Origin of the sequence: Actinomadura sp. NPDC023710, assembly GCF_040639875.1 — a bacterium.
GTDB lineage: Bacteria > Actinomycetota > Actinomycetes > Streptosporangiales > Streptosporangiaceae > Spirillospora > Spirillospora citrea.
In genome coordinates this window covers 109,664-155,096 of record NZ_JBFAGB010000022.1, presented here as the reverse complement: position 1 = coordinate 155,096, position 45,433 = coordinate 109,664, and the positions used below count along the sequence as shown (strand labels likewise).

The following is a 45,433-nucleotide window of genomic DNA, read 5'->3' as shown; positions in this document are numbered from 1 at the left end:
AGCAGAAGGCGCTCGACCTACTCACCAAGGACTACACCGGGGCCGCGCAGGACGCCGGGGTCGAGCACCGACACCGAGGCGATCGGCTCGCCGGTGTGCTCGGCGAGCACCCGGCGGAAGCCTTCGACGTCAGGAAGTTCCGGCATGGCGGGTTCCTACCCCGCCACGAGTTCAGGACCGCGGGACGACGTGCGGCGCGATGCTGGAGAGCTTCTCGCAGGTCTCCTCGTATTCGCGGTCGGGGGTCGAGGCGCTGACGATTCCCGCGCCGGCGCGCAGCCACGCCTGGCCGTCCTCGGCGTAGAGGGCGCGAAGGACGAGGGCGGAGTCCAGCGCGCCGTCATGGGAGACGGTGACGACGGCCCCCGAGTACAGGCCGCGTCGTTCCTCCAGGCGGGTGATGGCCTCGATCGCCTCGGGCTTCGGGATGCCGGACGCGGTGACGCCGGGGAAGAGGGCGTCCAGCGCGTCCCACGCGGAACGGCCGGGGGAGAGGGTGCCGCTGACGCTGGAGCCCAGGTGCTGGACGCTCCCGCGCTCCTTCACCGTCATGAAACCGGTGACGTGGACGGTGTCCTGGTCGCAGACCCGGTACAGCTCCTCCTGCGACGTGCGGACGGAGACGGCGTGCTCGTAGATCTCCTTGGGGTCGGTCTCCAGGTCATGGCGGGTGCGTGCGTCGGTGTCGGCGCCGAGGCCGAAGGCGCGGGTGCCGGCCAGGGGCTGGGTCATGACGTGCCCCGCGGCGTCGACGCTCGCGAGCACCTCCGGGCTGAACCCGGTGGCCTGGAAACCGCCCAGGTCGAGCAGGAACGAGCGGGCCGGGGTGTTGGCCTCGCGTCCCCGGACGTAGGTCGAGACGACGTCGACCGGGTGAGGGATGTCCAGCCGGCGCGACACGATCACCTTCTGGTAGCGGCCCGCGTGGATCTCGGTCACGGCCTCGGCGACGCGCTCACGGTAGGCGCCGCCGACTCTGACGTCGACGGGGGAAGGCTCGCCGACGGAATGGCCGTCCGGCTTGGCCAGGAGCTTGGTGACCTGCTCGATGTCCGTCTCGTACACGCCGGTGACGGTGACGCGGCCGTGCTCGGCCCGTACTTCGGTGCGGGGGACGATCAGGTGCGCGAGCCTTCCGGCGGGACGAGGAGCGGCGAACTCGAACGCGATCCAGCCGTAGGCATTCCAGGCGGGCAGGGGCGCGGCGGCGAACGTGTCGCGGAGCGCGTCGGCGGGGCGGCCCGTCCAGGGGCGGGTGATCGGGGCCTGGCCCGGCCAGTGGGCGTGGACGGCGCCGGCGTCGAGGACGACCTCGGCGAGCATGCCTCCCGCGAACGTCCATGAGCCGGGCCGCTCGTAGACGACGTAATCGCCGAACAGGCCCGATCCGGCCAGGCGGGCCATGAGGGCGAGCGGCGCCGAGGCATGCTCGACGACCAGCTCGACGGGGTTCGCATGGGTGTGCAGACCAGTGGACAAGGCAGCTCCCTCTCGTGGCCGGAAGGTCAAACTTAGGTAAGGCTAACCTTGCACGTTTTTTATAGGCAAGGCTAACCTAACCGGCGGTGGCGAAGCCGACGACGAAAGAGTTGAGCGTGGAGCAGACGACGACGGCGGCGCGGCGGCGCGAACTGATGCGGCGGATGATGGCCGAGGCCGGGCTGGGCGCGGACACCGCCCGACTCGCGCCCCGGGGGTCGGACGGACCGGCCCCCCTGTCCTACGCGCAGCAGAGCATGTGGCTGCACCACCGCGCCTTCCCGGACAGCCCCGCCTACAACGTCTGCCTGCTCGTCCGCATGTCCGGCCCGCTCGACGCCGGGGCCCTCCGCGAGGCGCTGCGGGCGCTGATCCGGCGGCACGCCGTCCTCCGCACCGTTTACGCGGACGGCCCGGAGCAGCGGGCCGTGCAGATCGTCGCGGACGACGACTCGCTCGACCTGCCGCCGGTCCGGTGCGCGGACGCCGGGGCGCGGGCGGCGGAGCTGGCGGCGCTCCCCTTCGACCTGCGGGCCGAGCGGCCGATCCGGCTGGAGCTGCTCAGACTCGGCGAGGACGAGCACGCGCTGGTGCTCGTCGTGCACCACATCGCCTGGGACGGCATGACCTGGGGCTCGCTCTCGCGCGATCTCTCCGCGCTCTACCGCGCCGCCGTCGCCGGCGCCCCGGACGAACTGCCCTCGCTGGACGTCCAGTACGCCGACTACGCCGAGTGGGAGCAGCAGCGGTCCGTCGCCGAGGACGACCTCGCCTACTGGCGCCGACGCCTCGATCCGCCCCCCGCTCCGCTCGACCTGCCCGCGGACCGTCCGCGCGGCGCGGTCGTGTCCGAGCGCGGGGGACGGCGGGCGCGCCGCTTCGACGACTCCGTGACCGAGGGCATGCGGAGGCTCGCCGCCGAGGAGAACCTCACCCCGTACATGGTGATGACGGCCGCGTACGCGGTCCTGCTGCACCGCTACACCGGCTCCGACGACGTGGCGATCGGGTCGTCGGTGATGAACCGCGAGCACGCCGAGGTGGAGCGGCTCGTCGGAAACTTCGGCAACACGCTCGTGCTGCGCACCGACCTGTCCGGGACGCCGACGTTCCGAGAGGCGCTGCGGCGGGCCGGGCGCACGGTCACCGAGGCCTTCGCGCACCAGGCGCTGCCGTACGACCGGCTCGTCCAGGAACTGCGGCCCGCGCGCGGGCGCGGGCGCTCGGCGTTCTTCGACACGATGCTGCTGTTCCTCGCCCAGGAGATCGGTGAGCTGGACCTGCCCGGCATCGCGTCGAGCTGGACGCACGTCCACAACGGCACCACGCACTTCGACCTGTCGCTGGAGGCGTTCGTCCGGCCGCAGGGCATGACGGTCGAGGCGACGTTCCGGCGCGAGCTGTTCGAGGACGAGCGCATCGACGCGCTGCTCGCCCACCTGGAGACCCTTCTGCGCGCCGCGCTGGCCGACCCCGACCGGCCCATCGGCGCGCTGGAGGTCATGGGCGCGGACGAGCGCGCCCTGATCGGCGAGGCGAACGCCACCGACCGCGCCCTGCCCGCGACCGACGTCGTCGCGCTGTTCGAGGAACAGGCGGCCCAGGCTCCGGACGCCACCGCGGTCGAGGCGGGTGACACCGCTCTCACCTACGCCGAGCTGGACGAGCGGGCCTCCGCCCTGGCCGCCGAGCTGCGCGCCCGAGGCGCCGGGCCGGAGAGCGTCGTCGCGCTCGCGCTGCCGCGCACGCCCGACCTCGTCGTCGCTCTCCTCGGCGTCCTGAAGGCGGGGGCCGCCTATCTGCCGCTGGACCTCGACCATCCCGCCGACCGGCTCGCCTACATGCTGGGCGACGCCGGGCCGCTCTGCGCGATCGTCACCCGGGACACCGCGCCGCTCCTCCCCGAGGACGGCGACCTCCTCGTCCTCGACGACCTTCTCCGCGACGCCGGAAACACCCGCACGGCACGCTCACGTCCGGGCGAACTCGCCTACGTCATCTACACCTCCGGCTCCACAGGCCGCCCCAAGGGCGTGGCGATCCCGCACGGCGCGCTCACGAACTTCCTGCTCACCACCCGCGCTCGGCTGGACCTCGGCACCGGCGACCGGCTCGTCGCCGTCACGACCATCGCGTTCGACATCGCCGCCCTGGAGATGTTCGTCCCGCTGATCAGCGGCGCGACGGTCGTCCTCGCGGACCGCGGCACCGTCCGCGACCCGGCCGCCCTCGCGAAGCTCCTGGCGGACGCGACCGTCGTTCAGGGCACCCCGTCCCTGCTCGGCACGCTCGACCCGGAAGCGTTGAAGGGCCTGCGCGTCCTGGTCGGCGGTGAGGCGCTGCCGCCCGCGCTCGCCGCGTCGCTCGCGGAGTCCGCCACGCTCGCGACCAACCTGTACGGGCCGACCGAGGCGACGATCTGGGCGACGTCCGCGGACCTCCCCGCGGAGGGCATCGGGACCCCCTTCTGGAACACCCGCGCCCACATCCTGGACGCCGCCCTGCGCCCGGTCCCGCCGGGTGTACCGGGTGAGCTCTACCTGGCGGGCGCGCAGCTCGCCCGCGGCTACGTGGGCCGCCCCGACCTCACCGCGGAGCGCTTCGTCGCCGACCCGTCCGGCCCGCCGGGATCCCGCATGTACCGGACGGGCGATCTCGCGCGGCGCGCCCGCGACGGGTCCGTGGAGTACCTCGGCCGCACCGACGACCAGGTCAAGATCCGCGGGTTCCGGATCGAGCCCGCCGAGGCGCAGGCCGTGCTCGCCGCGCAGCCCGGCGTCGCGCAGGCCGCGGTCGTCGTCCGTGAGGATCGCCCCGGCGATCCCCGTCTGGTCGGCTACTACGTTCCCGCCGAGGGACTCGACGAAGCCGCCCTGCGCGGCGCGCTCGCCGGAGCGCTGCCCGAGTACATGGTGCCGTCCGCGCTCATCGCCCTGGACGGCCTGCCCCGGACGGTCAACGGCAAGCTCGACCGCGCCGCGCTGCCCGCCCCCGAGGCCGAGGTGTCGGGACGGGCGCCGCGCGACGCCCGCGAGGCCGCCCTCTGCGCGATCTTCGCCGAGCTGCTCGGCGTCGAGGGCGTCGGCATCGACGACGACTTCTTCGCGCTCGGCGGGCACTCGCTGCTGGCGGCGCGCCTCGCGGCCAAGGCCCGGACCGTCCTCGGAGCGGAGCCGTCCATCGCCGACGTGTTCGAGGCGCCGACGGTCGCCGCGCTCGCGCCCCGCCTGGTCGCCACCGACGCCGTCCGCGTCCGCGACGTCGCGCGCCCGGAGATCGTCCCGGCGTCGGCGGCGCAGCGCGGCCTCTGGCTGGAGGAGCGGCTGCGCGGCCCGTCCGCCTCCTACTCGCTGCCGCTCGGGATCCGCCTGCACGGCCCGGTCGACGAGGCCGCCCTCGACCAGGCGTTCGCCGATGTCGTCGCCCGCCACGAAGCACTGCGCACGCTCCTCGTCGAGGGACCGGACGGCCTGCCCGTCCAGCGCGTCCTCGCCCCGGACGTCCCCGTGCGCCTTGCCGTCGTCGACGCGCGGGACGAGGCGCCGGAAGGGCGGGCGGCCATCGAGAAGGCCGCCACCGCGCACGTCTTCGACATCGGACGCGACCTCCCCGTCCGCGGCACCCTCGTCCGGACGGGCGACGCCGACTGGTCGCTGATCCTGCTCCTGCACCACGCCGCCGCCGACGAGTGGTCGTTCACGCCGCTGCTGGCCGACCTCGCCCGCGCCTACGAGGCCCGCCGGGACGGACGGGGTCCCGGCTGGGGGCCGCTGCCCGTCCAGTACTCCGACTACGCGGCCTGGCAGCGCGAGGCGGCCCCGGGCACCGCGCCGCAGCTCGACTTCTGGGAGGAGACGCTCGCCGGGCTGCCCGAGGAGACCGTCCTGCCCTTCGACCGGCCCCGCCCGGCCGAGGCGAGCCGTCACGGCGGGCTGGTGCCGTTCCGGATCCCGGCGGAGGGGGCGCGGCGCCTGGCCCGCGACACCGGCGCCAGCGTGTTCATGGTGCTGCACGCCGCCGTCGCCGCGCTGCTCCAGCGGTCCGGCGCGGGCGACGACATCGCCCTCGGCTCCCCGATCGCGGGACGTGCCGACGAGGACCTCACCGACCTCGTCGGCGTCTTCGTCAACCCGCTGGTGCTGCGCACCGACCTGTCCGGCGACCCGACGTTCGCCGAACTGCTCCAGCGCGTGCGGGCCGCCGACCTCGCCGCGTTCTCCCACGCCGACGTCCCGTTCGAGCGGGTCGTGGACCGGCTCGCCCCCGAACGCTCCCTCGCCCGCAGCCCGCTGTTCCAGGTGATGATCGTCCACCAGCGGCTGGACGACGTGCGGCTCGCGCTGCCCGGGGTGCGCGCGGAGCCGTTCCTGCCGGAGACCGGCGGCGTGAAGTTCGACCTCGACCTGTACTTCGCGGAAGCCGACGACGAGGTCGAGGGGTTCGCCGCGTTCGCCGCCGACCTCTTCGACGCCTCGACCGTCGAGCGGCTGATGGACGACCTGGGCGCACTGCTCGCCCAGGTCACCGCCGATCCCGGCCGCCGGCTGTCCTCCCTCGGCGCGCCCGTCGAGCATCCCGACACCGCGTGCGAGCCACCCGCCCGGACCGTCGCCCAGCTCATCGAGGCGCAGGTCGCGCGGACTCCGCACAAGACCGCCCTGGTCTTCGGGGACGCCGCCCTCACCTACGCCGACCTCGACGGCCGCGCCGAGGCCCTCGCCGACCGGCTCGCCGCCGCCGGGGCGCGCCCCGACGAGGTCGTCGCGCTCGCCCTGCCCCGCTCGGACGAGTTCGCCGTCGCCCTGTTCGCCGTGCTCAAGACAGGTGCCGCCTACCTGCCCATCGACCTGTCGTACCCGCCTGCCCGTATCGCCGCGATGCTCGACACCGTCCGGCCGTTGCTGGTCCTCGGGCGCGACGAGCCGCCGTCGGACCCGCCCCGCCGCGAACGCCCGGACGTCCACCCCGACCACACGTCCTACGTCGTCTTCACCTCCGGCTCGACCGGGAAGCCCAAGGCCGTCGCCGGCACGCAGCGCGCCCTCGTCAACCGGCTCGCCTGGGGCGCGGGCCTCGCCGCCCCCGGCATCCGCGCCGCCAAGAGCTCGCCCGCGTTCATCGACGGGACGACCGAACTGCTCGGCGGCCTCGTCGCGGGCGACACGGTCGTCATCGCCGACGCCGAGACCGCCGCCGACGCCGTCGCGCTCGCCGACTTCATCGAACGCCACGACATCGGCCTCGTCACGCTCGTCCCGAGCCTGCTGGCGGCGCTCGCGGACGGCGGCCTGCCGCCCTCGGTGACCACGTGGATCAGCAGCGGCGAAGCGCTGCCCGGCGCGCTCGCCGACAGGGTGCCGGCGCGGCTGGTCGACCTGTACGGGTGCTCGGAGGCCGCCGGGGACAGCCTCATCGCCGAGGCGGGCGGGCTGCGGCCCATCGCCAACACCCGCGCCCACGTCCTGGACGCCGCGCTCCGCGAAGTCCCCGTCGGGGAGCTGTACCTGGCGGGCGACGGACTGGCGCGCGGATACCTCGGCGACCCCGCCCGCACCGCCGAGCGGTTCGTCGCGAACCCGTTCGGTCCGCCCGGCTCCCGCCTCTACCGCACCGGGGACCGCGTCCGGCGCCGCCCGGACGGCGGGCTGGACTTCCTCGGCCGCGCCGACGAGCAGATCAAGATCCGCGGCTTCCGGATCGAGCCGGGGGAGGTGGAGTCCGCGCTCGCCGCGCAGCCCGGGGTGCGGCGCTCCGCCGTCGCCGCGCACGGATCCCGCCTCGTCGGCTACGTCACCGGCGACGCCGAACCGGAGACGCTCGACGCCGCGCTGCGCGCCCTGCTGCCCGACTACCTCGTTCCCGCCGAACTGGTCGTTCTGGACGAGCTTCCCCTCAATCCCAACGGGAAGGTCGACCGGCGCGCCCTCCCCGAGCCCGGACGCCCGGCCGGCGGGCGGGCCCCGGCCACCGAACCGGAACGCGTCCTCGCCCGCCTCGCCGCGAACGTCCTCGGCCGCGACGCGGTGGGAGCCGACGACGACTTCTTCCGCACCGGAGGCGACAGCATCAGCGCGGCGCTCCTGGTCGCCCGCGCCCGCCGCGCCGGCCTCTCGTTCACCGTGCGGGACGTCTTCCGGCTGCGGACCGTCGAGGCCCTCGCCCTCACGGCCGCGCCCTCCGAGACGAACGAGCCCGCCCGAACGGCGGACCCTGCCGGCGGGCTACCGCTGTCGCCGCTCCAGGAAGGGCTGCTCTACCACCTGATGCTGGCCGGCGAGGACCGCGACATCTACGTCCAGCAGGCCGTGGTGACGCTGTCCGGGCCGGTCGATCCCGAGCGGATGGCGCGGGCGGTGCGCGCCACGCTGGAGAAGTACCCCAACCTCCGCGCCGGGTTCCGGACGGACGGCGACCGCGCGGTCCAGTTCGTCCCGGACGACTTCGAGACCCCGTGGACGCACGCCGACGTGGCCCCGCACGAGCTGGAGGCGTTCGTCGACGCCCAGCGCGCCGAGCCGTTCGACCCCGCCGCACCGCCCCTGATCCGGTTCGCCCTCGCCCGCCTGGCCGAGGACGACCACCGGCTGGTCCTCACCTCCGAGCTGATCCTGCTGGACGGCTGGTCCGGCGGCCTGCTGGTCACCTCGCTGCTCGGCGCCTACACCGACGCCGCCGCCGAGGCCCGCCGCCCCGTCCCGCCCTTCCGGGCGTTCCTCGACTGGGTGAACGGCCGCGACAGGGGCGCCGCGTCGGACGCCTGGCGCCGCGCGCTCGACGGCTTCGACGAGCCCGCCCTCGTCCGGCCGGGCCTGGTCGACGCGCCCGCCGACCTCGCGGGCGCCGGCGAGGTGCACCGCGCGCTGCCCGCCGGGCTCGCCGAGCGCCTGGACGAGGTCGCCCGGGACCGGGGCGTCACGCCCGGGACCCTCTTCCAGACCGCGTGGGGCCTGGTCCTGATGGGCCTGACCGGACGCGACGACGTCGTCTTCGGTGCCTCGGTCTCCGGCCGCCACCCCGACGTCGACGGCGTCGAGTCGATGGTCGGACTGCTGTTCAACACCGTCCCCGTCCGCGTGCAGGCGGGCCCGGCGGACGCCCTCGCCGAGGTGCTCGACCGGGTCCAGGCCGCGCAGTCCGAGCTGTTCGACCACTCCTTCGTCGCGCTCGCCGACGTCCAGCGCGCGACCGGGCTGGGCACCCTCTTCGACACGCTGTTCGTCTTCCAGAACTTCCCGGGCATGCCGACCGACCGCGCCTTCGGCCCGGACGGCGGCCTGCGGGTTCTCGGGCGCGAGGTGCGCGACGCCACCCACTACCCGATCACCATGGTCGTCGAGCCGGACGCCGGTCTGCGCGTCATGTACCGGGGCGACGCGTTCACCGAGGCCGAGACCGAGCGCGTCACCGACCGCTACGTCCAGGTCCTGCGGCGGCTCGCCGAGGCGCCCGGAACCCCGTGCCACGGCCTCGACCTTCTCGTCCCGCAGGAGCACGACCGGCTCCGGCGCGATTGGGACGAGACGCGCCGTCCCGTGCCCGAGCTGACGGTCGCGGAACTGCTCGCCGAGCGCGCGGCCGAACGGCCCGGCGACCCGGCGCTCGTCTCGCTGCCGGACGTCCGCCTGACCTACGGCGAGCTGAACGCCGAGGTCAACCGGCTCGCCCGGCTCCTGCTCGCCCACGGAGCGGGCCCCGAGAAGGTCGTCGCGCTCGCCCTGCCGCGCTCGGCGCAGATGGTCGTGGCCCTGTTCGCCGTCCTGCGCACGGGTGCCGCCTACCTGCCGCTGGAGCTCGACTACCCGGCCGACCGGCTCGACTACATGCTCCAGGACTCGGCCCCGGTCTGTCTGGTCTCGCACCGCGACATCGCCGCAGGCCTCACCCACTCCGGGGCCACCCTCGCCCTGGACGACCCGGCGACCGCGCGGGCCCTCGCCGCGCTGCCCGCCCACGACCTGGCGCCGGACGACGTCCCCGGGTTCGCGCCCGGCACGCCCGGCAGGCTCGACCACCCCGCCTACGTCATCTACACGTCCGGCTCCACCGGACGGCCCAAGGGCGTGGTGACGCCCTACCGGGGCCTGACCAACATGCAGTTCAACCACCGCGCCAACATCTTCGACCCGGTGGTCGCGTCGGCGGGGCGGCGCCTCCGCATCGCCCACACCGTCTCCTTCTCCTTCGACATGTCGTGGGAGGAGCTGCTCTGGCTCATCGAAGGCCACGAAGTGCACGTCTGTGACGAGGACCTCCGCCGCGACGCCCAGGCCCTCACCGCCTACCTGCGCCAGCACGAGATCGACGTCATCAACGTGACGCCGACCTACGCCCAGCAGCTCCTGGAAGAGGGCCTCCTCGACGGCGGGCACCGGCCGCCCCTGGTCCTCCTCGGCGGCGAGGCCGTCCCGACGGCGGTGTGGGAGCGGCTCGCACGCGCCGACGGCGTCCTCGGCTACAACCTCTACGGCCCGACCGAGTACACGATCAACACGCTCGGCGGCGGCACCGAGGACAGCGCCACCCCCACCGTCGGCAAGCCGATCTGGAACACCCGCGGGTACGTCCTGGACGCCTGGCTGCGTCCCGTCCCGCCCGGCGCGCCCGGCGAGCTGTACATCGCGGGCGCCGGGCTGGCGCGCGGCTACCTCGGACGCGCCGACCTGACCGCCGAGCGCTTCGTCGCCGACCCCTCCGGCCCGCCCGGAGCGCGCATGTACCGGACGGGCGACCTCGTGCGCGTCCGCGACGACGGCAACATCGACTTCCTCGGCCGCACCGACGACCAGGTGAAGATCCGCGGCTACCGGGTCGAGCTGGAGGAGATCGAGACCGCGCTCGCCGCCGAGCCCGGCGTCGGCCAGGCCGCCGTCGTCGCGGCCGAGACCGGCGTCCCCGGCGTCAAGCGCCTCATCGGCTACGTCGTCCCGGACGGCTCCCGCGACGGCGCCGCCGAAGAGCAGCTCGCCGAGTGGCGGCAGATCTACGACACCGAGTACACCGAGGTCGGCACGGTCGTCCATGCCGAGGAGTTCGCGGGCTGGGACAGCAGCTATGACGGCGCCCCCATCCCGCTGGACCACATGCGCGAGTGGCGCGAGACCACCGTCGAGCGCATCCGCGCGCTCGGCCCCCGCCGCGTCCTGGAGATCGGTGTCGGCGCGGGCCTCCTCCTCACCCGCCTCGCGCCCGGCAGCGAGGAGTACTGGGGGAGCGACTTCTCCGAGCCGGTCATCGCCAAGCTCCGCGCGGACCTCGGCGGGGGCGCAGCAGAGCCCGCGTCCCGGGACTGGCGGGCCGTCGGCTCCGGCTCGCCCGTCCGCCTCAGCTGCCGGCCCGCCCACGACACCGGCGGCCTGCCCGCAGGCCACTTCGACACCATCGTCGTCAACTCGGTGGTGCAGTACTTCCCCGGCGCCGCCTACCTGGAGGACGTCGTCGCCAAGGCGATGCGCCTGCTCGCCCCTGGCGGCGCCCTGTTCATCGGGGACGTCCGCGATCTGCGCACGGTCCGCTGCCTGCACGCCGCGGTCCAGCTCGGACGCGGCGGGGGCGATCCGGACGCGATCGAGCGCGCCGTCCGCCTGGAGAAGGAGCTCCTCCTCGACCCGGCCTTCTTCACCGCGCTGGACGGCCCCGCCCGCGTGGACGTCCTCGTCAAACGCGGCACCCACCACAACGAACTGACCCGCCACCGGTACGACGTCGTCCTGCGCAAGGACGCGGCCCCCGCCCCGCCGGCCCCGGCCATCGACTGGACCACCCTCGACGATCTCGGGAACAGGCCGACGGGACCGCTGCGGGTCCGGGGCATCCCCGACCCGAGGTCCTCCGGCGAGGTCGCGGCGCTCCGGGCGCTGCGCGAGGGGGCCTCGCCGGACGAGGCACGGGCCGCGCTGGCCTCGGCCCCGGAGGGGATCGAGCCCGAGACGCTGCACGAACTGTTCCCGGACGTCGTGCTCACACCGTCCGACCAGGCCGGCCGCTATGACGCCGTGTTCGGCGGGGGAGCGGCGTGCCTGCCGGCCGAGCCCGGACGCGCGCCCGCCTCGTATGCGAACGACCCGGTCGCCGCGCGCGACCACGGCGTGCTGGCCGCGCGGGTCCGCGAGGGCCTCAAGGCGCGCCTGCCCGGATACATGGTGCCGAGCGCGATCATGACGCTGGACGCGCTGCCGCTCACGGTGAACGGCAAGCTCGACCGGCGCGCCCTGCCCGATCCAGGGCAGGACGGCCCGCGCCGCACGGGACGGGCCCCGCGCACCCCCGTCGAGCGACTGCTGTGCACGCTGTTCGCCGAGGTCCTGGACGCGCCCGGCGCCGGGATCGACGACGACTTCTTCGACCTCGGCGGCCACTCGCTGCTCGCGACGAGGCTCGTCGGCAGGGCGCGGGCGGTGCTCGGCGCCGAGCTCGCCATCCGCGACCTGTTCGAGGCGCCGACCGTCGCGGAGCTGGCCGGGCGCCTGCACCGCGGCGCCGAGGAGCGGGCCCGGCCCGTCCTGGAACCGGGGGAACGGCCCGAGCGCGTGCCGCTGTCGTCCGCCCAGCGGCGGCTGTGGATGCTCGACCAGCTGCTCCGCGAGGACGACGGGCCCCGCGACGCCTACCACCTGCCGCTCGCGGTCCGCCTGCTGGGCGACCTCGACCTCGCGGCCCTGGAGGCGGCGATCGGCGACGTCACCGCCCGGCACGAGAGCCTCCGGACGGTCTTCGCCGAGCACGAGGGCGTCCCCTACCAGCGGATCCTCGACCTGGGCGAGGTGCGGCCCGTCCTGGAGGTGGCGACCTGCGCGCCCGAGGACGTCATCGCCAGGCCGTTCGACCTCGCCGAGCAGATCCCCCTGCGGGTGGCGGTCTTCCCGGAAGGCGAGCGGGAGCACCTGCTGCTCGCCGTCTTCCACCACATCGCGTTCGACGAGTGGTCGTTCGGGCCGTTCGCCGGCGACGTGGCCGAGGCGTACGCGGCGCGGCTGGACGGCAAGGAGCCCGCCTGGGAGCCGCCGCCCGTCCAGTACGCCGACCACGCCCTGTGGCAGCGGGAACTGCTCGGCGACCCGGCCGACCCCGGCAGCGTCCACGCCCGCCAGCTCGACCACTGGGCGCGGGCGCTCGCGGACCTGCCCGAGGAGATCCCGCTGCCGGTGGACCGGCCGCGCCCCGGCACGGTCGGGCAGCGCGGCGGCACCCTCACCGCCGACCTGCCGCCCGGCCTCACCGGCCGGCTCGGGCGCGTCGCGCGGGACGCGAACGCCAGCATGTTCATGGTCTGCCAGGCCGCCGTCGCCGCGCTGCTGCACCGCATGGGCGCGGGCGACGACATCCCCCTCGGCAGCCCCGTCGCGGGACGCACCGAGGAGGCCGCCCGGGACCTCGTCGGCTTCTTCGTGAACACGCTCGTCCTGCGCGCCGACGTGTCCGGCGACCCGGCGTTCGCCGAGCTGCTCGCCCGCGTCCGGGAGGCCGACCTCGCCGGGCTCGCCCACCAGGACCTGCCGTTCGAGGCGGTCGTGGAGGCGCTGCGCCCGCGCCGCGTGCCCGGGCGCAACCCGCTGTTCCAGGTCATGGTCGGGTACGAGAACCAGGGCGTCGGCGACGTGCTGTTCCCCGGCCTGGAGCAGCGGGAGGCGCTGTTCGGGCCCAGCTCGGCGAAGTTCGACCTGGACTTCATCTTCCGGGAGGGCCCGGACGGGCTCCGGCTCATCGTCGACTACTCCGCCGACCTGTTCGACCGCGGCACGGTCGCCGCGCTGGCGGAGGGCCTGGTCGCGCTGCTCGCGGCCGTCGCCGACGACCCCGGCGTCCGGGTCGCCGCGCTGCCGGCCGTCCTGACCGCCCGCGCCGTGACCGCCGAGGCGGCCCCGGAGGCGGCGCGCCGGGGCGACGAACGGGAGGCGGCCCTGTGCCGGATCTTCGCCGCGGAGCTCGGGGTGCCCGAGGTGGGCCCGGACGACGACTTCTTCGACCTCGGCGGGCACTCGCTGCTCGCGATGAAGCTGGTGCGGCGCGTCCGGCGGGAGCCCGGTTGCGCGGATCTGAAGATCGCGACCCTGATGGCGGCGCCCACCGTGGCGGGTCTGCTCGCCCGGCTCGCGCCCGCCGGCGGGAAAGAGGCGGTTCGGCGGGAGTGAGGCGGCTCATACCCGCCCGGCCATTGCCTAGTTAGGCAAGGCTAACCTAATATCCCTGATCAACACCTCCGGCTTCCCCTCCCCCCAACATGGAAGGTCCGCTATGCGCACCACGATGCGGCGCCTGACCGTCGCCGCCGCGCTCGTCCTCGGACTCGGATCGGTCGCCGCCTGCGGCGACGACGAGCCCACCGGCGGCTCCGGCGGCTCCGGCGGTGCGGCCGGGGCCTTCCCGGTCACCGTCGCACACAAGCTCGGCTCCGCGGAGGTGAAGGCCGCGCCGAAGCGGATCGTCGCGCTCGGCGAGGTCGACCAGGACGCGCTGCTCGCCCTCGGCGTCACGCCCGTCGGCATGGCCGAGCTCACCGGCGTCCAGCCCGACGGACTCGCCCCCTGGAGCGCGCCCGAACTGACCCGCGACAAGCCCAAGCTGCTCAAGGCGGGCGAGGCGGGCTTCAACCTGGAGGAGATCGCCGCGCTGCGGCCCGACCTGATCCTCGCCGCCGGCGACTTCGCCATCGACAAGGAGTACGGCAAGCTCTCCAAGCTCGCGCCGACGCTCGCCTACCAGAACGGCCCCGCCGAGGACTCCTGGCAGCAGATCACCCGGCAGGTCGCCGCCGCGATCGGCCGTCCCGAGGACGGCAGGAGACTCGTCGCCGACGTCGAGGCGAAGATCGCCGGGGTGAAGACCGCGCACCCCGAGCTGACCGGCAAGGAGTTCGCGTTCACCAGCGTCTTCCCCAACGGCAACATCGGCGTGATGAAGTCCGGGGACGACACGAGCGTGAAACTGCTCCAGCAGTTCGGCATGACGCTGCCCGAGTCGCTGAAGAAGCTGCCCGGCGACGGGTTCGCCGCCGAGCTGAGCATGGAGAAGGTCTCCGTCCTGGACGTGGACGTCCTGCTCAGCCACTACAACGACGATCCCGCCACCCAGAAGAAGATCGAGGGCAACAAGCTGTTCGCCGGGCTCGGCGCCGTCAAGCGCGGCTCGTACGTGGCGCTGGACCTGAAGTCGTTCTGGCCGCTGCGCACCCCCACCCCGCTCGCCGTCCCCTACGTGATCGACCAGGTCGTCCCGCAGATCGCCAAGGCCGCGAGCGCGGCCAAGCCCGCCTGATGCCGGAGGAGCACATGCACACCCCCGTCCGCGATGTGGTAGGCATCGGGTTCGGCCCGTCCAACCTGGCGCTCGCCGTCGCGCTCGAGGAGGAGCACGGCGGCGCGGACGCGGTGTTCTTCGAGAAGCAGCCCGCGTTCGGCTGGCACCGCGGCATGCTGATCGACGGCGCCACCATGCAGGTCCACTTCCTCAAGGACCTGGTGTCGCTGCGGAACCCCGCCAGCCCGTACTCGTTCCTGGCCTACCTCCACGCCCGGGGCCGGCTGGTCGACTTCGTCAACCACAAGACGATGTACCCGACGCGGCTGGAGTTCCACGACTACCTCGAATGGGCCGCCGCCGCGTTCGAGGACCGCGTCCGCTACGGGACGGAGGTCGTCGCGCTCCGCCCGCACGACGACGAGACCCTGGAGGTCGTCGTACGGCGCGGCGACGAACTGGAGACGCACCTCACCCGCAACGTCGTCATCGGCGCGGGGCTCGAACCCGTCCTGCCGGAGGGCGTCCAGGCGGGGGAGCGGATCTGGCACACCGAGGACCTGCTCACCCGGCTCGCCGAGCGCGGGGACTGGGACCCGCGCCGCATCGTCGTGGTCGGCGCCGGGCAGAGCGCCGCCGAGGCCGTCGAGTACCTGCACCGCACCTTCGCCCGCGCCGAGGTGTGCGCGGTCTTCGCGCGGTACGGGTACTCGCCCGCCGACGACAGCTCGTTCGCCAACCGCATCTTCGACCCCGAGGCCGTCGACCACTACTACGCCGCGCCCGGCGACGTGAAGCGCATGCTGTTCGAGTACTCGCGCAACACCAACTACTCCGTGGTGGACCTCGACCTCATCGACGAGCTGTACCGGCGCGCCTACGCCGAGAAGGTCGCGGGCGCCGAGCGGCTGCGCATCCTCAACGTCTCGCGCGTCCTGGACGTCGCGGACCGCGGCGCCGGCGGGGCGCGGGTCCGGGTCGCGTTCCTGCCGACCGGCGAGGTCGCGGACCTGGACGCCGACGCCGTCGTCTACGCGACCGGATACCGCGAACGCGACCCGTTCGACCTGCTCGGCGAGGCGGGCGCGCACTGCCGCTCCGGCCCGGACGGGCGCCCGGTCGTCGAACGCGACTACCGCATCGCCGCCGAGCCCGGCCCCGAGTGGGGCGTCTACCTGCAGGGGGCGACCGAGCACAGCCACGGGATCGCCTCCTCGCTGCTGTCCATGACCGCCGTGCGCACCGGGGAGATCGTGCGGTCCATGGCGCGGCGGTCCGCGAGAGTCACCCCCGGCGTCTAGAGGAAGGCAAGCGCATGACGACCAACCCGTTCGACGACCCCGACGGCACGTTCCTCGTCCTCGCCAACGCCGAGGGCCAGCACTCCCTGTGGCCGGCGTTCGCCGACGTCCCCGCCGGCTGGACGACCGTCCACGGCCCCGACTCCCGGTCCGACTGCATCGGGTACGTCATGGACAACTGGAAGGACATCCGCCCGCGGAGCCTGGCCGCCGAGACGCCGTGAGCCAGCCGCCGGTCACGACCGCTCGGCCCTGGCTGCCTCCTCGAAAGCGGCCATGCGGGGCAGGACGTTGCCGAGCGGCGGGATCACCTCCGGCAGTGCCGCCATCATGACGGCGGGGGGCGGCAGCCAGCCGTCCTCCCGGATGCCCTGGACGATGAGGCGCTCGGCCTCGGCGCGGTCGCCGTCCTCCACCAGGCGGGCGATGACGCCCTCGAACGCCTCCCGGCGGCGGGCGGGCGACCGGATCCCGGCGGCCATCCCCTCGGCCTCCGGCAGCCGTCCCGCCACGGCGGTGGCCAGGGCGATGTCCCGCAGGATGGGGCCCTGCCGGTGGTGGTGCTGCGGCTCCTCGCCGAGGATGTTCTGCGCCTGCTCGGGCAGCCCCGCCCGCAGCGCGGCGGCGGCGATGCCGGCGAACGTCGCGCCGCGCACCTTGGGGTCGCGCACGCTCCGGGCGATCCGCAGCGCCTCCTCGATGAGACGGACGGCGCGGCCGGTGTCGCCCAGCGCCGCGGCCCGCTCCGCGACGGCCGCCAGGGTGCTCCAGGCGGGGAACGGCAGCCGCGAGGCCCGCATGATCTCCGTCACCCGCTCCGCCTCGTCCAGCAGTCCGAGCCGCGCGGCGGCCTGGGCGATGTGCGACAGCGCCCGCTGGTGGCGCTGCTCGTCCACGTAGGTCGCGGCGAGCTGCTCGGCCTCGCGCAGCAGCCGCCGCGCGCGTTCGGCGTCGCCGAGCGTGTCGGCGAGCAGGGCCAGCTCCACGAGCCCGCGGCACCGGGGCTCGGGGTTGGTGATCGCGATGGTGCGGACGGCCGTCTCGGCGTCGTCCATCGTCCTGCCCGCCAGGTTCGCGTTGCCCGTGGCCGCCACGGCGGCGGCCAGGGAGCCGATCAGCTCGCCGCGGATCCGCATGTTGCGCACCCCGCGCGCCTCGCGGACGACCCGGCGGCGCAGGGCCCGCAGCCGCTCGGTGCTCGCCCGGCAGACCGCCAGCAGGACCTCCACCCGCAGCCGCGGGTCGGCCAGCCCGGCCGCGAGCCGCTCCGCCAGGTCCAGGTCGCCGATCTCCACGGCGGCCGCCGCGAGCTCGGTCGCCACCCCCTCGCTGGAGTCGGCGTCGAATCCGGCCAGCCGCTTCTCCCCTTCGGCCAGCAGCCGCCCCGCCGCGCCGGCGTTCCCGAAGCCGTGGGCGGCGCGTGCGACCTCGGTCAGCGCGGACAGTCCCATGGCCGGATCCGAGACGAGCGCGACCAGCCGCCGCGCCGTGTCGAGGTCGGTCACCCGGGCCGCGGTCGCCGCCAGCTCCGTCGCGACGGCGTCGCGGGAGTCGGCGTCCAGGTCGCCGAGCAGTTCCTCGGCCGCGGTCAGGAACCGCGCCACGCGGGCGTAGGCCCCGGCGCCGTAGGCGGTCTCGGCGAGTTCGGCCAGCGCGGAGATCCGCCGCCGGGGACTGTCGACGAGGGCGGCGATCCGCTCCGCCTCCCCGTGGCGGCCCTGCCGGGCCGCGGCCACGGCGGCGGCGGTGATCTCGAACTGGGTCAGGTGCCGCACCGAGCCCGCGGGAGCCAGCTGCTCGGCCGCGAGGAGGTAGGAGACGGCCTGGTCGCGTTCGCCCCGGGCCCCGACGATCCGGGCGAGCCGGGCCAGGCCCGTGGCCCGGCGGAAACCGTTCCGCACGCGGTCGACCAGCTGTTCGGCGTCGTCGATCCGGCCCGCCTTGGCCAGTTCCTCGGCGGCGTTGACGCTCGCGAACAGCTGTTTGCGGGTGCGGCTCATGCCGGCCAGCGCGCGGTGGACGACCTCCAGGCGGCCGTCCCGCGCGGCCCGCTCCGCGATCGTCCCGAGCAGGGTGTTGCGCTCGTGCACGTCGACGACGAGAACCGCCGCCCGCAGGGCCGGCCCGGTGAGGCCGAGCTCGGTGGCGGTCCGCGCCGTCTCCGACGGCAGGTCCTGCTGGGACGGGAGGCGCAGCGCCGCCTCGATGCCCGCCTCCAGCACGCCGGAGGCGCCCTAGAGCTCGGCGACATGGGTCTTGAGCAGGAGGTTGACCGCCCGCGCCGCCTTGGGGGACGTCCCCTCCGCCACGGTGAGCGCGAGGGCCAGCAGGCCGCGTGCCGCGTCGAGGTCGCCCTCCGCCGCGACCGCCGGGGCCGCCTCGACCAGTGGCGCCCACTGCCGCCGCGGCTGGAGCGAGACGAGGTCGGCGGCCGTCCCCATCAGCCGGATCGCGGTGTCCGGCAGGCCGGCGTCGAGCGCGCCGACGGCGGCGCGGGCCGCGGCGAGCGCCCTGCGATGGCCTTCCAGCAGCGACATGAGCCTCTCGGCCTCGTCGAGCAGCCCCGCGTCCACGACGGAGGTGAGCAGCTCGGCGAGCGCGGCCTGGCGGGACGGCCCGCCCTTGGCCGTGACGGTGTCGATCGCGGTCGCGAGCACCGCCTGCGCGGCGGCCCGGTCGCCCCGCAGCGCGCGCGCCCGCAGGATGCCGCCGAGCGCCCGGGAGATCGCCCGGGCCCCGCTGACCGACGTCCGCGCCAGCTCCTCGGCCGCCGCGAACTCGCCCCGGTCGGCCAGGAGCCGCACGAGCTCGGCGAACGTCTCCCACCGCAGGTCGTCCGGGGTCAGGAGGCTGGCCAGGCGCTCGGCGTCCTCCTGCAGGCCCTGCTCGGCGGCGGCGCGGGCGGCGGCCACGATGATCGGCCACTGGTGCTTGCGGTCGGCGAACGACCGCGCGATGCGCTCCACCGAGTCGCACAGCCCGGCGCGGGCCGCGTCGCAGGCCATGCCCGTCATCAGCTCCCTGCGCCGGATCCGGGACGGAACGACGGAGGTGAAGAGCCGGGTGGCCTCGTCCAGCAGGGTCTCGGCGCGGGTGAAGCCGGGGCCGAGGGCCAGCGCGATCCGGGCCAGGGTGCGGGCCCTGCGCACCCCGCTCAGGATGCCCCCCGCCAGCAGCTCGGCCTCCTGGAGCCACAGCGCCGCCTCGGTCTCGGTGCCGGACCGGTTCGCCGCCTCCGCCATGGAGATCAGGATGTTGGCCTTGATCGAGGCGACGGGGATGTCGCGGGCCATCCGCTCGGCGCGCTCCAGCTCGCCGAGCTCGGTCCAGGCCACCGCGATGACCTCGGGATGGACGTGGACGGGCAGGCGGAGCTGGTCGCGCCACAGGGCCAGCAGGTAGATCACCGCGAGGTCGGGGGAGTCCGCCGCGAGGAGCAGCCGGATCGAGTCGGTCAGCGTCAGCACGGCCGGCTCCACCGTGCCGGTCCGCTCCAGCAGGCGCCTCCAGCGGCCCGGCTCGTTGAGCCGCAGCAGGCGGTCCAGGTCCTCGTTGTCGGCCAGCACCTGCGGGAACCGGTCCAGAAGGTACAGGGGGGTGTCGGCGGGCCAGCCGCCGGTCCGGTAGGTCTCGGCCCAGTCGAGCACCCGCGCCCAGAAGGCGGCCATCGCCTCGGCGCCGAGGCGCTCGGTCGTGGTCTCCCGGATCAGGTCGTGGGCGAAGGAGTAGCGGTCGCGGCCGCCGTCCTCCCGCCGCTCGACCAGCCGGGCGACGGTCTGCTCGACCAGTTCCCGGACGTCGTAGAGGTCCAGGCCGGTGAGCCGGGCGATGTCCTCGTCGGCCAGCCCGCCGCCGGAGGCCGCCAGCAGCCCGAGCACCTCGCGGCTCGTCCGGTCGCTCAGGTGCTGCTGCAGGTCGCGCTCGGCGGCGTTGCGCGAGGCGCGCGAGGCCTCGTTGGCGGCGAGCGTGCGGCGCTCGCACTCGCGCAGCGGATGCCCGTCCGGGACGTCGGCGGGCACCTCGGGGAAGTGCCTGCTGGTCACCAGCACGTGGCTGCCGGGCGGAACGTACTCGGGGAGCTGCGCCGCGATGCTGCTCTCGCGGTGCCGCAGGTGGTCGTCCTCGTCGAGCCCGTCCACGATGAGCATGAGATGGCGGCCGTCGGCGGTGACCCGCTCGACCGCGCGCCGCCACAGGTCGTCCAGGTCGAACGCGGCGGGGACGACTCCGGGCGTCGGCGTCTCGCCGACCAGCGGGGCCAGCTGGTCGGCCAGTGCGGCCCGGTAGTCGGCCAGCCGCGAGCCGGCCGACCGGGACACGAAGAACGCGACCGTGATGACGTCGGGGGCGGGGTCCCCGGCGAACGCGGCGGCGAGCGTCGTCTTGCCGGCCCAGGGCTCGCCCACCAGCCACAGGTAGGGCGTGCCGCTCGTGGCGAACTCCTGGAGCCGGGCGAGCTCGGCGTCCCGGTCGGCGGGGTCGGGGCAGCGGGCCCGCAGCTTGGTGATGGTCGACCAGTACCGCGACCGGCGCAGCGGCGCGGACGGCCCCGCGCTCCCCGGGTCCAGCCGCACGCCCGCGCCGTCGAGGAGCGCGTTCAGTCGCTCCCGGCTCGGCTGGGGCTCGACGAACTCGCCGGCGATCCGCGGCCGGTGCGGCCCGGCGGCGCTGAGGACGCGGGAGGCGGTCAGCGGCCCGTCGGGCTCGGCCCAGCGCACGACGCCGACCAGCTTGCCGCCGACCAGGACGGGGCCGCCGGACAGGCCCTTGTACCGGCGGCCCGCGCGCTGCGGGGCGTCGTCGCGGTGCAGGTCGAGCAGGCCCGTCTTGACGTTGGCGCCGAGGAGGACGTCGCCGTCCACCTGGTCGACGTCGCGGACGCCGCCGAGCTCGCTCTCGCGGTCGTGGGAGGCGGGGAAACCCCAGGAGACGAACCGTGCGCGCCCGGTGCTCCAGGGGTCGACGTCCGCCAGCACCGCCGGGGCCACCGCGGGCAGCGAGCCGTCCGCGACCCGCAGCAGCGCCAGGTCGACCTCGGCGCCCTCGGCGGTCCAGACCCGCTCGGCGGCGACGGAGACCGACTCGTCCGGCGTGACGAGCCGGACCGTCACCGCACCGGAGGCGGCCAGGACGTGCCGGCAGGTGAGCACCAGCCCGGCGGAGATCCGGTAGCCGGTGCCGTAGCCCTCCTCGCCCTCCCCGACGAGCACCTCGACGGTGCGCCAGCGTGGTTCGTCAGGGATCACCGGCCGGGCTTGCGGAGCCGGTCACCCACCTCGATCGGCTTGCCGTCGACCCGGGGATCGAGCGTGACCGCCACCCGGTGCCTGGTGGTCTGTGCGAGCTTGCCCGAGGCGCCCACCTCGACCACCCAGACCTTCACCTTGCCGTTGGCGCCGCCCTCCCGGACCATGGCGACCTCGAACTCGACCTCGACCGGCCCAACGCTGAAGCGGATCTCCTCCTCGGCGCCCTCACGCTGAGCCCGCGCCAGCTCGTCGCGGATCGCTTTGACTGCCTCTGCCAAGCCGATTTCCTGCATTGCTCCCCATTACTCGTGAGTGGGGAGAGTTTAGCGCTTTGTAGCGGGACGGCTTGAATTGAACGGAGGTCATGTCTTCGGCAGGGACGGCCTGTCCGCGAAGAACCTGGCCATGAGCTCGCTGGCATAATCCGGCCATTCGTGGCCGCCGCGCTGCCTGGTGCACAGCCCGACGACGACGGGGCCCGGGCCCGTGCCGACGCAGTCGTCCGGCCCGTCCGGCACCGGCCACGAGAGCGCGGGCAGCTTGTCCACCCATCTCCAGAACTCCATGACGACCTGGACGGGGATGAACGGGAAATGGACGTCCGCGTCCATGTTCCCGCCGCCCGTATAGGGGACGGACGGGTCCCACGTCCCATGGAAGGCCAGCACCGACACCGGTGTTCTGGGCGTGCAGCCGATCGCGAGGGCGCCCGACACCACGGCGATCCCGGCGATCCTGTCCGACCGTTCGCACGCGTACCGGTACGCCATGCCGCCGCCGTTGGAGAAACCGGTCACGAAGACGCGCCGGGGGTCGGCGACGCCCTGCCGCACCAGCGTGTCGATCAGCTTGTCGAGGAACGCGACGTCGTCGACGCCGGTCCAGCGGGCGAACCAGCAGCAGGCACCGGCGTTCCAGGTGCCGAGGAGCCCGTCGGGGTAGGCGACGGCGTAGCCGTGGCGGTCGGCGGTCGCGTCGAGCCCGCTCTGCTCGCGGACGTACTCGGAGTCGTTCAGCCCGCCATGCAGCGCGACGATGAGCGGCAGCGGCGCGCCGGCCTCGCGCTGGGGCGGGACGTGCAGCAGGTAGGGGCGGTTCCAGTCGCCCATGGGAATGGTGTGCTTCGACGTTCCCGGGGCGTCCTTGGACGCTCCGGCGGGCAGGGGGTGGGCGATGAGCGTCGCGAGGAGTGCCACGATCATCGCCGCCCGCACGGCGATCTTCATAGCGCGATCTAACGCCCGCCGCGCCCCGCCGGGCTACGCACCGGCGCGCAGAAAAGTCCCGCGCTTTTTGGCGGACGGCGCGCAGGGCGGCGCGGCGCCGGAGGACGACACGCCTCCGCGGATGTACGCCGGCCGGCCGCGTGGGCGTTCTGGCGGGCGCGCAGCCCGTCGTTGAACACCGTCCGCGCGCACCCGAACGCGCGGGCCGGCGCCTGGCGCCGGCCCGCGGTCGGGCAGAGGCGGTACTCGGAGGAGGTACATAGAGGCGGTACCGCTGACGAAGCCGCAGTGGACGGGCTCAGTCCCGGGCGAGCGCGGCCAGCTCCTTGTCGATCGCGCGCCGGTGCGCCTCGGCGTCCTCCCGGGCGCGCCTGGGGCTCCAGCGGCCCGTCATCACGAAGATGAACGGCAGGAACACGATCTGGCCGCCCAGGCAGACGTACCACCAGTTCCGCCACTGGCCGGGGCCCTCCTGCGAGGCCTTGGTCACCTCGGCGCCGTGCTCCTTCAGCACCTTCAGCTGCGGCTGCGCCTTCTGCACGGCGGCGAGGCCCGGCAGGCCCACCTCCTTGGCGGCGCGAGCCTGCAGCTCCGGCGGCGCGGAGCCCTCCGGGTACCTGCCGAGCTCGGCGAACAGCTGCGGATGCGCGTTCACGACGGCGAGCGCCGGCGCCGCCTGCTCGGACGCCGCCTTCACCTCGTGGCCGTGCTCCACGAGCGGCGTCACCGACGTCACCACCACCGGGACGAACGCCGCCGAGCAAGCCACGACGATCCGCAGGATCCAGCCCCACACGGCGAGGCCGGTCGCGGTGGCCGCCGGATTGTGCCTCTCGACGGTCTCGGTGAAGCTCGCCATCCACGGCGCGTACGCCAGGCCGCCGAACACGCCGATCGCGACGAACAGCCAGGCGAAGGTGTAGTAGCCGGTGTCCGGGTGGACGGCCAGTTGCGCGAAGTAGGCCGTGGCCGCGACCGAGCCGATGCCGCCGACGAGCATGAGGGGCTTGCGGACGCCGAGCCGGTCCGACAGCAGCCCGGCGACGACCAGCGCGACCGCGTTGGCCGCCCAGTACCAGTTGGCGAGCCCGTTGGTGCGCTGCTCGCTGTAGCCGAACGTCGCGGAGAAGTAGATGACGAAGTTTCCGACGGCCGCGTAGTAGAGCAGGAGGTAGACGCTGATCGCGAAGGCGGAGCCGACGACGTCCGGCCGCATCATCTGCCGCCAGTGGCCCGACGTCTGCCGGTCGGGGTCGATGCCCTTGGCGCGCGCCTCGACCAGCGCGCGGTCCCGCATGCTGACCATGATCTGGTCGCGCAGTGCCGGGGACAGCTCCCGCAGGCCGAAAAGGGCGACGACGAACACCGCCAGCGCCGCGAACCCCGCGAAGCGCAGCTCGTCCTGCCAGCCGGAGGTGTCCAGGGTCGCGCTCGTCACGGTGGTGACGACGAGGCTGCCGAGGACGGGGCCCATCGTCCAGAAGCCCATCGCGGTGGCGCGGCCGAGCTGGGGCGAGAAGTCGCGGATGAGCGCCGGCGTGGCGACGAGCACGATGCCCTCGATGAAGCTGAGCACCGCGAACAGCACCAGGAAGGTGGTCTTGTCCGGCGCCTGCGGCAGCACGAGGACCAGGAGGCCGGCGACCAGCAGGCCGTACACCACGAGGTTCGCGCGGCCCCACCGGTCGGCGAGCCCCGCGAGCAGCGACGCGAACGCGCCGATCGCGTTGCCGACCACCGACAGCAGGATGAAGAAGCCGAACGACATCCCGTAGTGGGACATGATCGACGTCGCCACGGCGTACTGGATGTAGAGCAGGTAGTACAGCACGACCGTGGTGACGACGACGATGGCGAGGCAGGCGTAGCGGCGCCCCGTCTCCGGGTAGTGCGGCAGGTCGCGGCGCCACAACCGCGCGGCGAGACCCGGTGCGGCGCTGCTCCGCCCGGTGCCGGGCTCGGTGGATGAGGAAACGGACATACAGAGACTCCTCCGGGCGCTGATCTCCCCCGAGAACCGGTCCATGAACGGCGGCGGCGCGCGCGCTCGCCGTCACCGTCCGGTCAACGTAAACCCGGTAAGTCGAAATGGCAATAACTTGGACCCGGCGAAACCGACCAGTCGGTATGCCCTCGTCCACGTGCGGATACCCGCCTGACAGAGATGCGAGCCCGCCCATGTCGCATGCGCCGACGCGCATGCACGGCATAACACCTTGCGCCATACCGACCGGACGGTACAAGACGACACGGGCGGCGTCTTCGTCGTTAGAGGTGGGCGCGGAGGCCGCTGTTTGGTCGCGTGCTGCCGCCGTGGTGCGATTCGCGGGCCGTGGCGGGACTGGACTGGTCCACCAGGGGTGTCTGTGCCGTGTCGTCCCAGGTGGACCATCGCGGCGCTGAAGCGTGTGACATGTCGTGGAGCACGAGCGCTGGGAAGGTGGGAACCGGGCCATGGCGGTGCCGGCGGGCTGCGAGGAGGGGAGTCCGCGCGTCAGCCGCATATACCGGTGGAAAGCCGGGGGCTGGACGGTGCCGGGGCGGAGTCGCGGAACCGTCCAGCCCCCGGCCTTCTCGGGCCCCCGGCGGCCGTGGATGCCCGTGCACGTGCGGGATGCGTCGCCGCCCGCGATGGATCATTGACGGCGGGGCGGTGTCGAAAATATGGTGAACCGACCGGTCGGTATGTGCGGAATTCCGCGCACCCGGCCCGTTCCTGTCGCCATCGCGGGCCTTCCCGGAGAAATGCCATGATCCTCAGCACGATGCAGGACTTTCCGCTGTCCGTCGCCGCGATCCTGCGGCACGGGGCGCGCGTCTACGGCCGCAGCGAGTGCGTGACGTGGACGGGCGGCGGCGCGCCCCGGCGCGCGACCTTCGCGCAGATCGCCGCCAACGCCGAGCGGCTCGCGTCCGCCCTGGCCCGGCTGGGCGTCCGTCCCGGCGACCGGGTGGCGACGTTCTGCTGGAACAACCAGGAGCACCTGGAGGCGTACTTCGCGGTGCCCGCCATGGGGGCGGTCCTGCACACGCTGAACATCCGGTTGTTCCCCGAGCAGCTCTCGCACATCATCAACCACGCCGACGACCAGGTCATCGTCGTCGACGACAGCCTCGTCCCGCTCCTGGCGCGCGTCGTGCACGAGCTTCCCGCCGTCGAGGCGTTCGTCGTCGTCGGGGACGGCGACGCCTCGGCCCTGGAGGCCAACGGCAACGGGGCGCCCGTCCTGCGCTACCGCGAGCTGCTCGCCGCGGAGGAGCCCGGTTACGCCTGGCCGGAGGTGGACGAGCGATCCGCCGCGTCCATGTGCTACACCAGCGGCACCACGGGCGACCCCAAAGGCGTGGTGTACTCGCACCGCTCCACGTTCCTGCACGCGATGGCCGTGCAGTCGGCGTCGCTGGTGGGCATCACCGAGGCCGACCGCGTCCTGACCATCGTGCCGATGTTCCACGTCAACGCCTGGGGCCTGCCGTACGGGGCGTTCCTGTCCGGGGCGACGCTGCACATGCCGGGGCCGTTCATGCAGCCGGAGCACCTGGCGAAGTTCATCGCCGCCGAGCGCAGCACGCTGGCCTCCGCCGTCCCGACGATCTGGAACGGGATCCTGGCCCTGGGGGAGCAGGAGGAGATCGACCTGTCGTCGCTGCGGGCGGGCACCTCCGGCGGCGCCGCCGCGCCCCGCGTCCTGCTGGAGCGCTTCGAGCGGCGGTACGGGCTGCGCATCATCCAGGGCTGGGGCATGACGGAGACGAGCCCGCTCGGCGGTATGGCGTTCCCGCCACCGGGCGTCGAGCCGGGCACCGACGAGGACATGGACTGGCGGCTGAAGTCCGGCCGCGTCGCCGCCGGCGTCGAGATGCGCATCGTGGACGACTCCGGCGCCGAGCTGCCGTGGGACGGCGAGTCCGTGGGCGAGATCGAGGTGCGCGGTCCGTGGATCACCGGCGCCTACCACCGCGACCCGGCGCCCGGGAAGTTCGACGACGGCTGGCTGCGCACCGGCGACATCGGCACCATCGACGACCGCGGCTTCTACCAGATCACCGACCGCGCGAAGGACGTCATCAAGTCGGGCGGCGAGTGGATCTCCTCGGTGGAGCTGGAGAACCACCTGATGGCCCACCCCGCCGTGGCGGAGGCCGCCGTCATCGGCATCCCCGACGCCCGATGGGACGAGCGCCCCCTCGCCTGCGTCGTCCTGCGCCCGGACGCCTCCGCCGCTCCCGGGGAGCTGGCGGCCTTCCTCGCGGGCAAGGTCGCCCGCTGGCAGGTCCCCGAGTACTGGACGTTCCTGGAGGAGATCCCGAAGACCACGGTCGGCAAGTTCGACAAGAAGCCCCTGCGCGCCCGGCACAAGGACGCGGCGCTCAAGATCGAGCACGTGGAGCGCTGACGGGCGGCGCGGCGCCCGCTACTTCTCCAGGCCGTGGAGGAACAGGTCCACGTAGTGCTCGCTGATGGCGGCCGTCTTGAGGCGGCCGCCCGGGCGGTACCAGGCGCCGATCTGGTGGACGGTGCCGAAGAAGAAGTGGACGGCGATGTCGGCGGGCGTCTCCGTGCGGAACGTTCCCTCGCGCTGGCCCTCCTCGACCAGCGCGCGGAAGCGCTCGTGGTAGCGCCGCCGCTCGGCGCGGACGGCCTCGCGGCGGTCGCGGGAGAGCAGGTGCGTCGAGCGGAAGAAGACGGTGAAGTCGTCCAGGTAGAGGAACGAGGTGTTGAGGACGTCGACGGCGGCGGCGCGGAGCCGCTCGGCGGCCGTGCCGGGGCCGCCCGCGATCTGCTCCAGCCGGGACGTCTGCAGGCCGAGGAGCCGGTGGTAGATCTCGTAGAGCAGGTCGTCCTTGGAGCCGAAGTAGTGGTACATGGCCCCCTTGGTCACCCCGGCGGCGTTCACGATCTCCTGCACCGAGGTGTTCTCGAAGCCCTTCTCGGCGAACATCCGGGTCGCCACGGCCAGCAGCCGGTCCGGCAGCGGCAGGGTGCCGGGGATCCGGCCCGCGGGCGCCTGCGCCATCACTCCACCTCCGTCCGGGAACGCCCCCCGGGGTCTCGTGCCGCCCCGGCGCGGCCGCCCGCAGATCGCCGATCAGCCTACCGCCCGGCGACGAACCGCAGCGCCGCCGCCGGGACCGCGGAAAATCGGCTGTTGACCGGAGCGCCCAGTGATTCTATCTTCGGTGAATCCGACCAGTCGGTATGTGCAATTGGCCTCGGGGGATTCGCGCTGATTCATCGGCGAGGTGAGGCGACATGTCCGGCTCCTCTGCAATCCTGGAACTTCGAGAGGTGACCGTCCGCTTCGCCGGGCTGGTCGCATTGGACGGGGTGTCGCTCACGGCGCCCCAGGGCGGGGTCACGGGGGTGATCGGCCCGAACGGCGCGGGCAAGACGACGCTCTTCAACGTCGTGTGCGGGTTCGTCCGGCCGGGGGCGGGCGAGGTGCGCTGGCGGGGCCGGCTCCTTGGCCGCCATCGGCCGCACGACCTGACGCGGCTCGGCATCGCCCGCACCCTCCAGGGCCTCGGACTGTTCCCGGGGCTGACCGTGCTGGAGAACGTGATGGTCGGCGCCGACCCGCACGCCAGGGCCGGGTTCTGGTCCGGCCTCTTCGCGCTTCCGCGCGCCGACCGCGACGAGGCGGCCCTGCGCGGGCGGGCCATGACCCGGCTCGCGGAGCTGGGCGTCGCGGACGAGGCCGCCCGGCTGCCGGGGCAGCTGCCCTACGGCGTGCAGAAGCGGGTCGCGCTGGCCCGCGCGCTCGTGGCCGAGCCCGACCTGCTGCTGCTGGACGAGCCCGCCGCCGGGCTGTCCGCGACCGAGATCGACGAGCTGGCCGGGCTGATCCGAGGGCTGCGCGGCGGGCCCGCCGTCGTCCTCGTCGAGCACCACATGGACCTCGTGATGAGCGTCTGCGACCAGGTCGTCGTGCTGGACTTCGGCAGAGTCATCGCGAGCGGCCCGCCCGAGAGCGTGCGCGACGACCCGGCCGTCCTCGACGCCTACCTCGGCGAGGAGGTCACCGGTGCTTGAGGTGAAGGACCTGACCGTCTCCTACGGCGCGGTCCGCGCGCTCGGCGGCGTGGACCTGTCGGTCGGCGAGGGCTCGGTGACGGCGGTGCTCGGCGCGAACGGCGCGGGGAAGACCACGCTGCTGCGCGCGGTCTCCGGCCTCCTGCGGCCCCGTTCGGGACGCGTCGAGCTGGACGGCGCGGACATCACCGGGACGGCGGTCGAGGAGATCGTCCGGCTCGGCGTCGCGCACGTCCCGCAGAGCGGCGGCGTCATCACCGAGCTGACCGTGCAGGACAACCTGCGGCTCGGCGGGCTGTGGCGGCGCGACCGGGCGGCCCTCGCGCGCCGGGTCGCCGACATGTACGAGCTGTTCCCGCCGCTCGCGCAGCGCCGCTCCCGCACCGCCGCCACCCTGTCCGGCGGCGAGCGGCAGATGCTCGCGCTGGCCCGGGCGCTCACCGGCGCGCCGCGGCTGCTGCTGGTGGACGAGCCGTCCCTCGGCCTCGCGCCGCGGGTGGTCGCCCAGCTGATGGCCGTGCTGCGGCGGCTGTGCGACGAGGACGGGCGGACCGTGCTGCTCGTGGAGCAGAACGCGCGCAGCGCCCTGTCGGTCGCCGACCGCGCCGTCGTCCTGGACCTCGGCTCCGTCGTGGCGGACGAGACCGCCGCGGCCATCGCCGCCGACGACCGCCTCCGCCACGCCTACCTGGGGTTCTGATGGTGCGCTTCCTCAATCTCACGCTCGCCGGCATCACCTCCGGGGCGGTGTTCGCGGCGGTCGCGCTCGCCCTGGTGCTGATCTGGCGCTCCACCCGCGTCGTGAACTTCGCGCAGGGCGGGATGCTGATGTTCACGACGTTCCTCGCCTGGAGCGTCATCGACGCCGGCGGCTCCTACTGGCTCGCGCTCGGCGCCGCCCTGGCGTCCGGGCTGGTGCTGGGCGCGGTCGTCGAACGGGTCGTGGTCCGCCCCGTCGAGAACAAGCCGCCGCTGAACGCGGTGATCGTCACCCTCGGCCTGCTGGTGCTGCTGCAGGCGTCCGCGGGCATGATCTGGGGCGACACGCCGCACTCCTACCCGCCCGCCTTCACCATCAAGGGCCTGTCCGCGGGCGGGACGCGGCTGTTGCTGTCGCCGTTCGACCTGTTCGTCATCGGCGCCGTCGCCGCGGTCATGGTGCTGCTGACGCTGCTGTTCGTCCGCACCGACCTCGGGTTGCGGCTGCGGGCGTCGGCGTTCGCGCCCGAGATCGCCCGGCTGCAGGGCGTCCGCGTCGGCCGGATGCTGACCCTCGGCTGGGCGCTCGCCGCGCTCGTGGGATCGCTCGCCGGGGTGCTGATCGCCCCGTCGGTGTTCGTCGGGCCCGCCCAGTTCGACGCGATGCTCGTCTTCGGGTTCACCGCCGCCGTGATCGGCGGGCTGGACAGCCCCGCGGGCGCCGTCACCGGCGGGCTGCTGCTCGGCTGCGCCCTCAGCTACGTGTCCGGCTACCTCGGCTCGGAGCTGGTCGCCCTCGGGGCGCTCGCCGCCCTCATCACCGTCCTGATGATCAGACCGAACGGCCTGTTCGCCGCGAGCGCCGGACGGAGGGTGTGACCCCGTGACCGCCCCCGTGCGAAGCGCCCTGCGCCGCTCCACCCTGACCCGGCACGCGGCCGGCGCCGCCCTCGCCCTCGCCGCGCTGTACGTGCTGACCACCGCCGCCGGCCCCTACCGGGACCTGCAGATCGCGCAGGCCGCCTACCTCACCTGCGCGGTCGCCGGCCTGACGGTGCTGACCGGGCTCGGCGGGCAGATCTCCCTCGGGCACGGGGCGTTCATGGCGGTCGGCGCCTACACCGCGGCGCTGGTCATCGGGCACTGGGGCTGGCCGCTCGCGGCGGTCCTGCCGGCGGCGGCCGGGGCCACCGCCGTGGCGGGCGCGGTGGTCGGCGCCGTCGCCGCCCGGTTGCACGGCCCCTACCTGGCCGGCGCCACCCTCGCCTTCGCCGTGGGGCTGCCCGGCCTCGCCAACTACGAGCCGCTCGCCGGCGTGCTGGGCGGCCAGAACGGGCTGACCATCGTCCCGCCGGTCCCGCCCGCCGCGCTCGGCGAGACGTTCCCGCTGGAGCGCTGGCAGGCGTGGATCTGCTGCCTCGGCGCCGTCGTCACCCTGTTCCTGCTCGCCAACCTGACCCGCGGCCGGTTCGGGCGGACGCTGCGCGCCAGCCGCGACGACGAGATCGCCGCCGCGCTGAGCGGGGTCCGGGTCGCCCGGCTGCGGATCGCCGCGACCGTCGTCTCGGCGGCCTGCGCCGGGCTCGCCGGCGGGCTGCTCGCCGTGGTCGCCACGCTGGCCGCGCCGGGCGCGTTCCCGCTCACGCTGTCCCTCCAGCTCATCGCCGCGATCGTCATCGGCGGGCTCGGCAGCCTGCCGGGCGCCGTGTGGGGCGCGTTGATCCTGGTGTACGTGCCGACGTGGGCGGCGGACCTGTCGTCCTCGTCCGGCCTCTCGCACAACATCGCGTCGAACCTGCCCCTCGCCGTCTACGGCGTCGTCCTCATCGCGGTGACGCTGGCCTTCCCGCGCGGCGTCCAGGGAGGGCTGCGCGGCATCGGCGGCGCAGTCCGGCGCCGCGCACGCGGGAGGCGCGACCGGGCTCCCGGGTCGCGCGGTCCCGCGCCGAGCGACACATCGGGGCCCACCACAACGCACCCAGGAGGAGCAGATGAAGCGACGCCGGACGATACGGGCGCTCGCCCTGACGACCGCGGCGACGCTGGCGGTCGCGGCGAGCGGCTGCGGCGGTGACGGAGGGGACGGCGGGTCGGCGGCGCCCGGCGTGACCGCCACCACCGTCACGATCGGCAGCCACCAGCCGCTGACCGGGCCGGCCGCGCCCGGCTACAGCGCCAACTCCGCGGCGTCCAAGGCGTTCTTCGACTACGTGAACGCGAGCGGCGGCGTGCACGGACGCAAGATCGTCTACAAGTACGTCGACGACGCCTACAACCCGACGCAGACCGTGAGCGCGACGCAGAAGCTCGTCCTCCAGGACAAGGTCTTCGCGATCTTCAACGGGCTGGGCACGCCCACGCACTCCAAGGTGGTCGACTACCTGAACGCCCAGCGCGTCCCCGACCTGTTCGTCGCGTCCGGCTGCGGCTGCTGGGACCAGCCGGACAAGCACCCGCAGACGTTCGGGTGGCAGGTCGACTACATCCGCGAGGGCAAGATCCTCGGCGACCACGTCAAGAAGACCTACGCGGGGAAGAAGGTCGCCTACTTCTTCCAGAACGACGACTTCGGCCAGGACGGGGTGAAGGGCCTCGACAAGTACATCCCGAAGGACCAGGTCGTGTCCCGGCAGTCCTACCAGCCGGGCAGCACCGACATCGGCGCCCAGGCGCAGGCGATCGCCCAGTCCAAGGCCGACGTCGTCGTGCTGTTCAGCATCCCCACCTACACGGCGCTGTTCCGGCTCGCCTCGCTGAAGCTGAACTACAAGCCGACGTTCGTCGTCAGCAACGTCGGGTCCGACCCGATCACGCTCACGGGGCTGCTGGAGAGTTTCGCCAAGAAGGGCGGCAGCGAGGTCGAGGGCAGCCCGCTCATCCAGGGCATGGTGACCGACGGCTACCTCGCCGCGCCGGGCGACGCCTCCAACAGCTGGACGGCGCTGTTCAAGAAGATCCACGACCGGTACATCCCGAAGCTGCCGTTCAACGGCAACATCGTCTACGGGATGTCGGTCGCCTACACCTTCGTGCAGGCGCTCCAGGCGGCCGGGAAGGACCCGACCCGCAAGGGCATCGTGGAGGCGCTGGAGAAGTCGCGCTTCACCGGGCCGGGCGTCGTCCCGTTCGCCTACGGCGCGGATTCGCACGCCGGGTACACCGGGGCGGTCATCGGCACGATCAAGGGGCAGAACGTCGTGCCCCAGGGGCAGCCGCTGACCACCGACGACGGTGACGGGCCGATCCAGCCCTACACGACCCCGCAGCCGCAGGCGCCCGCCAACGGCGTCCCCGCCGCGGGCTGACGGGTCCCGCCGTCCCGCGCGTCCCCGGCGCGGGACGGCGGCCCGGCCGCCCGCCGCGCGGCGGGCGGTTCAGGCGCGGACGACCTCCGGGCCCGCGGCCGCGAGGTCGGCCGCCAGGTCGGTGTCCAGCCCGGTGTCGGTGATCAGCACGTCGATGTCGGCGAGGCCGCCGAACCGCACGAGGTGGTCGTGCCCGATCTTGGTGCGGTCGGCGAGCAGCACCCGCCGCCGCGACGAGGCGATCATCGCCCGCTTCACCGCGGCCTCGGCCTGGTCGGAGGTGGTCAGCCCGCGCTCGACCGAGCAGCCGTTGGTCGCCATGAACGCCACGTCCACCCACAGGTCGGCGAGCGGGCGCAGCACCCAGTCGTCCACCGTGGCGAGCGTGCGGCCGCGGACCCGCCCGCCGAGGATGATCACGGTGAGGTTGGGGCGGGTCGCCAGCACCGCCGCGTGCGGCGGCGAGTTCACGATCACGGTCAGCTCGCGGTCGGTCGGCAGCAGCTGGACGAACCGGGACGTGGTCGTCCCGGCGTCCACGATGACCGACCCGTCGGCGGGCAGCTCCTCCAGCGCCGCCTTGGCGATGCGCTGCTTCTCCTCCGTCATCACCGCGTCCCGCGCCGCCAGCTCCGGCTCGAAGCCGAGCCGTTCGACGGGCATCGCGCCGCCGTGCACGCGCCGGACCGTCCCGGCCCGCTCCAGCACGGTCAGGTCGCGGCGGATCGTCTCGGTGGTGACCGAGAACTCCTCGGCGAGCGCGACCACGTCCACCCGGCCCTTCGAGCGCGCCAGCGCAAGGATCGCCTGCTGCCGTTCCTCGGCGTACATGACCGTCCCACCCGTTCCGTCTGCGTCGCGGTGCGTCCCGCGTCGCGGTGCGTCCATTGTGCCGAGTCCGCCGGACCCGGTCCGCGCAACCGGTCAGGCGGGCCGCTCGGCGTCCAGGTCGCGGGCGAGCAGGCCGGCGAGCTCCTCCAGCGCGCCGCCGGCCCCGTCCCCCTCGGCGGAGAGGATCACCTCCGTTCCCCGCCGCGCGCCGAGCGACAGCACGCCGAGGATGCTGCCGGCGGGGACGGGCGCGCCGTCGCCGACCCGGATGGACACCGGCACCGGCTGCCGCGCCGCCGCCTGGACGAACAACTGCGCGGGGCGGGCGTGCAGCCCCTGCGCCGCGGCGACGACGACGCTCCGTTCGGGCATGACGTCTCCTTCAGGGTTCGATCGTGACCTTGATGGCGGCGCCCCGGGTGACCAGGTCGAGGGCGTCGTGCAGGGCGTCCAGCGGAAGCCGGTGGGTGAGGAGGTCCTCGACGGGGACCCGCCCGGACCCGATCAGCTCCAGCGCACGGGCGTTGTGCGCGGGGCTCGACCCGTTCGCGCCGACCAGGGACAGCTCCCGGTAGTGGACGCGGTTGGCGTCCACGGCGACGACCGGGTCGTCCTTGGGCAGCCCGCCGAACAGGCTGACCCGGCCGCCCGGCGCGACCAGCCGCTGCGCCTGGCCCTGCGCGGCCGCCGACGCGGCGGCGGTGATCGCGACGTCGGCGCCGCGGCCGCCGGTGCGTTCGAGGATCTCCCCGACGACGTCGCCGGAGCCCGCGTCGAGCGCCGCGTCCGGCTTGACGAGCGCGGCGGCCCGGTGCAGCCGCTCGGCGTTGACCTCCACGAGGAACACGCGGGCGGCGCCGCGGGCCCGCGCGACCCGCACGTGCAGGCAGCCGACCGGGCCCGAGCCGAACACCACGACGTCGTCGCCCTCACCGACGCGGGCCAGTTCCTGGCCGTTCAGCACGCACGCGAGCGGCTCGGCGACCGACGCCTCGGCGAACGAGACGCCGTCCGGGACCCGGTTCACCCCGCCCACCGCGAGCACCTTCGCCGGGACCACCAGGTACTCGGCGAACCCGCCGTCGTAGTGGTATCCCATCGACTCCTGCGCGGCGCAGACCGTCATCCGGCCGCGGCGGCACTCGGCGCACCGCCCGCACGGGATCGCCGCGATCACCTGGACGCGGTCGCCCGCGGCCCAGTCCCCGGCGCCGGCCCCGGCCTCGACGACCTCCCCGGCGATCTCGTGGCCCATCACCCGCGGCGGGACGATGTGGTGGTGCCCGAACCGGGAGATCTTGACGTCGGTCCCGCAGGTCGAGCAGTTGCGGACGCGGATCTTCAGCTCGCCCGGGCCGGGCTCGGGTTCGGGGGCGTCCTCCAGGCGGATGTCGGCGGGGGCGTAGAAGCGGGCGACCTTCATGCGGTGTGTCCCTGTCCTGTCGGTTGCTCGTCCTCGGCCCGCGGGGCGAGGAGCGCGAGGATCTGCTCGGCGCCGGTGGACTCGCGCAGCGCGCGGGCCCGGTCCGGATCCATGAGGACCTGGGCCAGCTCGGCGAGGATCTCCATGTGGCCGTCGCCGCGCGCCGCGATCGCGATGCAGACGGTGACGGTCTCGCCGTTCCAGTCCGTCCCGTCCGGGAACCGGACGACGGCGAGGGCGTCGCGGCGGATCAGGTCGCGGCCCCCCGACGTGCCGTGCGGGATCGCCACGCCCTCACCGAGGTAGGTGGAGATGGAGCGTTCCCGCTCCAGCATCGCCTCGATGTAGCCGGGCTCGACGGCGCCCGCGTCCACCAGCACCTGCCCGCAGATCCGGACGGCGTGGTCGCGGCCGCGGGCCCGGGCGTCCAGCCGGATCGCGTCCGGGGCGAGCAGGCCGGCGGCGCCCTCAGGCACCGACCTCGCCGCCGTCCTTGATCGCCTTGACCAGCCGGTCGACGGCCGGGTCGCCGAGGTAGACCTCGAACGGGATCACCGGTGCGCCGCCGGCGCCGCGCCGGGCGCGGGCCGCGAGCCCGGTGTGGCAGACGACCACGTCGGCGTCGCCGGGGATCGCGTCGACGGGCGTGTGCTCGACCGCGACGTCCTGCCTGCGCAGCGCCTTGCGGAGCTGGCCGGCGAGCATGACGCTGCTGCCCATGCCGGCGTCGCAGGCGATGACGAGTTTGCGGATGTCCTTGCCGTTCATCGTGGGTGCGCCTTCCATCAGTGTGCGGTCGTCTCTCGTGCCGCGCCGTCGGCGGGCTGCTGCGGGGCGGTGTCCTCGGCGGCGCTCTCCTCGGTGGCGCCGGCCTCCCCGCCGGTCGCGTCCCCGTCCTCCGGGCCGGACTCGGCCAGCCGGCCGAAGCCGAGCAGGGCGGCGCCGACGCCGAAGGAGACGGCCGCGGAGGCGATCAGGCCCGTGTAGACGCCGATCCAGTTGCCGGCGCCGCGGGGCGTCTGCGCGAGGTAGGCGAAGATGCTGCCCGGCGACGGGGTCGCCACGAGCCCGGCGCCCGTGGCCACGAAGATCGCCACTCCGGTCATGCCGCCCGCGATCGCGGCGAGGATCATCCGCGGCTTCATCAGGATGTAGGGGAAGTAGATCTCGTGGATGCCGCCGAAGAAGTGGATGACGGCGGCCGCCGGGACGCTCGGGCGCAGCCGCCGCGGCCCGAAGAACCAGTAGGCGAGCAGGACGCCGAGGCCCGGCCCCGGATTGGACTCCAGCATGAACAGCACGGACCTGCCGTGCTCGGCGGCCTGCTGGACGCCGAGCGGCCCGAGCACCCCGTGGTTGACGGCGTTGTTGAGGAACAGCACCTTCGCCGGCTCGATGAGCAGGGACGTGAGCGGCAGCAGGTCGTGGTCGACCAGCCATCCCACGCCGTCCCCGGCCCATTCGGTGAAGGTGTTCATGACCGGGCCGATGACCCGGTTGCCGGCGACGGCCATCGCGGCGCCGACGATCCCGGCGGAGAAGTTGTCGACCAGCATCTCGAACCCGGTCCGGACGCGGTCCCGCACGAGCCCGTCGAACAGCCGCAGCAGGTACGCGGCGAGCGGGCCGATGATCATCGCGCCGAGGAACATCGGCACCTCGGCGCCGACGACGATGCCCACGGTGGCGACCGCGCCGACGACGGCGCCGCGCTGGCCGTGCACCATGCGGCCGCCGGTGTAGCCGATCAGCAGCGGCAGCAGGAACTTGATCATCGGGTCGACCAGCTCGCCGAGCTCCTTGTTCGGCAGCCAGCCCGTCGGGATGAACAGGGCGGTGATCAGGCCCCAGGCGATGAACGCGCCGATGTTCGGCATCACCATCGCGGCCATCCGGCCGCCGAGCCGCTGGACGTTCGCGCGGATCCCGCTCCCGGCGGGCTCCGGGGTGTAGGTGGTGGCCATCTCGGCCTCCTGTCGTTCGGGGGTGGGGGTGGTGCTCTGCGGGTCAGGTGAGGAGGGGGCGGGCGAGGTCGGGCCGCGGGTGGATGCGGACGATGTCGCGCCGCACGTCGGCGGCGCCCGGCATCCGGCTGGCGGGCAGCCGCACGGCCGCCGCGCCCCAGGCGAGGCCCTCGGCGAGCGCGCGGGGCCCGCGGGCGCCCGCCGCGAGGAACCCGGCGAGCAGGGCGTCGCCGGCGCCGACGGTGCTGCGCGGGAGGGCGACGGGCGCCTCGCCGGTGAGGACGCCGTCGTCGTCGACGAGCACCGCGCCCTGCGCGCCGAGGCTGACCAGGACGGCGCGGGCCCCCCAGGCCCGCAGCTGCCCGGCCGCCTCGACCGCGTCGGCCACGGTGTCGACCGGGCCGCCCGCGGCCTCCGCGAGCTCCTCCCGGTTCGGTTTGACCAGGTCGGGCGCGGCGGCGACGGCGGCGCGCAGCGCCGGGCCGCTGGTGTCGACCGCGACGCGGACGCCGCCCGCGGCGAACCGGCGGCACATCCGCGCGTAGGTGCCGTCCGGGACGCCGGGCGGCAGGCTCCCGCAGCCGACGACCCAGCTGGCGGCGCCGGCCGCGGCGGCCACCGCGGCGCCGACCTCGTCCAGCTCCCCGGGCGACAGCGGGCCGCCGGGCTCGTTCAGCTTGGTGACGACGCCGCCGGGCTCGACGATCGTGACGTTGGAGCGGGTCCGCCCGCGGGCGCGGACGGCGTGCACCCGCATGCCCTCGGCCTCCAGCAGCCGGCGCAGCTGGTCGCCGTCCGCGCCGCCCACCGCGACCACGGCGGCGGCCTCGACGCCGTTGGCCAGCAGCGCCCGGGACACGTTGACGCCCTTGCCGCCCGGGTCCAGCCGCGCGGACCTGGCCCGGATGACCGCGCCGCGGGTCAGCACGTCCACCTCGATCGTGCGGTCGAGGCTCGGGTTGAGCGTCACCGTGACGATCATGCGCCGACCGCTCCCGGCTCCATGTGGCTTCCCTTCTGTTTGAGTTGGTTTCTCTTGTTTTAGATCCGTTTTCTGTCGCGGTCAAGAGCGGCGGGGCCGCCGTGGTCGTCCTGTCCGATGGCGGGAAGGATGATCTGTGGTGGGCGGTGCGATGCGCGAGGCGGGAGGGGCGTCGTGAGCCGGGGCGGGACGGTCTGATGGCCTGGTCGATCTGCTTCAGCCTGCTCGCGGCGTTCCTGTTCGCCGGGGCCGCGGCCCTGCAGTACCGGGCCGCGAGGCGGGCCGTGCACGGCGTCTCGGACGCGTCCGCCGTCCACGGGCTGATCCGCCGGCTGGTCCGCGACCCGGTGTGGCTGACCGGATGGGGGGTCAACCTCGGCGGGTTCTGCGCGCAGGCCGTCGCCCTGCACTTCGGCTCGACGGCCGTCGTCCAGCCGCTGCTGGTCACCCAGCTGGTCTTCACGATCGTGCTCGGCACGATCGGCACGGGACGCCGGCCCGCGCGGCTGGACCTGCTCGGCGGCATCGCCGTGTCCGCCGGCCTCGCCGTCCTGTTCACGGTCCCGGGCGCGATCCCGCCCCAGGGCGAGCCGTCCCGGCCGCGGATCCTGCTCGCCGGGCTCATCGCCGCGCCGGTCATCATCGCGCTGTCCCGGGCGGCATGGCTTCGCAAGGGCCCGATACGGGCCGCGCTGCTCGGCGTCTGCGCCGGCCTGTGCTTCGCCGCGACCGCCGTGCTCATCAAGCTCACCACCGCCGACCTGGTCGACCGCGGCGTCGCCGCCACCGCGGGGGACTGGCCCGGCTACGCGCTGGCGGGCAGCACGCTGCTCGGCCTGGTCATCGAGCAGCGGGCGTTCGCGGCCGGGTCGCTGCCCGCGGCCATGACCGCGATGACGATGACGAACCCGATCGCGTCCTACCTCGTGGCCGCCTTCGCCTTCCAGACGCTGCCGCCCCGGACGGCCGCCGCGTTCACGGCCCTGTCGTTCAGCGTGCTCCTGCTCACCGGGGGAGTCGCGCTCCTGTCGCGGTCCGCGCACGCGACCCGCGAGAGCGATACGGTGCCCGAAGCCTCCTGAAAGGACCCTCTTTGATCACCCGACGCGCCCTCGTCCTCGGTGGGCTCGGCGGCATCGGCGCCGTCGCGGTCACGGGCGGCACCGGCTACGCGCTGGTCGAGAGCGAGGCCCTCCCCGGCAAGGTCCGGCTGGACCGCGCGCTCGGCAGGTGCGGGGACGTGCCGGCGCCGCCGCCCTCGTCCGTCCGGACCGAGACGATGACCTGGCGTTCCGCGCATCGCCGCACGACCGTCACCGCGACCGTCGTCCCGCCCGCCGCGAACCGGTCGCCGCGCGGCCTGCCGGTGGTCGTCGCCCTGCACGGCACCGGGGAGAACGGCTCCTCCCTCGTGCGGAACCTGGCCCTGGACCACTACCTGCCCGACGCCGTCGCCAACGGCGGCGTCCCCCCGTTCACCCTGGTGAGCGTGGACGGCGGGCCCTCCACCTACTGGCATCCCCGCGCCGCCGGCGACGACCCCGTCGGCATGATCGTGGACGAGCTGCTGCCGCGGCTGCGGGAACGCGGCGCCCGCACCGACCGCGTCGGCGCCATCGGCTGGTCGATGGGCGGCTACGGCGCCCTCGTCCTGGCCCGCCGTCTCGGCCCCGCCCGCACGGCCGCCGTGGTCGCGTCGTCCCCGGCCCTGTTCGGCTCCTACGAGGACGCGATCGCCACCAACCGCCGCGCGTTCGACGGCGCGGCGGACTACCACCGCAACGACGTCTTCGCCGCGCTGGACGAGCTGGAGGGCATCCCGCTGCGCGTCGACTGCGGGACGAGCGACCCGTTCGCCGACCGGGTGCGCGAGTTCCGCGACCGGGTCCGCCCCGAGGGCGGGCTGGAGGACGGATGCCACGACGCGGCCTTCTGGCGGCGGCAACTCCGCCGCGAACTGGCGTTTCTCGGACACCGCCTGGGCGCCCGCTGATCACCTGGAGATGTCGGTGGGACCAGGCATGATGTCGTCATGAGCGACACCCCGGCCCACACCGAGATCGGCGACCGGGCGGCCTACGCCGCCGCCGTCCAGACCGCCGTCGCCGCCTCCGCCGCCTACTACGGCGAGGGCGACGCGCCGCTCGACGACGACGCCTTCGACCGGCTGGTGCGCGGCATCGCCGCCTACGAGGCCGAGCATCCGGACGAGGTGCTGCCCGAGTCCCCGACGGGCAAGGTCGCCGGGGGAGCGGTGGTCGGCGACGTCCCGCACACCGTCCCGATGCTGAGCCTGGACAACGTGTTCTCCGCCGAGGGCCTGCAAACGTGGGCGGCGCGCCTGGTCCGCAGGCTCGGCCGCGAGGTCGCGACATGGAGCGTGGAGCCGAAGCTGGACGGCATGGCGATCTCGGCCCGGTACCGCGGCGGGCGGCTCGTCCAGCTGGTGACGCGGGGCGACGGCGCCGCCGGGGACGACGTGTCGCACTGCTCCGGCATGATCCTCGGCCTGCCGGGCCGCCTCGCCCGGCCGCTCACCGTCGAGCTGCGCGGCGAGGTGCTGATGACGCGGGCCCAGTTCGAGGCCGCCAACGCCGCCCGCACCGCCGCCGTGGGAACGACGTTCGCCAACCCGCGCAGCGCCGCCGCGGGGTCCCTGCGCACCCGGGACCACCCCTACAAGGTGGAAATGACCTTCTTCGCCTACGGCGCCCTCCCGATGGACGGCACCGACGACGAGACGGCCGCGCGCCTGCGCGACCTGCCGCACAGCCAGATCATGGAGCTGGTCGCGGGCCTCGGCGCGAACACCACGGCCGCGACGTCCGCCCCGGGGATCACCGCGACGTCGATCGAGCGGGTCCTGGAACGGGTCGAGGAGATCGCCGCGCTGCGCGCCGAACTGGACTTCGGCATCGACGGCATCGTGATCAAGGCGGACGCGGCGGCCGACCAGGCCGACGCCGGCCTGTCCTCCCGCGCCCCGCGCTGGGCGATCGCCTACAAGCTGCCCGCGGTCGAGAAGATCACCCGCCTGCTGGACGTGGAGTGGAACGTCGGCCGGACCGGGGTCATCGCGCCCCGCGCCGTCCTGGAGCCCGTCGAGGTGGACGGCTCCACCGTCACCTACGCGACCCTGCACAACGCCGCCGACATCGAGCGGCGCGGCCTGATGATCGGCGACCACGTCACCGTCTACAAGGCGGGTGACGTCATCCCGCGCGTGGAGGCGCCGGTCGTCCACCTGCGCTCCGGGCGGGAGCGGCCCATCGAGATCCCCGCGGCCTGCCCGCGTTGCGGCGACGGCATCGACGCCTCCCAGCAGCGCTGGCGGTGCGTGCGGGGGCGTGCCTGCCACGCCGTCGTGTCCCTGCGCTACGCGGTGGCCCGCGACCAGTTCGACATCGAGGGCCTCGGCGAGGGACGCATCGACCAGCTCATCGCCACTGGGCTGATCAGCGACTTCGCCGACCTGTTCACGCTCACATACGACCAGGTCATCGCCCTGGAGCGGATGGGTGAGACCAGCACCACCGCCCTTCTCGCCGCGATCGAGGGGGCCAAGGCCAAGCCGCTGAGCAAGGTGTTCTGCGCGCTCGGCGTGCGCGGCACCGGCCGGTCGATGTCGCGCCGCATCGCCCGGCATTTCGCCACGATGGACGCGATCCGCGCCGCGGACGCCGAGGCGTTCCAGGAGGTCGAGGGCGTCGGGCCGGAGCGCGCGGCGGTCCTGGTCGCCGAGATCGCCGAGCTGGCCCCGCTGATCGACAAGCTCGTCGCCGCCGGGGTCACCATGACCGAGCCGGGCACCGCCGGCCCCGCCGCGCGGGAGGCCGGGCCCGACGCCGCGGCACTGCCCCTGGCCGGGATCTCGGTCGTCGTCACCGGAACGATGTCCGGCCCTCTGGACGGCCTGTCGCGCAACCAGGTGAACGAGCTGATCGAACGCGCCGGCGGCACGGCGTCCTCGTCGGTGTCGGCCCGCACGTCCCTGCTCGTCGCGGGGGAGAAGGCCGGGTCGAAGAAGGCCAGGGCCGAGCGGCTCGGCATCGAGATCGTCACGCCGGAGGAGTTCGCCGCCCGCGTCGCCGCGTTCCTGTGACCCGCGGCTACGCTGTCCGTTCGGCGCGGCCCGGCCGGTCGGCACGGCCCGTCCGCACCAGCCAGCTCAGCATCAGCATGAGGTCGAGCCGGCCGTCCGGCTCGGTGAACCGGCCGCCGGTCAGCTCGGTGATGCGGCGCAGCCGGTACCTGACGGTCTGCTCGTGGATGTGCAGCCGCTCCGCGGCGATCACCGCGTTGTCACCGCACTGCAGGTAGGTCAGCAACGTCTCGGCGAGCGGCTGCCGGCGCCCCGGCGGCAGCTCCAGCAGCGGCCCGAGGGCGGCCTCGGCGGTCGCGTCGACCAGTTCGTCCGCCGCGAGCGTGGCCAGGGACGCGATGTGGTCCACGCACCGGACGGGCTCCTCGTCCGGCAGCAGCCCCCGCTCCGCCAGGGTCAGGGCGTGCCGCGCCCAGCGCAGCGACACCGCGCCCTGCCCGACCGGGACGGTCGGGCCGAGCGCCGAGGTGCCGAGCCTGCGCAGCGCCGGCCACAGCCGGTCCTGGCCGGGGCCCTCCGGGTCGGGCACCACGAGGAAGGGGATCGGCGCCTCCCAGTCCGCCAGCACGGCGGGCGGCAGGATCCGGGCTCCGGCGGGCGCCCCCGCGGGCAGCGCCACCAGCGCGATGCTCTTCGGCAGCTCCCAGCGGGCCGCGACCGCCAGCTCGGCGATCGCCTCGTGCCCGGGCGGGGGCTCGGCGACCAGCAGGTCGCGGAGCCGGTCGCGGCGGCGCTCCCGCTCGGTCGCCAGCTGGCCCTGCTCGCGGGCGTAGCCCTGCGCGGCGGCGTCGGCGGCCCGCGCCAGCAGCATGAACAGCGAGTCCGTGAGCCGGCCCAGCGTCTCGCGCGACCAGCCGAGCCGGTAGGCGTCCTTGATGAACCTGCGGCAGGCGACCTGGCTGCTCACGCGCATCGCGTTCTGCAGCGCGGCCAGGCTCCGGCCGTGCCGCGCCTCCTCCTCGCCGAGCCGCAGGTACAGCTCGGTGATCTTGCGCGCGTCCGCAGTCGGATGGTCGACGGAGTCCACGAAGAAGGCGACGGTGTCGCTGACCGTCTTCTCCACCTTCCGGGCGTACTCGCCCCCGTCGGCGCCCGCGTACTCGGGGACCTGGTCGCGGATCTCCCGCTCCATCTCGTCCACGGCGGCCTGGAGGTGCTGCCGCAGCACGTCGGGCAGCTCGGCGGGCATCGGCCCTTCTGTCATCCGTTGTCCGATCGGCGGGGTGGGCTCGGGCGAATCACCCTAGGCAAGAAAGCGAACGCTGTCATCACCCGCCGACACGGTCAGGGATGGGCGGGCTGCGGTGTGGAGGCGGCGGCGGAGGTGGAGGCGGCGGCGGAGGCGGAGGGGGTCGCGGGGGAGCGCCGCCGCGCCGTCACGCGGCGGCCGAGCTTCTGCGCCGGCAGTTCGACATACCGGTGCACCAGTGCGGCCGAGGTGAGGACGGTCGCCAGCAGCACCACGCCCCAGGCGGCCCGGACCGGCGCCGACAGCCCCCAGGTGTCCTGTCCGGCGGCGTGCCAGATCGCCTGGATGACCAGCGGGTGCAGCAGGTAGACCGAGTAGCTGACCAGGCCCAGCCACACGAGGACGCGCGGCATGGAGCGGTGCCGCAGGGCGAGGCCGGCCAGGAACGTCAGCCACGCGGCGCCCACGGCGATGGACCAGTCCGGCCCGAGGGGGTTCGGGTTGGCGTGCAGGGCCCAGCTGGTCGGGGTGCGCATCCCCGCCGCCACCGTCAGGGCGGGGACGATCGCCACCATCGCCGCGGCGGGTCCGGGCCGGAGCCGCCCGTCCTGGATGCCGCGGATCGCGGTCCCGGCGAACATGGTGGCGATGATGCACAGGCTCTCGATGGCGCCGATGCGGCTGTTCAGCACGAGCAGGATGAGGGCCAGCGCGGCCACCACCCCGACGCCCGCCCGCCGCAGCCCGCGGCGCCGGCTCACCATGGCGGCCAGGCCGCCGGCGAGCAGCAGCGCGGCGGCGAAGATCGTCCCGCCCGGCCACCGGGAGGCCAGCAGCCCGGACGGCAGCGCGACCCCGAGGATGGCCGCGCCCACGCCGAAGCCGAGGGCGACGCGGGCGCTGGCGCGGTGCACGCCGGCGACGAACATCGCCGTCACGAGCAGGTAGAAGACCATCTCGTAGGACAGCGTCCAGAAGACGTTGACGACGTTCGGGACGCCCAGCAGGTCCTGCAGCATCGTCAGGTGCGCCAGCGCGGACGTCCAGGGCCGGTCCCCTATCGCCGCGGGCAGCCCGTAGGAGAGGCCGGCCGCGCCGAGTAGCAGCGCCAGCACCACCGACACGCCCCACGCCGGATACAGCCGGAAGAACCGCCCGGCCCAGAACTGCCGGACGCTGCCGCGCCGCTCCAGGGAGAACGGCACCACGTAGCCGCTGACGAGGAAGAACACGAAGACCCCGTACCGGCCGAAGTCGAACCACGGGCCGGTCGCCCGGCGGACCTCGGGCAGCAGCACGTCCAGGGAGTGCTCGAACACCACCACCAAGGCGGCGAGGCCGCGGAGCGCGTCCAGCCAGCCCATGCGCGGTGCCTTCGCCGGGGGAGCGCCGATCGTCGTGTCAGGCGGAGTCAGGGTGTTCGTCGGCATCCGGGTCACCATAGGGGCCGAACCGTTACCGTTTCTAACGGGCAAATGAGATTTCTCTTAATCGCGGCACCCGTCGCCTGACGCAGCGTCACGGGGCGCGGACACCGGATGAGCGGCAGGAGCAGGGCGGGCACGGCGAACCGGAGGAGGCCGCCGGGCCGGACGTACCGGAAAAATGTGATCAACCCCACATCGGCGTCAGCGGACGCCGACGGCGCCGTACATGACCGGCTCGTCGCGGGGGCCGGGCGGCCCCTCGGCGATGAGCGGCGCCACCCCGGGCGGCAGCGGACGGAACGGCCCGAGGAGCCGTGCGATCTCGGCGCCGCCGCGCGGATGCACCGCGACCGAGGTCGCCTCGCCGTAGAGCCGCGCGGCTTCGGTGACGGCGCCGGGGGCGAAGTCGGCGGTGGCGTGCGAGACGACCAGCGCGCTGCCGGGCGCCGTGACCGCCGCGAGGCGGTCGACGAGGTCCCCGGCGCCGGGCACGAAGTGCAGGACGCAGGAGAACACCAGCGCGACCGGTTCGGCCGGGTCGATCAGCCGCCGCACCTCGGGGCTTTCCATGACGGCGGCCGGGTCGCGGATGTCGGCCCGCAGCGCCGCGATGTTGCCGCCGTCGATGAGCAGCGCGCGGGCGTGCGCGATGACGAGCGGGTCGTGGTCGACGTAAACGACGCGGGCGCCGCCCGCGCGGCCCGCGGCCATCTGGTGCAGGTTGTCGGTCCTCGGCAGGCCGCAGCCGAGGTCGAGGAACTGCCGCACCCCGCGTCCGGCGAGCAGTGCGACGGAGACGGCGAGGAAGCGGCGGGCGGCGCGGGCGGCGCCCGCGGCCTGCGGCAGGATCCCCAGGATCCGCTGGGCGAGGTCGCGGTCGGACGCGTAGTTGTCCTTACCGCCGAGGAGGTAGTCCTGGACGCGCGCCGGACCCGGCCGGTGCAGGGCGAGAGGGGTGGTCTCCGGCGCCCTCGTGCCGGGCATGGGCA

32 protein-coding genes (1 of these 32 only partly in view) are annotated in these 45,433 nt (G+C 74.3%); 13 read left to right on the top strand and 19 right to left on the bottom strand.

What is annotated here, in order from left to right:
- Positions 1-17: 17 nt before the first annotated feature.
- Together AB0H37_RS25355 and AB0H37_RS25350 are read right to left on the bottom strand one after the other, a co-directional pair.
- Positions 18-146, bottom strand: a complete 129-nt coding sequence (locus tag AB0H37_RS25355) for a DNA-formamidopyrimidine glycosylase family protein (RefSeq protein ID WP_360615646.1) — start codon at positions 144-146, stop codon at positions 18-20.
- 25 nt (positions 147-171) lie between these two features.
- Complete coding sequence (locus AB0H37_RS25350) at positions 172-1,479, bottom strand: salicylate synthase (RefSeq protein ID WP_360615644.1); 1,308 nt, start codon at positions 1,477-1,479, stop codon at positions 172-174.
- Positions 1,480-1,595: 116 nt separating this feature from the next.
- Here AB0H37_RS25350 and AB0H37_RS25345 point away from each other — a divergent pair, with 116 nt between their 5' ends.
- The 4 genes from AB0H37_RS25345 to AB0H37_RS25330 all read left to right on the top strand — a co-directional run bounded on the left by AB0H37_RS25345 (position 1,596) and on the right by AB0H37_RS25330 (position 16,237).
- Positions 1,596-13,607 carry an amino acid adenylation domain-containing protein gene (locus AB0H37_RS25345; RefSeq protein ID WP_360615642.1) on the top strand — a complete coding sequence of 4,004 codons (12,012 nt, stop codon included), beginning with the start codon at positions 1,596-1,598 and terminating at the stop codon, positions 13,605-13,607.
- 103 nt (positions 13,608-13,710) lie between these two features.
- Positions 13,711-14,730: an iron-siderophore ABC transporter substrate-binding protein gene (locus AB0H37_RS25340; RefSeq protein WP_329091430.1), complete on the top strand. Its 1,020-nt coding sequence runs from the start codon at positions 13,711-13,713 to the stop codon at positions 14,728-14,730.
- A gap of 14 nt (positions 14,731-14,744) precedes the next feature.
- Positions 14,745-16,013 carry a lysine N(6)-hydroxylase/L-ornithine N(5)-oxygenase family protein gene (locus AB0H37_RS25335; protein WP_360615640.1) on the top strand — a complete coding sequence of 423 codons (1,269 nt, stop codon included), beginning with the start codon at positions 14,745-14,747 and terminating at the stop codon, positions 16,011-16,013.
- 14 nt (positions 16,014-16,027) lie between these two features.
- Entirely contained in the window at positions 16,028-16,237 is a 210-nt protein-coding gene (locus AB0H37_RS25330) for an MbtH family protein (RefSeq protein ID WP_360615638.1), read from the top strand.
- Positions 16,238-16,249: 12 nt separating this feature from the next.
- Here the strand turns inward: AB0H37_RS25330 and AB0H37_RS25325 are convergent, their stop codons facing one another.
- From AB0H37_RS25325 to AB0H37_RS25300, 6 genes are all read right to left on the bottom strand, one after another.
- Complete coding sequence (locus AB0H37_RS25325; protein ID WP_360615636.1) at positions 16,250-18,235, bottom strand: hypothetical protein; 1,986 nt, start codon at positions 18,233-18,235, stop codon at positions 16,250-16,252.
- Between the two features lie 12 nt (positions 18,236-18,247).
- Entirely contained in the window at positions 18,248-21,259 is a 3,012-nt protein-coding gene (locus tag AB0H37_RS25320) for a trypsin-like peptidase domain-containing protein (protein WP_360615634.1), read from the bottom strand.
- Positions 21,256-21,555, bottom strand: coding sequence for a trypco2 family protein (locus AB0H37_RS25315; RefSeq protein WP_179834593.1), 300 nt, complete (start codon positions 21,553-21,555; stop codon positions 21,256-21,258). The genes AB0H37_RS25320 and AB0H37_RS25315 overlap by 4 nt, the downstream gene beginning before the upstream one ends.
- Positions 21,556-21,624: 69 nt before the next feature.
- Positions 21,625-22,488, bottom strand: coding sequence for an alpha/beta fold hydrolase (locus AB0H37_RS25310; protein ID WP_329091421.1), 864 nt, complete (start codon positions 22,486-22,488; stop codon positions 21,625-21,627).
- A gap of 8 nt (positions 22,489-22,496) precedes the next feature.
- On the bottom strand, positions 22,497-22,790 hold the full coding sequence (locus AB0H37_RS25305) for a helix-turn-helix domain-containing protein (protein ID WP_360615654.1): 294 nt from the start codon (positions 22,788-22,790) through the stop codon (positions 22,497-22,499).
- Positions 22,787-24,469 (bottom strand): MFS transporter, encoded by a 1,683-nt coding sequence (locus tag AB0H37_RS25300; RefSeq protein WP_329091419.1) that lies wholly within the window; start codon positions 24,467-24,469, stop codon positions 22,787-22,789. Before AB0H37_RS25300 ends, AB0H37_RS25305 begins: the two co-directional genes overlap by 4 nt.
- Before the next feature lie 769 nt (positions 24,470-25,238).
- Between AB0H37_RS25300 and AB0H37_RS25295 the strand changes: the two genes are divergently transcribed.
- Positions 25,239-26,885, top strand: coding sequence for a long-chain fatty acid--CoA ligase (locus tag AB0H37_RS25295; protein ID WP_329091417.1), 1,647 nt, complete (start codon positions 25,239-25,241; stop codon positions 26,883-26,885).
- 18 nt (positions 26,886-26,903) lie between these two features.
- On the opposite strand, the gene AB0H37_RS25290 is transcribed toward AB0H37_RS25295, so the two are convergent.
- Positions 26,904-27,506 (bottom strand): TetR/AcrR family transcriptional regulator, encoded by a 603-nt coding sequence (locus AB0H37_RS25290; RefSeq protein ID WP_179834596.1) that lies wholly within the window; start codon positions 27,504-27,506, stop codon positions 26,904-26,906.
- A 236-nt stretch (positions 27,507-27,742) separates the two neighbouring features.
- On the opposite strand from AB0H37_RS25290, the gene AB0H37_RS25285 reads away from it, so the two are divergent.
- Genes AB0H37_RS25285 through AB0H37_RS25265 form a run of 5 tightly spaced genes read left to right on the top strand, consistent with a single transcriptional unit; the run spans position 27,743 to position 32,526 of the window.
- Positions 27,743-28,522, top strand: a complete 780-nt coding sequence (locus tag AB0H37_RS25285; protein WP_360615631.1) for an ABC transporter ATP-binding protein — start codon at positions 27,743-27,745, stop codon at positions 28,520-28,522.
- Entirely contained in the window at positions 28,515-29,222 is a 708-nt protein-coding gene (locus AB0H37_RS25280) for an ABC transporter ATP-binding protein (RefSeq protein WP_179834598.1), read from the top strand. The genes AB0H37_RS25285 and AB0H37_RS25280 overlap by 8 nt, the downstream gene beginning before the upstream one ends.
- Positions 29,222-30,100: a branched-chain amino acid ABC transporter permease gene (locus tag AB0H37_RS25275; RefSeq protein WP_360615628.1), complete on the top strand. Its 879-nt coding sequence runs from the start codon at positions 29,222-29,224 to the stop codon at positions 30,098-30,100. The genes AB0H37_RS25280 and AB0H37_RS25275 overlap by 1 nt, the downstream gene beginning before the upstream one ends.
- 4 nt (positions 30,101-30,104) lie before the next feature.
- Positions 30,105-31,295 carry a branched-chain amino acid ABC transporter permease gene (locus AB0H37_RS25270; RefSeq protein ID WP_360615626.1) on the top strand — a complete coding sequence of 397 codons (1,191 nt, stop codon included), beginning with the start codon at positions 30,105-30,107 and terminating at the stop codon, positions 31,293-31,295.
- On the top strand, positions 31,213-32,526 hold the full coding sequence (locus AB0H37_RS25265) for an ABC transporter substrate-binding protein (protein ID WP_360615624.1): 1,314 nt from the start codon (positions 31,213-31,215) through the stop codon (positions 32,524-32,526). The genes AB0H37_RS25270 and AB0H37_RS25265 overlap by 83 nt, the downstream gene beginning before the upstream one ends.
- Positions 32,527-32,595: 69 nt before the next feature.
- Here the strand turns inward: AB0H37_RS25265 and AB0H37_RS25260 are convergent, their stop codons facing one another.
- The 7 genes from AB0H37_RS25260 to pfkB all read right to left on the bottom strand — a co-directional run bounded on the left by AB0H37_RS25260 (position 32,596) and on the right by pfkB (position 37,726).
- The gene (locus tag AB0H37_RS25260) at positions 32,596-33,357 is read right to left on the bottom strand and encodes a DeoR/GlpR family DNA-binding transcription regulator (RefSeq protein WP_179838664.1); all 762 of its coding nucleotides are present in this window, start codon (positions 33,355-33,357) and stop codon (positions 32,596-32,598) included.
- A gap of 93 nt (positions 33,358-33,450) precedes the next feature.
- On the bottom strand, positions 33,451-33,729 hold the full coding sequence (locus tag AB0H37_RS25255; protein WP_179834602.1) for an HPr family phosphocarrier protein: 279 nt from the start codon (positions 33,727-33,729) through the stop codon (positions 33,451-33,453).
- 10 nt (positions 33,730-33,739) lie between these two features.
- Positions 33,740-34,780: an alcohol dehydrogenase catalytic domain-containing protein gene (locus AB0H37_RS25250; RefSeq protein ID WP_360615622.1), complete on the bottom strand. Its 1,041-nt coding sequence runs from the start codon at positions 34,778-34,780 to the stop codon at positions 33,740-33,742.
- Positions 34,777-35,256, bottom strand: a complete 480-nt coding sequence (locus AB0H37_RS25245) for a PTS sugar transporter subunit IIA (RefSeq protein ID WP_329091400.1) — start codon at positions 35,254-35,256, stop codon at positions 34,777-34,779. The genes AB0H37_RS25250 and AB0H37_RS25245 overlap by 4 nt, the downstream gene beginning before the upstream one ends.
- Positions 35,249-35,548 carry a PTS lactose transporter subunit IIB gene (locus tag AB0H37_RS25240; protein WP_329091398.1) on the bottom strand — a complete coding sequence of 100 codons (300 nt, stop codon included), beginning with the start codon at positions 35,546-35,548 and terminating at the stop codon, positions 35,249-35,251. The genes AB0H37_RS25245 and AB0H37_RS25240 overlap by 8 nt, the downstream gene beginning before the upstream one ends.
- A 17-nt stretch (positions 35,549-35,565) precedes the next feature.
- Positions 35,566-36,744, bottom strand: coding sequence for a PTS mannitol transporter subunit IICB (locus AB0H37_RS25235; protein ID WP_360615619.1), 1,179 nt, complete (start codon positions 36,742-36,744; stop codon positions 35,566-35,568).
- Between the two features lie 43 nt (positions 36,745-36,787).
- Entirely contained in the window at positions 36,788-37,726 is a 939-nt protein-coding gene (pfkB, locus tag AB0H37_RS25230) for a 1-phosphofructokinase (RefSeq protein WP_360615617.1), read from the bottom strand.
- A gap of 197 nt (positions 37,727-37,923) precedes the next feature.
- Between pfkB and AB0H37_RS25225 the strand changes: the two genes are divergently transcribed.
- Genes AB0H37_RS25225 through ligA form a run of 3 tightly spaced genes read left to right on the top strand, consistent with a single transcriptional unit; the run spans position 37,924 to position 41,828 of the window.
- A complete protein-coding gene (locus AB0H37_RS25225) occupies positions 37,924-38,808 on the top strand; it encodes a DMT family transporter (RefSeq protein ID WP_360615615.1) in 885 nt (294 codons plus the stop codon).
- Between the two features lie 11 nt (positions 38,809-38,819).
- Positions 38,820-39,719: an alpha/beta hydrolase-fold protein gene (locus AB0H37_RS25220; protein WP_360615613.1), complete on the top strand. Its 900-nt coding sequence runs from the start codon at positions 38,820-38,822 to the stop codon at positions 39,717-39,719.
- Between the two features lie 39 nt (positions 39,720-39,758).
- Positions 39,759-41,828, top strand: coding sequence for an NAD-dependent DNA ligase LigA (ligA, locus tag AB0H37_RS25215; RefSeq protein ID WP_360615611.1), 2,070 nt, complete (start codon positions 39,759-39,761; stop codon positions 41,826-41,828).
- A 7-nt stretch (positions 41,829-41,835) separates the two neighbouring features.
- On the opposite strand, the gene AB0H37_RS25210 is transcribed toward ligA, so the two are convergent.
- From AB0H37_RS25210 to AB0H37_RS25200, 3 genes are all read right to left on the bottom strand, one after another.
- Positions 41,836-43,017 (bottom strand): helix-turn-helix domain-containing protein, encoded by a 1,182-nt coding sequence (locus AB0H37_RS25210; protein WP_329091385.1) that lies wholly within the window; start codon positions 43,015-43,017, stop codon positions 41,836-41,838.
- A 95-nt stretch (positions 43,018-43,112) separates the two neighbouring features.
- The gene (locus AB0H37_RS25205; protein ID WP_360615609.1) at positions 43,113-44,447 is read right to left on the bottom strand and encodes an acyltransferase; all 1,335 of its coding nucleotides are present in this window, start codon (positions 44,445-44,447) and stop codon (positions 43,113-43,115) included.
- A 198-nt stretch (positions 44,448-44,645) separates the two neighbouring features.
- Positions 44,646-45,433, bottom strand: the 3' portion of a protein-coding gene (locus tag AB0H37_RS25200; RefSeq protein WP_329091380.1) for an SAM-dependent methyltransferase. 1 nt of this gene lie beyond the right edge of the window; 788 of the gene's 789 nt are visible here — the last part of the coding sequence; its start codon straddles the right edge of the window (only 2 of its three bases are visible, at positions 45,432-45,433); the stop codon is at positions 44,646-44,648.

Coding starts and splice junctions, on each gene's coding strand:
- AB0H37_RS25275 (WP_360615628.1), top strand. CDS start 29,222: ATGGTGCGCTTCCTCAATCTCACGCTCGCCGGCATCACCTCCGGGGCG.
- AB0H37_RS25330 (WP_360615638.1), top strand. CDS start 16,028: ATGACGACCAACCCGTTCGACGACCCCGACGGCACGTTCCTCGTCCTC.
- AB0H37_RS25225 (WP_360615615.1), top strand. CDS start 37,924: ATGGCCTGGTCGATCTGCTTCAGCCTGCTCGCGGCGTTCCTGTTCGCC.
- AB0H37_RS25340 (WP_329091430.1), top strand. CDS start 13,711: ATGCGCACCACGATGCGGCGCCTGACCGTCGCCGCCGCGCTCGTCCTC.
- AB0H37_RS25250 (WP_360615622.1), bottom strand. CDS start 34,780: ATGAAGGTCGCCCGCTTCTACGCCCCCGCCGACATCCGCCTGGAGGAC.
- pfkB (WP_360615617.1), bottom strand. CDS start 37,726: ATGATCGTCACGGTGACGCTCAACCCGAGCCTCGACCGCACGATCGAG.
- AB0H37_RS25260 (WP_179838664.1), bottom strand. CDS start 33,357: ATGTACGCCGAGGAACGGCAGCAGGCGATCCTTGCGCTGGCGCGCTCG.
- AB0H37_RS25300 (WP_329091419.1), bottom strand. CDS start 24,469: ATGTCCGTTTCCTCATCCACCGAGCCCGGCACCGGGCGGAGCAGCGCC.
- AB0H37_RS25240 (WP_329091398.1), bottom strand. CDS start 35,548: ATGAACGGCAAGGACATCCGCAAACTCGTCATCGCCTGCGACGCCGGC.
- AB0H37_RS25255 (WP_179834602.1), bottom strand. CDS start 33,729: ATGCCCGAACGGAGCGTCGTCGTCGCCGCGGCGCAGGGGCTGCACGCC.
- AB0H37_RS25235 (WP_360615619.1), bottom strand. CDS start 36,744: ATGGCCACCACCTACACCCCGGAGCCCGCCGGGAGCGGGATCCGCGCG.
- AB0H37_RS25285 (WP_360615631.1), top strand. CDS start 27,743: ATGTCCGGCTCCTCTGCAATCCTGGAACTTCGAGAGGTGACCGTCCGC.
- AB0H37_RS25310 (WP_329091421.1), bottom strand. CDS start 22,488: ATGAAGATCGCCGTGCGGGCGGCGATGATCGTGGCACTCCTCGCGACG.
- AB0H37_RS25290 (WP_179834596.1), bottom strand. CDS start 27,506: ATGGCGCAGGCGCCCGCGGGCCGGATCCCCGGCACCCTGCCGCTGCCG.
- ligA (WP_360615611.1), top strand. CDS start 39,759: ATGAGCGACACCCCGGCCCACACCGAGATCGGCGACCGGGCGGCCTAC.
- AB0H37_RS25315 (WP_179834593.1), bottom strand. CDS start 21,555: ATGCAGGAAATCGGCTTGGCAGAGGCAGTCAAAGCGATCCGCGACGAG.
- AB0H37_RS25265 (WP_360615624.1), top strand. CDS start 31,213: ATGAAGCGACGCCGGACGATACGGGCGCTCGCCCTGACGACCGCGGCG.
- AB0H37_RS25295 (WP_329091417.1), top strand. CDS start 25,239: ATGATCCTCAGCACGATGCAGGACTTTCCGCTGTCCGTCGCCGCGATC.
- AB0H37_RS25205 (WP_360615609.1), bottom strand. CDS start 44,447: ATGCCGACGAACACCCTGACTCCGCCTGACACGACGATCGGCGCTCCC.
- AB0H37_RS25210 (WP_329091385.1), bottom strand. CDS start 43,017: ATGCCCGCCGAGCTGCCCGACGTGCTGCGGCAGCACCTCCAGGCCGCC.
- AB0H37_RS25335 (WP_360615640.1), top strand. CDS start 14,745: ATGCACACCCCCGTCCGCGATGTGGTAGGCATCGGGTTCGGCCCGTCC.
- AB0H37_RS25355 (WP_360615646.1), bottom strand. CDS start 146: ATGCCGGAACTTCCTGACGTCGAAGGCTTCCGCCGGGTGCTCGCCGAG.